Origin of the sequence: Aeromicrobium terrae (genome assembly GCF_008039565.1) — a bacterium.
Lineage (GTDB): Bacteria > Actinomycetota > Actinomycetes > Propionibacteriales > Nocardioidaceae > Aeromicrobium > Aeromicrobium terrae.
The window spans coordinates 1-56,196 of sequence record NZ_VDUX01000005.1; the positions used below are offsets into that span (position 1 = coordinate 1).

At 71.0% G+C, this 56,196-nt stretch carries 53 protein-coding genes and 1 riboswitch (1 of these 54 only partly in view); of the genes, 25 read left to right on the top strand and 28 right to left on the bottom strand.

Annotated features, from left to right (window positions below):
* Nucleotides 1-136: 136 nt before the first annotated feature.
* Complete coding sequence (locus tag FHP06_RS11075) at nt 137-829, bottom strand: hypothetical protein (protein ID WP_147686742.1); 693 nt, start codon at nt 827-829, stop codon at nt 137-139.
* A 102-nt stretch (nt 830-931) separates the two neighbouring features.
* Here FHP06_RS11075 and FHP06_RS11080 point away from each other — a divergent pair, with 102 nt between their 5' ends.
* Nucleotides 932-1,588, top strand: coding sequence for a hypothetical protein (locus FHP06_RS11080; protein WP_147686744.1), 657 nt, complete (start codon nt 932-934; stop codon nt 1,586-1,588).
* Nucleotides 1,589-1,635: 47 nt separating this feature from the next.
* On the opposite strand, the gene FHP06_RS11085 is transcribed toward FHP06_RS11080, so the two are convergent.
* The 4 genes from FHP06_RS11085 to icmF form a co-directional block, all read right to left on the bottom strand.
* A complete protein-coding gene (locus FHP06_RS11085) occupies nt 1,636-1,974 on the bottom strand; it encodes a TraR/DksA family transcriptional regulator (protein WP_147686746.1) in 339 nt (112 codons plus the stop codon).
* A gap of 4 nt (nt 1,975-1,978) precedes the next feature.
* The gene (locus tag FHP06_RS11090) at nt 1,979-2,479 is read right to left on the bottom strand and encodes a thioesterase family protein (RefSeq protein ID WP_147686748.1); all 501 of its coding nucleotides are present in this window, start codon (nt 2,477-2,479) and stop codon (nt 1,979-1,981) included.
* Between the two features lies 1 nt (nt 2,480).
* A complete protein-coding gene (locus FHP06_RS11095; RefSeq protein WP_147686749.1) occupies nt 2,481-2,729 on the bottom strand; it encodes a DUF2630 family protein in 249 nt (82 codons plus the stop codon).
* 68 nt (nt 2,730-2,797) lie between these two features.
* The gene (icmF, locus tag FHP06_RS11100; RefSeq protein ID WP_230973486.1) at nt 2,798-5,962 is read right to left on the bottom strand and encodes a fused isobutyryl-CoA mutase/GTPase IcmF; all 3,165 of its coding nucleotides are present in this window, start codon (nt 5,960-5,962) and stop codon (nt 2,798-2,800) included.
* A 56-nt stretch (nt 5,963-6,018) separates the two neighbouring features.
* Here icmF and FHP06_RS11105 point away from each other — a divergent pair, with 56 nt between their 5' ends.
* The 3 genes from FHP06_RS11105 to FHP06_RS11115 all read left to right on the top strand — a co-directional run bounded on the left by FHP06_RS11105 (nt 6,019) and on the right by FHP06_RS11115 (nt 10,185).
* A complete protein-coding gene (locus FHP06_RS11105; protein WP_147686753.1) occupies nt 6,019-6,519 on the top strand; it encodes a MarR family winged helix-turn-helix transcriptional regulator in 501 nt (166 codons plus the stop codon).
* Between the two features lie 3 nt (nt 6,520-6,522).
* Nucleotides 6,523-7,545 carry an NAD(P)H-dependent flavin oxidoreductase gene (locus FHP06_RS11110; RefSeq protein WP_147686755.1) on the top strand — a complete coding sequence of 341 codons (1,023 nt, stop codon included), beginning with the start codon at nt 6,523-6,525 and terminating at the stop codon, nt 7,543-7,545.
* Between the two features lie 66 nt (nt 7,546-7,611).
* Nucleotides 7,612-10,185: a hypothetical protein gene (locus FHP06_RS11115; protein ID WP_147686757.1), complete on the top strand. Its 2,574-nt coding sequence runs from the start codon at nt 7,612-7,614 to the stop codon at nt 10,183-10,185.
* A gap of 3 nt (nt 10,186-10,188) precedes the next feature.
* On the opposite strand, the gene FHP06_RS11120 is transcribed toward FHP06_RS11115, so the two are convergent.
* On the bottom strand, nt 10,189-11,130 hold the full coding sequence (locus FHP06_RS11120) for a zinc metalloprotease (protein WP_147686759.1): 942 nt from the start codon (nt 11,128-11,130) through the stop codon (nt 10,189-10,191).
* A 22-nt stretch (nt 11,131-11,152) separates the two neighbouring features.
* A complete protein-coding gene (locus FHP06_RS11125; RefSeq protein ID WP_147686761.1) occupies nt 11,153-13,057 on the bottom strand; it encodes an acyl-CoA dehydrogenase family protein in 1,905 nt (634 codons plus the stop codon).
* A gap of 54 nt (nt 13,058-13,111) precedes the next feature.
* Here FHP06_RS11125 and FHP06_RS11130 point away from each other — a divergent pair, with 54 nt between their 5' ends.
* The 5 genes from FHP06_RS11130 to cobU all read left to right on the top strand — a co-directional run bounded on the left by FHP06_RS11130 (nt 13,112) and on the right by cobU (nt 19,419).
* Nucleotides 13,112-14,527, top strand: a complete 1,416-nt coding sequence (locus FHP06_RS11130; RefSeq protein ID WP_147686763.1) for a cobyric acid synthase — start codon at nt 13,112-13,114, stop codon at nt 14,525-14,527.
* A gap of 40 nt (nt 14,528-14,567) precedes the next feature.
* Nucleotides 14,568-14,778, top strand: a riboswitch (cobalamin riboswitch).
* A 111-nt stretch (nt 14,779-14,889) separates the two neighbouring features.
* The gene (locus tag FHP06_RS11135) at nt 14,890-17,406 is read left to right on the top strand and encodes a ribonucleoside-diphosphate reductase subunit alpha (protein WP_147686764.1); all 2,517 of its coding nucleotides are present in this window, start codon (nt 14,890-14,892) and stop codon (nt 17,404-17,406) included.
* Nucleotides 17,403-18,392 (top strand): ribonucleotide-diphosphate reductase subunit beta, encoded by a 990-nt coding sequence (locus FHP06_RS11140; protein ID WP_147687072.1) that lies wholly within the window; start codon nt 17,403-17,405, stop codon nt 18,390-18,392. The genes FHP06_RS11135 and FHP06_RS11140 overlap by 4 nt, the downstream gene beginning before the upstream one ends.
* Before the next feature lie 57 nt (nt 18,393-18,449).
* A complete protein-coding gene (locus FHP06_RS11145; protein WP_147686766.1) occupies nt 18,450-18,866 on the top strand; it encodes a variant leucine-rich repeat-containing protein in 417 nt (138 codons plus the stop codon).
* A gap of 22 nt (nt 18,867-18,888) precedes the next feature.
* The gene (cobU, locus tag FHP06_RS11150; protein ID WP_147686768.1) at nt 18,889-19,419 is read left to right on the top strand and encodes a bifunctional adenosylcobinamide kinase/adenosylcobinamide-phosphate guanylyltransferase; all 531 of its coding nucleotides are present in this window, start codon (nt 18,889-18,891) and stop codon (nt 19,417-19,419) included.
* Between the two features lie 99 nt (nt 19,420-19,518).
* On the opposite strand, the gene FHP06_RS11155 is transcribed toward cobU, so the two are convergent.
* The 7 genes from FHP06_RS11155 to FHP06_RS11185 form a co-directional block, all read right to left on the bottom strand.
* Entirely contained in the window at nt 19,519-20,289 is a 771-nt protein-coding gene (locus FHP06_RS11155) for an adenosylcobinamide-GDP ribazoletransferase (protein WP_147686770.1), read from the bottom strand.
* The gene (cobT, locus tag FHP06_RS16225; protein ID WP_230973499.1) at nt 20,286-22,112 is read right to left on the bottom strand and encodes a nicotinate-nucleotide--dimethylbenzimidazole phosphoribosyltransferase; all 1,827 of its coding nucleotides are present in this window, start codon (nt 22,110-22,112) and stop codon (nt 20,286-20,288) included. Before cobT ends, FHP06_RS11155 begins: the two co-directional genes overlap by 4 nt.
* Nucleotides 22,112-22,918, bottom strand: a complete 807-nt coding sequence (locus tag FHP06_RS11165) for an ECF transporter S component (protein WP_147686772.1) — start codon at nt 22,916-22,918, stop codon at nt 22,112-22,114. The genes cobT and FHP06_RS11165 overlap by 1 nt, the downstream gene beginning before the upstream one ends.
* Nucleotides 22,915-24,564: an ABC transporter ATP-binding protein gene (locus tag FHP06_RS11170; protein WP_147686774.1), complete on the bottom strand. Its 1,650-nt coding sequence runs from the start codon at nt 24,562-24,564 to the stop codon at nt 22,915-22,917. Before FHP06_RS11170 ends, FHP06_RS11165 begins: the two co-directional genes overlap by 4 nt.
* Nucleotides 24,561-25,691, bottom strand: a complete 1,131-nt coding sequence (locus FHP06_RS11175) for an energy-coupling factor transporter transmembrane component T (RefSeq protein WP_147686775.1) — start codon at nt 25,689-25,691, stop codon at nt 24,561-24,563. The genes FHP06_RS11170 and FHP06_RS11175 overlap by 4 nt, the downstream gene beginning before the upstream one ends.
* A gap of 13 nt (nt 25,692-25,704) precedes the next feature.
* A complete protein-coding gene (locus tag FHP06_RS11180; protein WP_147686777.1) occupies nt 25,705-26,397 on the bottom strand; it encodes an SCO2322 family protein in 693 nt (230 codons plus the stop codon).
* A gap of 242 nt (nt 26,398-26,639) precedes the next feature.
* Nucleotides 26,640-27,476, bottom strand: a complete 837-nt coding sequence (locus FHP06_RS11185) for an SCO6745 family protein (RefSeq protein ID WP_147686779.1) — start codon at nt 27,474-27,476, stop codon at nt 26,640-26,642.
* A gap of 35 nt (nt 27,477-27,511) precedes the next feature.
* On the opposite strand from FHP06_RS11185, the gene FHP06_RS11190 reads away from it, so the two are divergent.
* Nucleotides 27,512-28,420, top strand: coding sequence for an MBL fold metallo-hydrolase (locus FHP06_RS11190; RefSeq protein WP_147686781.1), 909 nt, complete (start codon nt 27,512-27,514; stop codon nt 28,418-28,420).
* On the opposite strand, the gene FHP06_RS11195 is transcribed toward FHP06_RS11190, so the two are convergent.
* The 6 genes from FHP06_RS11195 to FHP06_RS11220 form a co-directional block, all read right to left on the bottom strand.
* A complete protein-coding gene (locus FHP06_RS11195) occupies nt 28,421-29,626 on the bottom strand; it encodes an SGNH/GDSL hydrolase family protein (RefSeq protein ID WP_230973488.1) in 1,206 nt (401 codons plus the stop codon). It lies immediately after the preceding gene.
* A gap of 158 nt (nt 29,627-29,784) precedes the next feature.
* The gene (locus FHP06_RS11200) at nt 29,785-31,029 is read right to left on the bottom strand and encodes a calcium-binding protein (RefSeq protein WP_147686783.1); all 1,245 of its coding nucleotides are present in this window, start codon (nt 31,027-31,029) and stop codon (nt 29,785-29,787) included.
* 79 nt (nt 31,030-31,108) lie between these two features.
* The gene (locus FHP06_RS11205; RefSeq protein ID WP_147686785.1) at nt 31,109-32,308 is read right to left on the bottom strand and encodes a calcium-binding protein; all 1,200 of its coding nucleotides are present in this window, start codon (nt 32,306-32,308) and stop codon (nt 31,109-31,111) included.
* 98 nt (nt 32,309-32,406) lie between these two features.
* On the bottom strand, nt 32,407-33,012 hold the full coding sequence (locus FHP06_RS11210) for a peroxidase-related enzyme (protein WP_147686787.1): 606 nt from the start codon (nt 33,010-33,012) through the stop codon (nt 32,407-32,409).
* 19 nt (nt 33,013-33,031) lie between these two features.
* The gene (locus FHP06_RS11215) at nt 33,032-33,433 is read right to left on the bottom strand and encodes a VOC family protein (protein ID WP_147686788.1); all 402 of its coding nucleotides are present in this window, start codon (nt 33,431-33,433) and stop codon (nt 33,032-33,034) included.
* Between the two features lie 15 nt (nt 33,434-33,448).
* Entirely contained in the window at nt 33,449-33,880 is a 432-nt protein-coding gene (locus FHP06_RS11220; RefSeq protein WP_147687075.1) for a helix-turn-helix transcriptional regulator, read from the bottom strand.
* 46 nt (nt 33,881-33,926) lie between these two features.
* On the opposite strand from FHP06_RS11220, the gene FHP06_RS11225 reads away from it, so the two are divergent.
* The gene (locus FHP06_RS11225) at nt 33,927-34,913 is read left to right on the top strand and encodes an aldo/keto reductase (RefSeq protein ID WP_147686790.1); all 987 of its coding nucleotides are present in this window, start codon (nt 33,927-33,929) and stop codon (nt 34,911-34,913) included.
* 86 nt (nt 34,914-34,999) lie between these two features.
* Here FHP06_RS11225 and FHP06_RS11230 read toward each other — a convergent pair whose 3' ends face one another.
* The 3 genes from FHP06_RS11230 to FHP06_RS11240 are packed head-to-tail and all read right to left on the bottom strand — an operon-like array spanning nt 35,000 to nt 38,087.
* Nucleotides 35,000-35,635: a DUF2461 domain-containing protein gene (locus FHP06_RS11230; protein WP_147686792.1), complete on the bottom strand. Its 636-nt coding sequence runs from the start codon at nt 35,633-35,635 to the stop codon at nt 35,000-35,002.
* Nucleotides 35,635-36,594 (bottom strand): NADPH:quinone oxidoreductase family protein, encoded by a 960-nt coding sequence (locus FHP06_RS11235; protein WP_147686794.1) that lies wholly within the window; start codon nt 36,592-36,594, stop codon nt 35,635-35,637. The genes FHP06_RS11230 and FHP06_RS11235 overlap by 1 nt, the downstream gene beginning before the upstream one ends.
* A 23-nt stretch (nt 36,595-36,617) precedes the next feature.
* Nucleotides 36,618-38,087: a flavin-containing monooxygenase gene (locus FHP06_RS11240; protein WP_147686796.1), complete on the bottom strand. Its 1,470-nt coding sequence runs from the start codon at nt 38,085-38,087 to the stop codon at nt 36,618-36,620.
* Between the two features lie 79 nt (nt 38,088-38,166).
* Between FHP06_RS11240 and FHP06_RS11245 the strand changes: the two genes are divergently transcribed.
* Entirely contained in the window at nt 38,167-38,766 is a 600-nt protein-coding gene (locus FHP06_RS11245) for a TetR/AcrR family transcriptional regulator (RefSeq protein WP_230973489.1), read from the top strand.
* Nucleotides 38,767-38,769: 3 nt separating this feature from the next.
* Here FHP06_RS11245 and FHP06_RS11250 read toward each other — a convergent pair whose 3' ends face one another.
* Nucleotides 38,770-39,300, bottom strand: a complete 531-nt coding sequence (locus FHP06_RS11250) for an inorganic diphosphatase (RefSeq protein ID WP_456236637.1) — start codon at nt 39,298-39,300, stop codon at nt 38,770-38,772.
* A gap of 10 nt (nt 39,301-39,310) precedes the next feature.
* Here FHP06_RS11250 and dacB point away from each other — a divergent pair, with 10 nt between their 5' ends.
* The 11 genes from dacB to FHP06_RS11305 all read left to right on the top strand — a co-directional run bounded on the left by dacB (nt 39,311) and on the right by FHP06_RS11305 (nt 48,878).
* Complete coding sequence (gene dacB, locus FHP06_RS11255) at nt 39,311-40,684, top strand: D-alanyl-D-alanine carboxypeptidase/D-alanyl-D-alanine endopeptidase (RefSeq protein ID WP_147686800.1); 1,374 nt, start codon at nt 39,311-39,313, stop codon at nt 40,682-40,684.
* Nucleotides 40,685-40,845: 161 nt separating this feature from the next.
* Complete coding sequence (locus FHP06_RS11260; protein WP_147686802.1) at nt 40,846-41,889, top strand: zinc-dependent metalloprotease; 1,044 nt, start codon at nt 40,846-40,848, stop codon at nt 41,887-41,889.
* Nucleotides 41,890-41,971: 82 nt separating this feature from the next.
* On the top strand, nt 41,972-42,913 hold the full coding sequence (gene tilS, locus FHP06_RS11265; RefSeq protein ID WP_187271906.1) for a tRNA lysidine(34) synthetase TilS: 942 nt from the start codon (nt 41,972-41,974) through the stop codon (nt 42,911-42,913).
* A gap of 10 nt (nt 42,914-42,923) precedes the next feature.
* A complete protein-coding gene (gene hpt, locus FHP06_RS11270; protein WP_147686806.1) occupies nt 42,924-43,481 on the top strand; it encodes a hypoxanthine phosphoribosyltransferase in 558 nt (185 codons plus the stop codon).
* A gap of 137 nt (nt 43,482-43,618) precedes the next feature.
* Nucleotides 43,619-45,598: an ATP-dependent zinc metalloprotease FtsH gene (gene ftsH / locus FHP06_RS11275; RefSeq protein WP_147686808.1), complete on the top strand. Its 1,980-nt coding sequence runs from the start codon at nt 43,619-43,621 to the stop codon at nt 45,596-45,598.
* Nucleotides 45,595-46,170: a GTP cyclohydrolase I FolE gene (folE, locus tag FHP06_RS11280; protein ID WP_147686810.1), complete on the top strand. Its 576-nt coding sequence runs from the start codon at nt 45,595-45,597 to the stop codon at nt 46,168-46,170. Before ftsH ends, folE begins: the two co-directional genes overlap by 4 nt.
* Nucleotides 46,167-47,006 (top strand): dihydropteroate synthase, encoded by an 840-nt coding sequence (gene folP, locus FHP06_RS11285; protein WP_230973490.1) that lies wholly within the window; start codon nt 46,167-46,169, stop codon nt 47,004-47,006. Before folE ends, folP begins: the two co-directional genes overlap by 4 nt.
* Nucleotides 47,003-47,443, top strand: a complete 441-nt coding sequence (locus tag FHP06_RS11290; protein ID WP_222706457.1) for a nuclear transport factor 2 family protein — start codon at nt 47,003-47,005, stop codon at nt 47,441-47,443. Before folP ends, FHP06_RS11290 begins: the two co-directional genes overlap by 4 nt.
* 3 nt (nt 47,444-47,446) lie before the next feature.
* A complete protein-coding gene (gene folB / locus FHP06_RS11295; protein ID WP_222706458.1) occupies nt 47,447-47,824 on the top strand; it encodes a dihydroneopterin aldolase in 378 nt (125 codons plus the stop codon).
* On the top strand, nt 47,821-48,384 hold the full coding sequence (gene folK, locus FHP06_RS11300) for a 2-amino-4-hydroxy-6-hydroxymethyldihydropteridine diphosphokinase (RefSeq protein WP_147686812.1): 564 nt from the start codon (nt 47,821-47,823) through the stop codon (nt 48,382-48,384). The genes folB and folK overlap by 4 nt, the downstream gene beginning before the upstream one ends.
* Nucleotides 48,384-48,878 (top strand): DUF3180 domain-containing protein, encoded by a 495-nt coding sequence (locus tag FHP06_RS11305; RefSeq protein WP_147686814.1) that lies wholly within the window; start codon nt 48,384-48,386, stop codon nt 48,876-48,878. The genes folK and FHP06_RS11305 overlap by 1 nt, the downstream gene beginning before the upstream one ends.
* A gap of 1 nt (nt 48,879) precedes the next feature.
* On the opposite strand, the gene FHP06_RS11310 is transcribed toward FHP06_RS11305, so the two are convergent.
* The 4 genes from FHP06_RS11310 to FHP06_RS11325 are packed head-to-tail and all read right to left on the bottom strand — an operon-like array spanning nt 48,880 to nt 54,107.
* Complete coding sequence (locus tag FHP06_RS11310; protein ID WP_147686816.1) at nt 48,880-50,580, bottom strand: DUF885 domain-containing protein; 1,701 nt, start codon at nt 50,578-50,580, stop codon at nt 48,880-48,882.
* Entirely contained in the window at nt 50,577-51,722 is a 1,146-nt protein-coding gene (locus FHP06_RS11315; protein ID WP_147686818.1) for an NADH-quinone oxidoreductase subunit D, read from the bottom strand. Before FHP06_RS11315 ends, FHP06_RS11310 begins: the two co-directional genes overlap by 4 nt.
* Nucleotides 51,719-53,191: a polysaccharide pyruvyl transferase family protein gene (locus tag FHP06_RS11320; protein ID WP_147686820.1), complete on the bottom strand. Its 1,473-nt coding sequence runs from the start codon at nt 53,189-53,191 to the stop codon at nt 51,719-51,721. Before FHP06_RS11320 ends, FHP06_RS11315 begins: the two co-directional genes overlap by 4 nt.
* Nucleotides 53,192-53,195: 4 nt before the next feature.
* On the bottom strand, nt 53,196-54,107 hold the full coding sequence (locus FHP06_RS11325; RefSeq protein WP_147686822.1) for an SAM-dependent methyltransferase: 912 nt from the start codon (nt 54,105-54,107) through the stop codon (nt 53,196-53,198).
* Nucleotides 54,108-54,211: 104 nt separating this feature from the next.
* Here FHP06_RS11325 and FHP06_RS11330 point away from each other — a divergent pair, with 104 nt between their 5' ends.
* A complete protein-coding gene (locus FHP06_RS11330) occupies nt 54,212-55,573 on the top strand; it encodes a glycosyltransferase family 2 protein (RefSeq protein ID WP_147686823.1) in 1,362 nt (453 codons plus the stop codon).
* 86 nt (nt 55,574-55,659) lie between these two features.
* A protein-coding gene (locus FHP06_RS11335; protein WP_269140142.1) for a Rossmann-like and DUF2520 domain-containing protein crosses the window boundary here: on the top strand, nt 55,660-56,196 show its 5' portion. Its footprint extends 342 nt past the window's final position; the window shows 537 of its 879 coding nt (coding positions 1-537); it begins with the start codon at nt 55,660-55,662; its stop codon lies off the right edge, out of view.

Consider the following 56,196-nt stretch of genomic DNA (forward strand, 5'->3'; position numbering starts at 1 on the left):
CAGCGCAGGCCATGAGTGAGCCACACGCGATCCGTGGGCAGCCGCAATGGGAGCGACAACCCCGACCACCTCAACCGAGCCTCGTCAGACCCCGGCCGTGCCGTCAATGAAACAAGTAGCCGCGATGTGCGAACTCTCATTCGGCTGGTGACGTCCAGTCGTCGAAGGTCACGACGAAGTCGTCACCAAGCTCGGACCTGAGGCGTTCCGCGAGTCGCCGGCCTTCGAGCCGGTGGTACTCAGAATCGAAATCTGTTGGCCAGCCCGTCTTCCAGTCGAAGTGCTCCAGGAAAGCCTTCGCCCATGCGCGGAGTTCGTCCACGAGCGAGCTAGTGAGTTGGGGATAGTCGTCGGGAGACGTGTGTTCATCTTCCCAAAGTGGCCATTCAACTCCGTACTCGTTCATGAGTTGAATGCGTCGCGGAGCCTGGACTCGCCACTCGAACTGAGGTCGAATGTCGTCGAGATCGACCGTCTCGCGGGCCACTTCTCCCGAGTCGTCGAAGTAGACGATGTCGAAGACTGAGCCCTGGAAGTCGTTGAGGTCGAACTCGATGTGGTCGGTCCAGAGATCGTCGCTCCCACCCCCTCCCCCACCACCAGGAGGAACAATCTGCCCGTTCTGTTCGACGCGCACATGGCGCAAGCTAGAGAACCCGTCTTCGCCGTACCCGCGACAACCAGCCTGCGCTGCGAAACTCAGGAACACTTTTCCGTAGGCGAGACCGATCGGGAACCTTGTGATCCGAGCGCCGTCGTCAAGCGCCACTTCCTGCTGCAGAGCCACACAGGCAGTCTCTTCGATGTCGAGCCGTTCTGAGGTCAGCATCGAGCAACTCGTTCAGCACAAAAAGTCGTCCGCTCATGCCGCGTAGTGCGCACTCGTGCCGAAGTGAACGCGGCTGCGATGGTAGTCGCCGATACTCGAGTCATGGTGATGCCCGATGATCCGGAGGTCCTTGAGATTCAGGCCGTCATGCGCGCCGCGGGGTGGTCTGGCAGCACAAGCATTCTTCGCGAATTGCATACGTGGTTGCGTTTGGGCCACGAACTCGCCTCGTATGAGGCGACGATCGACGACTACACAAACGACCTTTGCTCGCGCGACTACCTAGAGACGGTGTTAGGACTCGCGAAGGACGAGTTGCGCCGAGAGGTGGAGGCTCAAGTCGCCGCCGGCGACGCGGCGTTCCGGCAGGCGACGGAAGCAGACGACGGCCAGCGCCTTGCCAACTTCTATCGCCTCGATTCGAACGACGGGTGGTGGTGGCGCCGTCGCCCCAAGTACGGTCCGCTGGCTGCATACCTAGTGGACGCCACGCTTCCGCAGGAGATATCCGATCTGTGCGAGGCGGTCGAATCGGAGCAGCTCGTGGAGTTGGCCGCTCGAGCTACGGGCGCCTCAGACGAGTCGCTGGCGGCAGTGAGCGCACTATTGCGATCTGCCGCCGACGCCGCCGCGAGCGGCAACCGCACCGCAGCCGTAGCGGCGCTGGAATCCGCGGCACGGGTCGTTGTCGATGAATGGAAGCTGACGGCTCCGCTCGGAGCCACGCTGTGCGAGTTGGCTCAGTCCGCGCGCAGTTAGATCAAAGCGCTCGCTCATGCCGCGACGCGCTCGGTTCCGATAAGTGATCAGCCCGACGCACAGCTGACGCAGGTCCTGGCCGTCGGCCGAGCCCGCAGACGATCCTTGGGCATCAGCCCCCCGCATCGCTCGCACATCCCGTAGGTGCCGGCGGCCAGACGGGCGAAGGCGGCGTCGATCTCGGCGAGGTACGTCCGCGCCTGGTGTACGAGCGCCTCGAGCTGGGATCGTTCGAAGGCGATGGTCGCGCCCTCGGGGTCGTGCTCGTCGTCGGCGTTGCTGCCTTCCGACGCGGCGACGAGCTGGTCGAAGTCGCCGGTCAGGGTCGCCAGCCGAGCGAGAGTCGTCTGACGCTCCTGCTCGAGCACGCCCCGGGGGTCTTCCACGGTGTTACCGGCGAACGCCCATCGCGCCGCAGACCGGGGCGGCCCAGCCGAGCGCGTCGTGATCGGCGATGTCGGCGTCCAGGGCCTTCGCGACGTCCTCGGGGATCGGCACGGCCTTGCGCTCGGCCATGTCGACGTGGACGTAGACGAGCTCGAACGTGCTGGCCAGCTGCTCTCGCTCCTGGTCGAGCACGAACGCCATCGCGTGGACCGCACGGCCGGAGCGCTCCAGCAGACGCGAGTGCACGGTGAACCGCTCGCCCAGTCGCAGCTCGCCGTAGTAGCGCAGGTGCTGCTCGACGGTGAAGAAGCTCATGCCGCGCTCGTCGATGTACGCCTGGTCGACGCCCGCCGCCTCGGTCGCCTTCCACACGGCCCACGACGCGAACCCGAAGTAGTGGCGGATGTTCATGTGGCCGTTCTCGTCGATCTGGTCCGGCTGGACCGTCTCGTCGAACTGTGCGGGAAGCGCGGAGACGTCGTCGAAGGAGGGAAGGTCGCTCATCTCAGCCGAGGTACCCCTCGACCTCAGCAGCAGAGCGTGCCGCCGCGGCGTCCGGGTCGTTCCCGGCGTCCCTGAGGGCACGACGCTGCCGCAGCAGGTCCCAGCACCTGTCCAGCTCCACCTCGATCGAGCGAAGGCGCTGCTGCTCCTCGGCGGCGTCGACCTCGTCTCGTTCCCTGCGGCTGCGGAGTCCGTGCTCCTCGTCGATCAGAGCCTTGATCCGGCTGAGCGTGTCGTCGTCGCTGGTCATGCGTCTTCCCTCCAGGAGTTCTTGCGGCCGCTTGCCATCGTGCCAGAGGCGGATGTCCGGCGGCGCGGTCAGACGTTGCGCCGGTACTGGCCGCCGACCTCGAAGAACGCCTCGGTCACCTGCTGCAGGGAGCAGACTCGGGCGGCGTCCATCAGCACGGCGAAGACGTTCTCGCCGGCGAGCGCAGCCTCCTTGAGGCGGGCGAGGGCCTCGGCGGCCTCCTCGCGGTGCGCCTCCTGGAACGCCCGGACGCGGTCGAGCTGCGACTTCTTCTCGTCCTCGGTCGCGCGAGCCAGCTCGACCACCGGGGCGACGTCGTCCTCGTCGGGCTTGCGGAACGTGTTGACGCCGATGATCGGCAGCGAGCCGTCGTGCTTGCGCTGCTCGTAAAGCATCGACTCGTCCTGGATGCGGCCGCGCTGGTAGCCGGTCTCCATCGCGCCGAGCACGCCGCCGCGCTCGCTGATGGCGTCGAACTCGCGGAGCACGGCCTCCTCGACGAGGTCGGTGAGCTCGTCGGTGAGGAACGCGCCCTGGGTGGGGTTCTCGTTCATCGCGACGCCCCACTCGCGGTTGATGATCATCTGGATCGCCAGCGCGCGGCGCACCGAGCTGTCGGTTGGCGTGGTGACGGCCTCGTCGTACGCGTTGGTGTGCAGGCTGTTCGCGTTGTCGTAGATGGCGATGAGCGCCTGCAGCGTGGTGCGGATGTCGTTGAAGTCCATCTCCTGCGCGTGGAGCGAGCGGCCGGACGTCTGCACGTGGTACTTCAGCTTCTGGCTGCGCTCGTTCGCGCCGTACCGCTCCTTCATCGCGACGGCCCAGATCCGACGGGCCACGCGGCCGAGCACCGAGTACTCCGGGTCCATGCCGTTGGAGAAGAAGAACGACAGGTTGGGCGCGAAGTCGTCGATGTCCATGCCGCGCGCCAGGTACGACTCGACGTACGTGAACCCGTTGGCGAGGGTGAACGCGAGCTGGCTGATGGGGTTCGCCCCGGCCTCGGCGATGTGGTACCCGGAGATGGAGACGGAGTAGAAGTTCCGCACGCCGTGCTCGATGAACCACTCCTGGATGTCGCCCATCATCTTCAGGCTGAACTCGGTGGAGAACAGGCAGGTGTTCTGGCCCTGGTCCTCCTTGAGGATGTCGGCCTGCACCGTGCCGCGCACCGTGCGCAGCGCCTCCTCGGCGCTGACGCCCTTCTCCTTGGCCTGGTCGATCGCGGTGTTCAGGAAGAACGCCAGGACGGTGGGCGCGGGGCCGTTGATCGTCATCGAGACCGACGTCGACGGCGACAGCAGGTCGAACCCGTCGTACAAGGCCTTCATGTCGTCGAGCGTGGCGACGGAGACGCCGGACGTGCCGACCTTGCCGTAGACGTCGGGCCGGAGGTCCGGGTCGCGGCCGTACAGCGTCACCGAGTCGAACGCGGTGGAGAGTCGGTCGGCCTCGCCGTCGTGGGAGAGCAGCCTGAACCGGCGGTTGGTGCGGAACGGGTCGCCCTCGCCGGCGAACATGCGGGCCGGGTCCTCGCCGTCGCGCTTGAACTTGAAGACGCCCGCGGTGAACGGGAAGAACCCGGGCAGGTTCTCGCGGCGCCAGAACGAGACGAGTGCGCCGTGGTCGGTGGTGCGGGGGAGGGCGACGCGGGGCACGTGCGTCCCGGACAGCGACTCGCGCCGCAGGGTCGTGTGGATCTCCTTGTCGCGAACCACCACCACCTGCTCGTCGCCGGAGTACGACTCCACGACCTCGGGCCACGCCTCGATCTGCTCGGCGATCTCCCGGGGGAGGTCGCGGCGGGCCTCCTCCAGCTTCTGGTCGAGCTCGTCGCTCTCGATCTCCTTGCGGACGGTCTCGAATGCCTGCACCCGGCGGGCCGCCTCGACCAGCCGTTCGGTCTCCGCGTGGTAGCCGCGGACGGTCTCGGCGATCTCGGACAGGTAGCGGACCTTCTCGGCGGGGACGATGGCGGCGAAGTCGCTGGACACCTTCGTGTCGACGTGCGGCAGCGTTCCCTCGGCCAGCTCGAGGCCCTCGTCACGCAGCAGGGCGCCCAGGTGCTGGTACAGCGCGGTGACGCCGTCGTCGTTGAACGTGGCGGCCGACGTGCCGTACACCGGCATGTCCTCGGGCTTGGACCCGAACGCCTCGCGGTTGCGCACCAGCTGGCGGCCGACGTCGCGCAGTGCGTCCTTGGCGCCGCGGCGCTCGAACTTGTTGATGGCGACGACGTCGGCGAAGTCGAGCATGTCGATCTTCTCCAGCTGTGACGCGGCGCCGAACTCCGGCGTCATGACGTAGAGGGAGCGGTCGACGAACGGCACGATGCCGGCGTCGCCCTGCCCGATGCCCGGGGTCTCGATGATGACGAGGTCGAAGCCGGCGGCCTTCAGCGTGGCGATGACGTCCGGGAGGTTCTCCGGGGTCTCGTGGCCGCCGCGGGTGGCCATCGAGCGGAAGTAGATGCGGTCGCCGTCGAGGGCGTTCATGCGGATGCGGTCGCCGAGCAGCGCGCCGCCGCCCTTGCGCCGGGTGGGGTCGATGGCCAGGACGGCGATGCGCAGCTTGTCCTGCTGGTCGGTGCGGAAGCGGCGGACCAGCTCATCGGTGAGCGAGCTCTTGCCCGACCCGCCGGTGCCGGTGATGCCGAGCACGGGAGCGCTCGACGCCTCGGCGGCCGAGCGGACGGCGGACAGGAACTCGTCGTCGAGGTGCCCGCCCTCGGCCCCGGTGATGGCACGCGCGACGGCGGCGCGGTCGCCCGCACGCACGGCGTCGAGGTGCGCGGGCCCGTCGTCGGACCAGAGGTCGCGGTCGCAGGCCTCGATCATCGTGTTGATCATCCCGGCGAGGCCGAGCCGGTGGCCGTCGTCGGGGGAGAAGATCGTGACGCCGGACTCCCGCAGCCGGGCGATCTCCTCCGGCACGATGACGCCGCCTCCGCCGCCGTACACCTTGACGTGGCCGGCGCCCTGCTCGCGCAGCGACTCCACGAGGTACTCGAAGTACTCGATGTGGCCGCCCTGGTACGAGCTGACCGCGACGCCCTGGACGTCCTCCTCGATGGCCGCGCTGACGACCTCGGCGACGGACCGGTTGTGCCCGAGGTGCACCACTTCCGCGCCCTGGGACTGCAGGATCCGCCGCATGATGTTGATGCTCGCGTCGTGTCCGTCGAACAGGCTCGAGGCCGTGACGAAGCGGACGGGATGGCGCGGCTCATACATAGGAAACACGATAGTTGGACTTCCAAGTATTGTCGAGTCGTGCGTATGCTGGCGCCATGCCGTCCACGCGGAAGCTGGCCTTCGACCCGATCGAGCGTGCCGGGGAGCTGTGGCGCGAGCACGTCGGCGACGACGTCTCGATGCGTCTCGCGACGTCGATCATGCGCGTCCAGCAGATCGTGCTGTCCGCCCTCGACGCCGCCGTGCGTCCGCACGGCATCACGTTCGCGCGGTACGAGGTGCTGCGGCTCATCTCCTTCAGCAGGGACGGCCGCCTGCCGATGAGCAAGATCGGGGAGCGCCTGATGGTGCACCCGACCTCGGTGACGAGCCTCGTCGACCGGCTCGAGTCCCAGGAGCTGGTCGAACGCGCGACGGACCCCGACGACCGTCGCCGCATCTACGTCTCGCTCACCCCGGCCGGCCGCCGGGTGCTGAAGTCGGCCACCCGGGCGCTCACCGAGATCGACTTCGCCGTCGGGTCGCTCGACGAGAGCCACCAGGTCGAGGCGTACGAGCTGCTCCGCCGCCTGCGGTCCGACGACTTCGAGGACTGAGCGATGCTTCAGGACCTCGGCGTGACCCTGCCTGTCGTCGCCGCGCCGATGGCCGGCGGACCGAGCACGCCCGAGCTGGTGGTCGCCGCGCGGCAGGCAGGCGGACTCGGGTTCCTCGCCGCGGGCTACAAGACCGCCGACCAGCTGGCCGCCCAGGTCGCCGCGGTGCGCCAGGAGACCGACGTCTTCGGCGTCAACGTGTTCGCGCCGAATCCTGAGCCGGTCGTCCGCGCCGAGTACGCCGACTACGCCCGCAAGCTCGCGGACATCATGTCGCCGCTGGGCGTCGACGTCCTCGGCATCCTGCCGCGCGAGGACGACGACGCCTGGGAGGCGAAGCTGCAGCTGCTGCTCGACGACCCGGTCCCGGTCGTCAGCCTCACGTTCGGGCTCCCGCCGGAGGCGGCGATCGAGCAGCTGCGCGAGAAGGGCACCGTCGTGCTGCAGACCGTGACGTCGCTCGACGAGGCGCGGCAGGCGGCTGCCGCGGGCGTCGACGGGCTCGTCGTGCAGGGCTCCGCCGCCGGCGGCCACTCCGCCACCTTCACCCCACGATTCGCTTCGGCCGAGACGGTCCTGACGGAGGTGGTGAGGGAGATCCGTGCCGGGGTCGAGCTTCCCCTCTGGGCAGCAGGTGGGATCGCGGCCGCGGGCGACGTGCGAGCGGCGTTGGACGCCGGAGCCGAGGCGGTCGCCGTCGGGTCCGTGCTGCTGCGGTCACCGGAGAGCGGCACGTCAGCCACGACGAGGGCCGGCATCGCGCACGGCATCGAGCACGGCCTCGAGACCACTGTCACGCGCGCGTTCTCGGGGCGCCCGGCGCGCGGCATCCGCAACGAGTTCATCGAGTGGTTCGACGCCGAGGCGCCCGTGGGCTACCCGGCCGTGCACCACCTGACCAGTCCGCTCCGCAAGGCCGCGGCCGACCGCGGCCTCTTCGAGCACGTCAACCTCTGGGCCGGCACGGGCTACGCCGCCGGCACGGAGGAGACGGCGGCCGACGTCCTCCGCCGCCTCGCGCGCTGATTCGAGGCTGACCGGTCGGTGCAGCAAAAGGCCCATTTCACGGCTCGTTGGATGCTTCAATGACCCGTGAAGAAGTCTCGGCTGTTCGTGGCGGGCGTCGCGCTGGCCGCCACCGCGTCCGTCTTGGGTGGCGCGTCGTCGACAGCGGCGGACGCCCCGGAGCAGGGAACGCTGCTGAGCCCGCGTCCCGCGACGCCTTACCTCACCGACGCCATGAAGTCGGCGTCAGACACTCTCGTCGCCTACGCCTATGGGCAGCCGCGGATCGACGGCAAGCCGGACCTTCAGATCCGCCGCATCTCCGACGGAGCGCTGGTCGGCACCTTCCCGGGCGAGGACAACACGGACCTCGGCTCACTGCGCCTGGACCACGACGTCGTCTACCGGGTCGTGGCGTCGCAGCCCCAAGGGAAGCTGGACCGCCTCGTGGTCTACAACCCCGCGACCCAGGCTGTCGTGCACACGCTGACCGCCGGTCCCACCGAGAGCGTGATCGCAGCCGGTGGCTCGTGGCTCCTGACGTGCCTGCCGCAGTCCGGTGTGTGCGAAGGACGGCTCCGGACGACCTCGGGTGTGACCGCGGCCGTGCCGATCGCGCTGGAGATCAACACCGGCGTCCGGGTCCGCTCCCTCGGTGACACGGCCTACGTGCAGGACACCGCGGGCGTCGTGCACGAGGTGGACGTCACCGACGGCTCTTTCAAGCCGTTCCAGGGCACTCTGCCCGACGTCGTCGGTCCCACGCGCGTCTTCTGGAAAAAGGCGATCCCAGGTGACCCGACCCACTTCCGCGTGGAGTGGCGTGAGCGGTCCGGCGGCGAGACTCAGGCCCTGACGGTGGCGGGCTTCGCCAGTGCGGTCACGCTGCTGCCCTTCGGCACAGGCATCGCCGGTCGCTGGATCCCGACCGGGGGCACGCCGGACCGGGAGGCCGTCCGCCCCATTGATCTCGTCGCGAACGCTCCGCAGCCCAACGTGGCTCTCGGGGTCGGGTCCACCGCCTCGACCCCCGACGGCCGCATCGTCGTCGCCACGGCGGACACCGGAGCCGGGCGCATCGCCGCCGTCGGCCCTGGGTCGGCCCTGACGACGATTGCCGCCCTGCCCGTCCTGGGCAAGCCGCTGGATCGCGTGTGGCTCAGCGGCGGTCGCGTCGCCGGTCTGTGGTCCGAGCCGGACCAGACGAACCGGGTCTACCTCGCCCAGGCCGCGGGGAGCCAGTCGTGGTCGACGCAGCTCGCGCCGGGCGTCTCGACTCCTGCCGGTGGACCCGCGACCGGCACAGTCGTGGACTTCGCCGGCGGGACGCTCCTCAGCGAGGTGGACGCCCAGCCGTCGAACGGCACGTACCGCCTGACGTGGGACACCGGGACGAAGGATGTCCAGAGTCTCTTCGGTGCGCCGGTCCTGGGCCATGGCGGAACGCTGATGTCGCGCAGGGTCTCCTCGGGCGGCATCACCACCCAGGTCGTCGAGGTGGTCAAGACCGGGACGCGCCTCGCGGCGTGGGGATCGGACGATCCCACGGCTCTGGACGGCCAGTGGTACTGGCACGGGGTCTCCGACGGCGCCAGCCTCGTCGGCACGAACGCGCTCACCGGCAAGACGCGCCAAGTAGCCACCGGGGTGACGTGCGAGGGTGCGGGGTCGAGCATCCAGGCACATGGTCGCTGGGTGGCGCTGAGCTGCGACAACGGATGGACGCGGGTCATCGACACCGTCGGACTGATTGCTCCGGTGACCATCCCGAAGAGCGTCGCGTGGCTGGGTCAAGGCTTCGTGGCCTGGTTCGAGACCGACCAGGACGACCGGACGGTGGTCGCGGTGCGCGAGCTGGCCGGCGCGGGGACGAAGCATTCGTACGGCCCGGCGAACTGGAACGTCTACCCGGCTGTCGACGACGTGGATCGTGGGCTCGTCTACCTGGACACCGGCAGCATGCCGCGTCGCGTCGATCTGGGCTGGGTGGCGTCGGACGCGATCACTGCACCGACCATCACCAGCGTCAAGTCGTCACCGCGCACGATGTCGAAGCCGTCGGCGACGGCCACCATCTCGTACGCGGCCAAGGCCGGAACGGCCCCGGTCCTCGGCTACGAGCTCTCGTACCGGCGGGCCACCTCCGGCGGCGCCTTCGGGAGCTGGACGACGCCGTCGTCGTGGTCACTCTTGACCGTCACGTCGGTGAAGCGGACCCTCTCGGCCGGAGAGAACATCTGCTTCCGGGTCCGCGCGACCGACGTCGTCGGCACCTTCTCGCCGTGGTCAGGGACAACCTGCTCGACGTCGCCCTACGACGACCGGAGCCTCAGCGCCAAGGGCACAGTCCGGCGCGTCTCCACGTCCGGTGCCATGTCGGGCACCGAGTCGCAGCTGAAGGCGACGGGCGCGACCCTGAAGCGGTCGAACCAGCGCGCCAAGCAGTTCCGGCTGCTCGCGTACTGCGGGCCGAAGGAGGGATCGGTGAAGGTCTACATCGGCTCCACGCGACTGGCAACCTTCAGCCTCAAGTGCTCCAAGACGGCCAAGGTCACGCGCAACGTCACCCTCTCCAGCCCGGTGAGCGGTGACCTCAAGCTCGTCTCCGCCTCGTCCAAGCGGGTGCGTGTCGACGGAGTCGTGCTGTACCTGTACCCGTGACGCTCAGCTGTGACTGCGGAACTGGCGCCAGGCGTCGCTCATGCGCTCGGCCTGGCCGGGCGTGAACTCGTACATGCAGGTGTCCTGCGAGTAGTCCATGAAGTTGTGGATCGGGTCGTCGCCGGGGGCGGTGCACGTGTTCGCGCCGACCGGGCAGTCGAACTGCGGGATCGCCTCGCGCGGGGTGTCCGCCACGTAGTCGCCGGCGGCCGAGCAGCCGCTGTGGAACGTGTGCTCCAGCATCAGCCAGTGGCCGACCTCGTGCGTGAGGGTGTCGCCGAACGCGTACTTGCCGGCCGTGCCGCCGGGCATGGACTCGTCGAGCATCACGACTCCGTCGAAGATGTCGTGGCCGGGGTTGTACTGGTTCGGGAAGTAGGCCCAGCCGAGCAGTCCGCCGCCGATGTCGGCCGCGTACACGTTGAGGGTCTTCGCGTCGCCCTCGTGGAGCGCGTTCTTCATGTCGCGCTCGGCGCCCTTCTTGCCCGGCTCGACGTGGTACCAGGCCGGGTTGACGGTCCAGGTGACGTGGTCGAGGTCGAAGCGGAACGGGGTGTTGGCCGCGGTGGCCGCGGTCTTGCCGGAGTACGAGTCGTTCAGCACCTTCATCTGGGCGTTGATCAGCGTGGTCCAGCGGTTCTTCTCGGCGGTCGTGAACGAGTCCTCGCCGACCATGTGGAACACGGTGCGGACGTGCACGCTGCCGTTCGCGAGCCGCGGGCGGTCCTTGATGACGCCGTACGCGTTGGCCTCGTTCTTCGGGTAGAGCTCGGGCTCCTGGGCCTTGGCGCCGGGCTTCACGCGCGCCGCGCTGTGCGTGTCCTGGCAAGCGGCCGCACCGGGCGACGCCGCGGACGCGGTGGTGGTGGTCGCGCTGCCGGCGGCGGTCAGCAGGCCGGCGGCGAGCACGAGCGGCGCGAGTCGCGCCACGGAACGGATGGTCATGTGATTCCCCCTCGGTGGTCGGTCAATCCTGCAGCATGGCGGCGCCGAGCGACTCCTCCGGCACGCCGAAGCCCTCGACGAGGGTCAGCAGGTGCGGACGCAGCTTCTCGCACATCGCGTTCACCTCGCTGGTCACGACCTTGGCGCGCTGGTCGCTCAACCGGTTGTGACCCTGGAACCAGGCCAGGTCCTCCTCAATCGTGCTCAGCGCGTAGAGCGTGCAGACGTCGCGGAGCAGCTCCTGCGCCTCCTCGTCCTCGCACCGTCCGATGCCGGCGGTGAAGGCCTCGAGGACGACGCGGTCGATGTGCACCCGGCCGGCGCGGATCAGGTGGTCCTGGGCGCCGTTGAAGATCCGGAACGCCTCGTCGTCGTCATCGGCCTTGGTGGCGCGTTGCAAGCGGCGGGCGACGGTCTCGATGACGTGCTGCTCGCGGTCCTCGAACAGGTTCAGCTGGGTGCCGAGGTCGAGCAGGTCGTGGTCGTCGTCGTTGCCGGGCCGGGCGTCGATGAGGCGCTGGATCAGCTGCGACGCCGCGGTGCGCTCCTTGACGACGTCGGCCACGGTGCCGGCGACGAACCGCACCATGCCGACGGGATCGAGGCCGCCCACCTCGGCGGCGTACGCCGTGAGGAGCTCCTTGGCGACGAGCTGCAGGAGGACGTGGTTGTCGCCCTCGAACGTCGTGAACACGTCGACGTCGCCGCGCAGCGTGGTGAGCCGGTTCTCCGCGAGGTAGCCGGCGCCGCCGCACAGCTCGCGCGACTCCTGGATGGCGTGCGACGCGTGCCAGGTCTGCACGACCTTGAGGCCGGCGGCGCGGCTCTCCAGCTCACGCTTCTGCTGGGGGTCGGCGTCGTCGGTGATCTGCAGGCGGTGCATGCGTGCGACGAGCTGGTTCTGCGCGAAGCGGTAGGCGTACGACCGCGCGATCAGCGGCAGGAGCCGGCGCTGGTGCATCCGGTAGTCGGCGAGCAGGATCTCGACGCCGGGCTCGGGACCGAACTGGCGGCGCTTGAGCGCGTAGCGGCCGGCGATGCTCAGGGCGACCTCCGCCGACGCGCTCGCCGAGCCGCCGACGCTCACGCGTCCGCGCACGAGGGTGCCGAGCATCGTGAAGAAGCGGCGACCGGTGTCGTCGATCGGCGAGGAGTAGGCGCCGCCCTCGTCGACCTGGCCGTACCGGTTGAGCAGGTTGCCGCGCGGGATGCGGACCTGGTCGAACACGATGCGGCCGTTGTCGACGCCGCCGAGGCCGCCCTTGTGCCCGCAGTCCGACGTCGTGACGCCGGGCAGGTCCCGGCCCTTGTCGTCGCGGATCGGCACCAGGAAGCAGTGGACGCCGTACGACTCGCCGCGGGTGACGAGCTGGGCGAACACGGCGGCCATCGTGGCGTGCTTGGCGGCGTTGCCGATGTAGTCCTTGCGGGAGCTCGGCGTCGGGGAGTGGATGACGAACTCCTCGGTGGCCGGGTCGTAGGTGGCGGTGGTCTCGAGGTTCTGGACGTCGCTGCCGTGGCCGGACTCCGTCATGGCGAAGCAGCCGACGAGGTCGAGGTTGATCAGGTCGCGGATGTACGCGTCGTGGTGGACCTTCGTGCCGAGGTTCTCGACGGCACCGCCGAACAGGCCCCACTGGACGCCGGCCTTGACCATCAGCGAGAGGTCGAACTGGGCGAGCATCTCGATGCCGGTGACCGCCATGCCCGGGTCGCCGGCGCCGCCGTACTCCGGGCTGAAGCCCGCGGCCGGGATGCCGGTGGGCACCAGCTCCTTGAGCTGGCGGAACGTCCGCTCCCGCGCCTCGTCGAGGCTGAGGTCGTGGTCGAACGCGAGGTCCATCTTCGCGAGCTCGATCCGAGACTGCTCGCGGACGTGGCGCCACTTGCCGTCCAGGGCGATCCGGACCTCGTCTGACAGCGTCATGGCGACACGCTACTCGCGAATCCGGGGGTGCCGCAGGTCCATACAGTTGGGCCCGTGAGCGGACTGCTGGTCGCTGGGACGACCTCGGACGCGGGCAAGAGCGTCGTCACCACGGCGTTGTGCCGGGCGTTCGCCAGACGTGGGATCACGGTCGCGCCGTTCAAGGCGCAGAACATGTCCAACAACTCGATGGTCGTCGGGGACGGCGAGGAGATCGGGCGGGCGCAGTGGATCCAGAGCCTGGCTGCGGGGGCGGAGCCGGAGGTCGCGATGAACCCGGTGCTGCTCAAGCCCGGGGGCGACCGGCGGAGCCACGTCGTCGTGATGGGCCGGCCGGCGGGAGAGATCTCGTCGACGGAGTTCGTCGGCGGCCGGACGCACCTGGCCGAGACCGCGTTCGCGGCGTACGACGACCTCGCGTCGCGCTACGACGTGGTCGTCTGCGAGGGCGCCGGGAGCCCGGCCGAGATCAACCTGCGGGCCGGCGACTTCGTCAACATGGGACTCGCGCAGCACGCCCGGCTGCCGGTGGTGGTCGTCGGCGACATCGACCGCGGCGGCGTGTTCGCGGCGTTCTACGGCACGCTGGCGCTGCTCGACGACGCCGACCAGCGACTGGTGTCCGGGTTCGTCGTCAACAAGTTCCGCGGCGACCGCGCCCTGCTCGAGCCGGGTCTCGAGCGGATCGCCGAGCTCACCAGTCGCCCGGTGCACGGCGTGCTGCCGTGGCACCCGGACCTCTGGCTCGACTCCGAGGACACGCTCGCCGTCAGCGGCCGCCGGTCGGACGCGTCCGACGCCCTGCGGGTGGCGGTCGTCCGCCTCCCACGCATCAGCAACGCCACCGATGTCGACGCGCTCGGGATCGAGCCGGGCGTCGACGTCACGCTCGTCTCCGACCCGCGCGGGCTCGCCGACGCCGACCTGCTCGTGCTGCCGGGCACGCGGGCCACGCTCGCCGACCTCGCCTGGCTGCGCTCGCGCGGGCTCGACCGGGCGGTGCTCGACCACGCCGCGGCGGGACGTCCGGTGCTCGGCATCTGCGGTGGTTACCAGATGCTCGGCCGCACCATCAGCGACCCGGGGGGCGTCGAGGGCGTCGCCGGGGCGGAAGCCGACGGGCTCGGGCTGCTCGACGTCGTCACCAGGTTCTCGGCGGAGAAGGTGCTGCGCCTGCACGACGACGCGGGCTACGAGATCCACCACGGGGTGACGTCCGTCGGCTCCGGCGAAGCGTTCCGGGGTGGCGTGCGGCAGGGCCACGTGCTCGGGACGATGCGCCACGGCGTCCTGGAGTCGGACGCGTTCCGGCGGGATCTCCTCGCGGAGGTCGCTGCGGCGGTCGGCCGGACGTGGGCGCCGTCGGACCGGAGCTTCGCCGCTGCCCGGGAGGAGCGGCTCGACCTGCTCGGCGACCTCGCCGAGGAGCACCTGGACGTCGACGCCCTGTTCGCCCTCGCACGCCGGTAGACCCAACATCTTGGGGTTACATCGCTGTAGTTCGTCGTATATCGTGTCGAGTGCAGCTGGTTCGGCTCCTCAGCCAGGGGAGTCGTCGCAAGAGGGAACCCGGTGGGAATCCGGGACTGCCCCGCAGCGGTGAGTGGGAACGACCTCCGTCATCAGCACTGGATCGGCCGATCTGGGAAGCGACGGACAGTAGGCGGCACGCGAGTGCCTGGCTCACGAGTCCGAAGACCTGCCAGTGCCCCGCCGCCATCGGCGGGGGTCCGCGACCTCGTGGGAAGGTCAGGGGATCAGGTCGACGACCGGCCCTCTCCACCCCGCGACCGTGGACTCTGCGTCACGACGAGTTCACGAGGGGTGAACCGATGACGATCACGGTCATCAAGCGCGACGGTGCTCGCGCGCCGTACGACGGGTACGAGATCGCCCGTTCCATCGAGGAGGCCGCCGCCGGCCTCGATCCCGGCAGGGGTTCCGGGCCTTGGGCGGAGAATGGGTACAGCGTCGCACGTGCGACCCAGCTCCGGTCGGAGCTGGAGATCACGCTGTTCGACGGCATCACCAGCGAGCAGCTCGACGAGGCGGTCATCGGCGTCGCGCTGCAGAACGTCAAGGACGACCCGGCGTTCGACACCATCGCCGCGCGTCTGCTGATCAAGACGCTGTACAAGAAGGTCTTCGGCGAGGGCGTCACGCGCGACGAGGTCTACAGCTTCCACGGCCCGGCGTTCGTCGCCTCGATCCTGCGGGGTGTCGAGCTCGGGCTGCTCGACGAGCGACTCGGCGAGCTGTTCGACCTCGAGGTGCTCGGCGCCGCGCTCGACCCGGACCGCGACGACCTGCTGCGCTACGTCGGGGCGCAGACGATGCGCAACCGCTACATGATCAGCGAGCCCGACGGCACGCCGCTGGAGGTGCCGCAGTTCTTCTGGATGCGCGTCGCGATGGGCCTGTCCCTGAACGAGGAAGACCCGACCCGGGCTGCTCTCGCGTTCTACGACAAGATGTCGCGGCTGGAGTACCTTGCCGCCGGCTCGACGCTCGTGAACGCGGGGACGTCGTACAGCCAGCTCTCCAACTGCTTCGTCATGCAGATGGAGGACGACATCGAGCACATCGCCAAGAGCGTGCGCGACGTCATGTGGCTGACGAAGGGCACGGGCGGGATCGGCCTCTCCGTCACCAAGCTGCGGGCCGAGGGCTCGCCCATCCGCTCGAACAACACCACGTCCACCGGCCCGATCCCGTTCATGCACACCATCGACTCGACGCTGCGCGCGGTGAGCCGGGGCGGCAAGAAGTTCGGCGCGCTGTGCTTCTACATGGAGAACTGGCACCTCGACTTCTCGCAGTTCCTCGACCTGCGCCAGAACTCCGGCGACCCGTACCGACGCACGCGCACGGCGAACACGGCGGTCTGGATCTCCGACGAGTTCATGAAGCGTGTCGAGGCCGACGCCGACTGGTACCTGTTCGACCCGCTCGAGGTGCCGGACCTCGTCGAGCTGACCGGCAGCGCCTTCAGCCGCCGGTACGCCGAGTGCGTGGCGCTGGCCGAGGCCGGGGAGCTGCGGCACAAGCGGCTGAAGGCGCGCGAACAGCTGCGCGCGATCCTGGTGAGCCTGCAGACGACGTCGCACCCGTGGCTGACCTGGAAGGACACGGTCAACACCCGGGCGCTCAACCACAACACCGGCACGATCCACCTGTCGAACCTGTGCACGGAGATCTGCCTCCCGCAGGACCGCGACAACGTGTCGGTGTGCAACCTCGCGTCGATCAACCTGTCGCGTCACGTCGTCGGGCGGCGCCAGGACGCGCGCATCGACTGGGAGCGGCTGGCCGAGTCGACGCGGCTGGCTGTGCGCCAGCTCGACAACCTGATCGACATCACGATCAGCTCGGTGCCGGAGTCGGAGCGGTCCAACGAGGAGAACCGCGCGCTCGGGCTCGGGGTCATGGGCTTCACCGACCTCGTGGAGCGGTTCGGCCTGTCCTACGAGTCGGAGCGATCGTACGAGCTCATGGACGAGGTCATGGAGTTCGTCAGCTGGCACGCCATCGACGCGTCGGCCGACCTGGCGCGAGAGCGCGGTGCCTACGAGAACTTCGCCGGCTCGCGCTGGAGCCAGGGGCTCGTGCCGATCGACTCGCTCGACCTGCTCGAGGCCGATCGGGGCGTGGCGGTCGAGGTCGACCGCACGACGCGGCTCGACTGGGACGCCCTGCGCGCCAAGGTCGCGGGCGGCATCCGGAACTCCACGCTGATGGCCATCGCCCCGACGGCGTCGATCGGTCTCGTCGCCGGCACCACCCCCGGGCTCGACCCGCAGTTCAGCCAGATCTTCAGCCGTTCCACGAGCGCGGGCAAGTTCCTGGAGGTCAATCGCAACCTCGTCGAGGACCTCCGCAGCCTCGGGCTGTGGGAACAGGTGCGCGAGGACCTGCTGCGGCACCAGGGCGACCTGTCCAAGGTCGACGGGGTGCCGCCGGAGCTCGTCGAGATCTATCGCACGAGCTTCCAGCTCTCGCCGTACGCGTTCCTCGAGGTCGCGGCCCGGGCGCAGAAGTGGATCGACCAGGCGATCAGCCGCAACATCTACCTGGCGAGCCGCGACGTCGGCGGCATGGTCGACCTGTACTCGGCGGCCTGGCGCAAGGGCGTCAAGACGACGTACTACCTGCACATGATGCCGCGCCACACGGCCGAGCAGAGCACGGTGCAGGTCAACAAGGCGGCGGTGCACACGTCGTCGTCCGGGCGTCGGGGCTTCGGCCAGACCGCGGTCCTTGAACCTGAAAGGACGGAGCTCGAGGTCGTCGACGGTGCCGCCTGCCCCGTCGACCCGCAGGAGCGACTGAACTGCGAGTCGTGCCAGTGAGCGCGGGCATCCTGGGCACCGGCATCGAGGAAGGTCTCCTCCTCAAGCCGGTCACGTACCCGTGGGCGATGGAGCTGTACGACCAGGCGGTGGCCAACACCTGGTTCCCCAACGAGATCCAGCTCGGCGAGGACCTCGCCGACTTCGAGCGGATGAGCGAGGAGGAGCGGCACGCCCTGACGTTCCTGATGAGCTACTTCAACCCGAACGAGCTGCTGGTCAACAAGGCGCTGGCGTTCGGCGTCTATCCGTACGTGAACGCCGCCGAGTGCCACCTCTACCTCGCCAAGCAGATGTGGGAAGAGGCCAACCACTGCATGAGCTTCGAGTACGTGCTCGAGACGTTCCCGATCGACCGTGAGGCGGCCTACGCCTCCCACGTCAGCGTGCCGTCGATGGCTCGCAAGGAGGAGTTCGAGGTCCGGTTCATCAAGCGGATGACCGAGCAGTCGATCGACATCACCACGACCGAGGGCAAGCAGGACTTCGTGCGGAACCTCGTCGCCTACAACGTGATCCTGGAGGGCATCTGGTTCTACTCCGGGTTCATGGTGGCGCTGAGCTTCCGGCAGCGGAACCTGCTGCGGAACTTCGGGTCGCTGATCGAGTGGATCGTCCGCGACGAGAGCCTGCACCTGAAGTTCGGCCTCAACCTGATCCTCACCGTGCTCGACGAGAACCCGGACGTCGCGACCGAGGAGTTCGCGGCGGAGATCAAGCAGATGATCGTCGACGCCGTCGAGATGGAGGAGGAGTACAACCGCGACCTGCTGCCCGGCGGGATCCTCGGGCTGAACGCCGACTACATCAACCAGTACGTGCGGTACTTGGCCGACCGCCGGCTCGACGAGCTCGGCCTCGGCGCGCACTACGGGGCGAGCAACCCGGCGAAGTGGATGGCCACGGCGAACGACACGCTGCAGCTGGTCAACTTCTTCGAGTCGATCAACACGTCCTACGAGGTCAACGCGCGTGCCGGTTCCTAGCCGCCGGACCCGGCACCCCCGCCGGGCCGGCTCCTAGCGGTGTCCTGCCTGGGGTTCATGACGCCGGCGCAGCGGAGACGGCTGCGGGCGTCCTCGCGCGACGACGCGGGCCCGCTGTCCTCCTTCTCGTCGCCGGCGGCGACGGCGTCGAAGGTCGAGCGGGTCCACGTCTTGGCCGCGTCGGCGGACGTGCGGATCCGGGAGAGCGCCGCCCTCGCCGTCATCGCGCCGCCCGACGTGCTGTCGCTCCTGGCGGGCGATGCGGAGCGGAGCGTGCGGTGCTCGGTGGCCAGGAACGCCGGCACGCCGCCCGAGGTGCTCGGGCGGCTGGGTGCGGACGCGGACGCCGGAGTTCGCGCGTGGGTGGCGGCCAACCCGTCGGTGCCGGCCTCGCTGCTCGACGTGCTCGGGGACGATCCCGACCCGACGGTGCGGTCCGTCGCGGCCTGGGCCCGCCGCTGGCAGATCGGATAGCGTGCGGGACGAGGCGGTGCGGATGAGGGTTCTGGTGACGGGCGGGGTGCGCTCGGGCAAGTCGTTCCACGCGGAGTCGCTGGTGCTCGCGGCGTCCGACGTCACCTACGTCGCCCCCGGGCCCACCACCGAGGAGGACCCGGACCCCGACTGGGCCGCGCGGGTCGCGCGGCACCAGGAGCGCCGGCCGGAGCACTGGTCGACGCTCGAGACGCGCGACGTCGCCGCCGCGATCCGCGACGCCGAGGGCGCTGTGATCGTCGACTGTCTCGGCACGTGGCTCAGCACCGAGATCGACGAGCTCGACGGCTGGGACACCGTCCGCGAGGACTGGGAAGCGGTCCTGATGGAGCGGCTCGACGAGATCGTCGAGGCGCTGGCCACCACCGAGCAGACCGTCGTCCTGGTGACGAACGAGGTGGGCATGGGCATCGTCCCCGAGCACCGCTCCGGCCGGATCTTCCGCGACCTGCTCGGCATCGTGAACCAGCGCGTCGCCGCCGAGTGTGACCAGGTGCTGCTCGTCGTCGCCGGCCGCGCGATCTCGTTGTGAGGTTTACCAGGTTCAGTGGGGAAGCCGGCACATCTCACGGCAAATTCGCCCGGAGATGTGCAAGGTTGCCTTGCGACGTGGGCTGAACCGTCGATTTGCCTACTGAACCTGGTAAACCGACACCAGGAGCGCGAGGAATGCCAGCTCGACGGCGGCGCCGAAGACGTCGCCGGTGACCCCGCCGAGCCGGGAGACGGCACGGCGGACGAGCCAGGCGACGGCGGCCGCGGCTGCGACGAACCCGAGAGTGGTGTGCCACCAGGTGCCGCCGGCCCAGTCGACGACGGCGGACGACAGCGCTGCCGCGGCCGCCCACGCGGCCACAGCGACCGGCACCGGGACGGTCTGGGTGAAGCCGGACCCGAGGCCGTCGGGGCGGGCCGGGCGCACGCCGCGCATGCACGTGGCCGCGAGCGCGACTCGAGAGGCGCAGACGAGCACGCCGGAGGCGATCGCCGCTCGACCGGACGTCAGCGGGGCCAGGGACGCGGCTTGGGCGCCGAGCACCACGACCAGTGCCACCACCCCTGCCGGGCCGACGTCGCCGGTGCGCATGACCTCGAGCGACCGCTCACGGTCGTAGGACGCGGTCAGCCCGTCGACGGTGTCGGCCAGGCCGTCGAGGTGGAAGGCCCGGCTGCCGAGCGCGAGCGCGCCGACGGCGAGGAAGCCGACGGCGAGGGGCGCGACGTCGAGTCGTCCGCCGGCCCACAGCACGAGAGCCACGAGAGCGCCGAGCGGGAGGACGGCCACCGGAGCCAGCAGCATCGCCATGCCGCGGGTCTCGCGGTCGAGCCGGGTCGGCGTGCCGACGGGGAGGACGGTCAGCGTCCCGGTGGCGAGCCGCAGGGCGGCGACCCAGCGCCTCACAGATCGAGGTCGGCCAGCAGCGCCACGTCGCGCAGCACGACGGCTGCCGACCGCACCAGCGGGACGGCGGCGACGGCGCCGCTGCCTTCGCCGAGCCGCATGCCGAGGTCGAGGATCGGCACGAGGCCGAGCTTGTCGAGCGCGAGCGACTGGGCCGGCTCGGTGGAGCGGTGCCCCGCCGCGAACCAGGCCGCCGCGCCGGGCGCGAGCCGCTCGGCCAGCACCGCCGACGCCACCGAGATGACGCCGTCGAGCAGCACCGGCACGCCGCGCCGGGCCGCCGTGGCCATGAACCCGGCGGCGGCGGCGAGGTCGGCGCTGCCGAGCGCGGTCAGGGTCTCGACCGGGTCGTCGACGCGGTCGCCGGCGCGGTCGAGGGCCTGCTGGACGATCTCGACCTTCCGGGCGAAGGCGTCACCGTCGACGCCGGTGCCGCGTCCGGTGACCTCGATGGCCGGGAGCCCGAGCGACGCGGCGATCAGGGCCGCCGCGGGCGTGGTGTTGCCGATGCCCATGTCGCCGCTGATCAGCAGCTGTGCACCGGCGTCGATCTCCTCCGCGGCGACCACGGCACCGGCGTCGAGCGCGGCGCGGGTCTCCGCCGGGGTGAGGGCGTCCTCGACGTGGATGGCGCCGCTGCTGCGGCGGATCTTGTGCTCGGCGACCGGGCCGTCCAGGTCGGCGTCGACGGCGATGTCGAGCACGCGGACGGCGACCCCGTGCTGGTTCGCGAGCGCCGAGACGCCCGCGCGACCGGCGAGGAAGAGCTGCACCATCGCGGGGGTGACCTCCGCGGGGTAGGCGGAGACGCCGTGCCGGGCGACGCCGTGGTCGCCGGCGAAGATCACGGCGCGGACCCGTTCGACCGGCTCGGGCGGCACCGTGCCCTGCGTCGCCGCGACCCACACGGCCAGGTCGCCGAGGCGTCCAAGCGCGCCGGCGGGCGTGGCCAGCCCGGCGAGCCGCTCGGCGGCCTCCGCGCGGGCGGTGGCGGACGGGGGATCGACGGGGCCGAGGGCGAACGGTGAGGTCACCGGCTCATGGTGCCCGACCACCGTCCCGTCGTCGACGGCGCGGGCGCCGACAGCTGCCAGATGCTCCTCCAACGGCGGCGACGCGTCGTGGTGGTGGCTCAGGTGCACGGCGACGACGTCGGTGTGGTCGTCGATCGCGGCGACGGCCCGCAGCCGCTCCAGCTGGGCGGCGAACGTGGCCAGGTCGAGGTGGTGGGTGCCGTGGTCCTGCCACGACCCGAACGTCTCCTCCATCAGCACGACGTCGAAGTGGGCGTCGGTCACCGAGGTCACGGTCCACTCGGGCAGCGGCCCGGTGTCGGTGGCGTACAGCAGGCGCTGGTCGCCGTCGCCGACGTCGTACAGCACGGAGCCTTCGAGGTGGTCGGCCGCGAGCACCCGCACCTCGTAGCTGCCGAGGGTCAGGACGTCGCCGGGCGCGACCGCGGTGAACCGCACCGTGGAGTCCGGCGCGACCCACCGCCGGGCCTCGTCGACCACGTCCGGGGGGCCGACCACGTCCAGCGGGTCCTCGCTCACCCACGAGCGGAACAGCAGGAAGGCCGGTGCGCAGTGGTCGGGGTGGGCGTGGGTGATGAGGACGTGGCGGAGGTTGGTGAGATCGACTCCGGCGCGTTGAGCGGCGTGCGGCGTCTCCGGACCGCAGTCGAGCAGCAGGACGTCGTCGACCAGCGCGGACGTCTGACCGCGGAGCCGTCCGGCGGACCGCTCGGCGGTGCAGGACGCGCAGGAGCAGAACGGGTTGGGCCACCCGTCGGCCGCGCCGGTGCCGAGCACGCGGACGTGCATCACGACACCGCCCGCTCGAACGCGACCGGCACGTCGAAGGCCGCTCGCCGGCCGGCGCGACGCAGGGCCCGCAGCAGCGGCTTGCCCGCGACGAGGATCAGCAGGAGTGACAGGAGCGCGCGCCCGAGGTCCCACGGCAGCGACGTCGTGACGAAGAAGACCAGGTAGTGGTGCACGTTCGTGGCGAGACCCGCGCCCGCGACGTACGACGTCTCGGGACCGTACGAGGCGAACGGCCAGAACCACAGGTTCATCAGGAAGCCGAACGCGAGGCTGATGAAGGCCGCGTACGCGGCGACGACGGCGACCTCGCCACGTCCTCGAACCGGCCCGAGGCAGCCGGCGCCGAACCCGACCCAGCCGGCGGCGATCATCTGGAACGGCAGCCACGGCCCGACGCCGCCGGTGATCAGCGCTCCGGCGAACACCGTGACGGCGCCCAGGACGAACCCGAAGCCGCGCCCGAAGACTCGGCCGCCCAGAACGATGATCGCGAAGCTCGGCTCGAGACCGGCGGTGCCGGGCGACAGGGCGCGCAGCGCTCCACCGACGGCCGCGAGCATGCCGAGCATCGCCACCGCCTTCGCGTCCAGCGCTCCGGACGTCAGCTCGCTCAGGACCACGGCCACCAGCAGCGGCAGCAGGATCACGAAGATGTAGGGAGCGTCGCCGGAGTGCGACGTGTCCAGGGCGGACCCGGGCTCGATGACGAACGGCCACCCGAACGCCACGAGGCCGACCAGGGAGACCAGGGCCAGAGCCAGCGCGGGCCGCGCGTGGACGGGGACGAGCCGTGCTGTCCTCATCGCGGGATCCTCGAGTCGGCGAGGGCGACGGCGACCTCGGTGGGCGTGAGCCACCGCTGCGGGGCGAGCACCTTGGCCACCTGCGGGGCGAACGCCGGCGACGCGACGACGACGTCGGCGATCGGGCCGTCGGCCACCAGCTCGCCCTCGGCGATGACCAGCACCCGGTGCGCCACCTCGGCGACCAGCTCCACGTCGTGCGTCGCGAGCATGACGGCGTGACCCTCCGCCGCGAGGTCGCGCAGGATCTCGACGAGGCGGTGCTTGGCCGTGTAGTCGAGGCCGCGGGTGGGCTCGTCGAGCAGCAGCACCGGCGGCTTCGCGGCGAGCACGATGGCGAGCGCGAGCGTGAGCCGCTGACCCTCGGAGAGGTCGCGCGGGTGCGTCTCGGGATCGACGTCGGGGGAGAGCCGGTCGAACAGCTCGAGCGTCGTGCCCGGCTCGGCGGCCCCGTCCCTGGCGGGGGTGCCGGGCGGTGGGCGGCGAATGACTCTGTCGGCGGCGGCGCACTCGTCCGCTACGGTCGCGGCGTAGAGGAGGTCGCCCGGGGTCTGCGGCACGAGGCCGACGTGGTGGAGCAGCTGCGCCGGCTTGAGGGCACGCGGGTCGAGGCCGTCGACGATCACGGTGCCGCTGGTGACGCGCTTGGACCCGACCATCACGTTCAGGAGCGTCGACTTCCCGGCGCCGTTGCGTCCCATCAGCGCGACGATCTCGCCGCGGGCCAGCGTCGTGGAGACGCCCTGGAGGGCCGGGACCCGCGCGTACGACGCCGCCAGGTGCTCGACGCGCACGACCAGCTCGCCGGCCTCCGGGGTCCGGCTCGGCGGCTGGAGGTCGGCCAGGGCCGCGCGGAGGTCGCCGGCCTGGCGACGGGCGTCGCGGACCGAGAGCGGCAGCGGCTTCCAGCCGGCGACGCGGCCGAGCTCGACGACCGGCGGGGCCACCGGGGCGTCGGCGAGGACCTCGGCCGGCGACCCGGAGACGACACCCGTCCCGTTCACCAGGACGACGCGGTCGGCGTACTGCACGACGCGCTCGAGCCGGTGCTCGGCGAGGACGACGGTGAGCCCGAGGTCGTGCACCAGGCGCTGCAGCGTGGCCAGCACCTCCTCGGACGCGACGGGGTCGAGCGCCGACGTGGGCTCGTCGAGCACGAGGATCCGCGGGTGGGTGGTGAGCACCGAGCCGATCGCGGCGCGCTGCTGCTCGCCGCCGGACAGCCCGGCCAGCGGTCGCTCCCGCAGGTGCGCGAGAGCCAGCAGGTCGAGCGTCTCCTCGACCCGCTTGCGCATCACCGCTGGTGAGAGGCCCAGGGACTCCATGCCGTAGGCGAGCTCGTCCTCGACGGTGTCGGTGACGAACCCGGCCATCGGGTCCTGACCCACATAGCCGACGACGTCGGCGAGGTCGCGTGGGCGGTGGTCGCGGGTGTCGCGCCCGTCGACGGTGACGCGGCCGGTGAGCGTGCCACCGGAGAAGTGCGGGACGAGCCCGTTGATCGCGCGCAGGAGGGTGGACTTGCCGGAGCCGGTGCGGCCGACGACGAGGGCCAGCTCGCCCTCGGCGATCGTGAGGTCGACGCCGGTCAGGACCGGGGCGGGCGCGCCGTCGTACTGCACGCCGACCTTCTCGAACGTGATCATCCGACGACCTCCAGGGCGGGCTCGGCCGGATGGGACTCGGCGACGAGGACGGGCTGCGGTGGCGCGAGCACCGCGGGCAGGGCAGCGACGAGGATGCCGAGGCAGGCCAGGGCCGGCACCGGAGGCGTCATGACGACCGACGCGAGGTACAGCTGCTCCGGCGCGACGTCGACGTTCACGAACATCGCCACGGCGGGCACTACGCCGGACGCCACGACCAGCCACTCGGGGAGCGCCCAGGGGTCGGAGCGGTAGCGGCTGCGGCCGGACCGGCGGCCACCGAGGACGATGCCGGCGGCGGCCAGCACCGATCCGGCGCACAGCATCGGCAGCCCGAACCACGACGACGTGGTGCCGTCGAGCAGCCCGTAGACGCCGACGCAGACGCCGAGGAGGCCGCCGAACATCAGGCCGGTGGTGATGCGGCGCGACGTGCGCGTCGCGTCGAACGTGCGGCCGTAGCCGCGCGAGTCCATGGCGGCAGCGAGGTCGACCGAGTGCTCCAGCGCGCCCTCGAGCACGGGCATCGCGACGCGGCCGAGGCCGCGGGGACCGCGGGTGGAGCTCCCGCGGAGCCGGTGGGCAGCGCGGATGCGCTGGGCGTCGGTGACCAGCTGTGGCGCGACCGTGAGGGCGATGACGCAGGCGACGCCCACCTCGTAGAGGGCGCCGGGCACGGAGCGGAGCAGACGGCGGGCGCTGCCCAGCGCGTTCGCCGCGCCGACGCAGCAGATGATGACGGCGAACTGGAGTCCCTCGTACAGCGCGCGGAGCACCGCCTCGAGGGTGACGACGCCGCCGAGCTTCAGGCCGCTCCCGTCCGGCATCGGGGCCGACGGCAGCGTGAACAGGATCGTCGGGCCCTGCGACCCGGTGGACAACAGGGCCTGGAACAGGATGCGCACCACCACGACGAGGATGGCCAGCTTGAGGAACGCGCCGTAGGAGTGTGCCCACGGCGCGGTGCTCCGGCGTGCGGCGACGACGAAGCCGCCGACCGCGAGGATCAGCAGCAGCGGCACGGGGTTCTGGGTCCGGCTCGCCGCGGCGGACAGCCCGATGGCCCACAACCACCACGCCCCCGGGTGGAGTGCCCGGGGGTGGGTGATGCGGTGGTGCGGGTGCATCGGGCTGGTCCGCTCAGCCTTCGCGGTTGCGGCGGTACAGCGGGACGGCGAGGCCGCCGAGCACGATTACGGCAGCCGCGACGCCGATCAGCGTCCAGGGCGTGTCGGAGTCGTCGCTGTCGGCCGTGTCGCTCGACGGCAGGGCGAAGGTGACCGCCTGCTCGTCGGCCGGGATCGTGGCGTCCTTGACCGGCACGCCGCACCCCGAGGCCGGGAACCCGTCGAGGGCGCAGATCTGCTCCTTGTCGGTGCGCAGCTTGACCACCGACTCCAGGGCCTGGGTGCCCGTGGCCTTCGTCGGGACGACCGCGCACGCGGCCTCGGCCTTGGGGACGTCGGCGCCGTCGGCGTCGGCCTTCGTGCCGTAGTCGATCAGGATGGCGACGCGCTTGGTCGTGGCCGACTTCTTCTCGCCGGCGCAGGCCTTCGCGAACGTGACCTTGGTCAGGTCGGCGCGGGGGGCGATGCCCTGCGAGACGGTGGAGGTGCCGAACCGCCAGCCCTCGACGGCGCCGTCCTTCGGGACGAACTGGCCGGGGCCGGTCTGCGCGAAGACCATCTCGCCCTTCTCGAGGTGCGAGTAGTTCCAGTAGCGGTAGCCGTCCTCGGCGGCCGAGGGGCCGGCGGTGACGATCAGGGTGAGTCCCGCCAGCAGGAGTGCCAGCAGGGCGCCGACAGCGCGGCGACGGGGGGATGGACGATGCATGTCCTGGACCTTTCGATGCGGCGATCCGAAAGACGGGGACCGGGCCGCGGGTCCTTGGAGGGAGCCTCGCCCGGCTCCGTCCCGTAGACCTCGACGGATTGATGGAGCCGCTGTCTCTCCGCGGTGCTCCGGCTCGCCGTGCGGGTGGCACGGCCTACGGTTGCGGGTCAGCGCCGGACTTCGACCGGCTTCCCCGTGGTGAGGCAGGTGCCGACAATCTAGCCCATCGGCGACGGGGCAGGTCAGGGGAGCCGCGTCGCCGTCGGGTTGGGGAAGGTGACCGCGCCGGCGTCGCCCACGGCGCGTGCCGCGGCGACCAGCGCCGACTCCAGCGTGATCGTCCGGGCCTGCATCTCCTCGCTGAAGCAGGCGGCGCTAACGCGATCGGTGGCGTCCTCGATCTGGGCCCGCGCGGCGCGGCCGTTGGCGGTGATGGTGCGCGACGCGTCGACCCAGTCGCGACGACGCAGCCGCTCGTACGCGTCGGCCCACTCCTCCTCGGTCCAGCCGCGGCTGACCCGCTGGTCGTCGCGCGTGCGGCCGTCGGCCTCGGCGAGCGCGTTGGCGGCGGCGCCGTCGAGCCCGGCCGCGGTGAGCAGCGCGACGTGCGAGTCGCCGCGGTACTCCCGCAGGACGGTCGCGGCGTGCCACAGCCGTCCCAGGTCGTCGTCGGGTGCGGGCAGCGCGGCGTGGGCGGCGGCGAGCGGACGGCCGGCGTGGTCGAGGCCGGCGACGATCGACGTCAGCTCCTTGGCGAGACGCGGGACGTCCGTGTCGGCGAGCGGCCCGGCGAGGCAGTCGCGGGCGAGGTCCAGGCGGGTGGCGAGGATGGTCTCGCGGTCGGCCATCGCCCACGCGTCGGGCAGGGCGCGATGGATCCGCTCCGGAGCGAAGCCGTGGAACGTCGCGATCACGAGCTCGGGTGACGGCGTGCCCAGCGCTGCCGAGCGGGACGCGACGTATCCCATCCAGAAGCCGCGCAGGCCGATCGCGTCGAAGCGGTCCTTCACGTCCGGGGCGAAGTAGACCACGTCGTGGAGGACCTCGATCGCCTGCCAGAACTCGCGCCGCACCGCCATCGCCCCAGTCTGGCCGATCCGCGAGACTGACCGGCATGCGCCTCAAGCTCGGCCGCCCTGACGTCGCCCGGTACGCCGACCGGTTCGACGTCCCGGCCGCGGACGGCGGCCTGTCCGTCACGTTCCTCGGGGTCGCGACGCTGCTCGTCGACGACGGGGCGTCGGCGATCCTCACCGACGGGTTCTTCAGTCGCCCGGGCCTGCTCGACGTCGCGCTGCGGCGGATCGCTCCGCACGAGGAGCGCATCGACGCCTGCCTCGGCCGCGCCGGCATCACGTCGCTGGCCGCCGTGCTCCCGGTGCACACGCACTTCGACCACGCCCTCGACTCGGCCGTCGTCGCCGACCGCACCGGCGCCTCGCTGGTCGGCGGGGAGTCGGCGCGGCAGATCGGCGTGGGCCACGGGCTGGCCGACGAGCGGATCGTCGTCGCGACGTCCGGCGAGTCGATGACGTTCGGCGCCTACGAGATCACGATGATCGAGTCGGCGCACTGCCCGCCCGACCGGTTCCCGGGGATCATCACCGAGCCGGTCGTCCCGCCGGCCAAGGCCGCCGCCTACGCGTGCGGGGAGGCCTGGTCGATCCTGGTGCGCCACGCGTCGGGGCGCAGCCTGCTGGTCCAAGGCAGCGCCGGGTTCGTCGAGAAGGCGCTCGACGGGCGCCGGGCCGACGTCGTCTACCTCGGCGTCGGGCAGCTCGGCCTCCAGGACGACGCCTACCTCGAGGCGTACTGGCACGAGACGGTCCGGGCCGTCGGCGCTCGGTCCGTCGTGCTGATCCACTGGGACGACTTCTTCCGCCCGCTCGACCGCCCGCTCCGCGCCCTCCCGTACGCCGGCGACGACCTCGACCACACGATGCGCGTGCTGTCGAGGTTCGCCGCCGACGACGGGGTGGGGCTCAGCCTGCCGACGGTCTGGCAGGCCGAGAACCCCTGGTGACTACTGCAGGGTCATCCTCGGCTCGCCGTTGAGCAGGCCGTTGGCCGTCCGGACGCAGGTGCCGCTGCGCGGGCTGCCGCCGTTGTACGCCTGGCGGACGCACGAGCGGGTGGCCAGCTGGCCCCAGTAGTTCGGGTGCAGAGACTCCTGGATGTAGTACGGGCTGCTGCCCGCCGTGGTGACCGTGCGGATCTGGTTCACCCACTCGGTGCGGTCGACCGCGCCGGCGGACTGCCAGTTGCTGATGCCGACCTCCTCGTAGAGGCCGACGCCGGACTCGCACAGCCGGCGACCGTTGAACGCGGAGGCCAGGTTCAGCGTCCGCGTGTTCGTGAGCCCCGAGAGGCTGATGGCGCCCACGACCGTGTTGTTGATCGTCGGCAGGGCGCTGCTGTTCGCCCAGTCGGCGTCGGCGTTCCAGAACCCGCAGCCGCCGGTGCTCTGGCGCGTGTAGCCGCTCTGGCTGTACCGGAAGCCCGAGCTGGTCGGGACGGGCGACGGGTAGTTCTGCACGAGCAGCGTCCACGCGTTGTCGGCGTAGCCGGCGTTGCGCATCGCGGTGCGGACGTTCTTGAACGCGTTGGAGATGCGCGTCTTCACCGCGCTCACGTTGGCCGAGGTGAAGTTGGCGGTGACGCTGCTGTCGTCCTTGCAGTAGTCCTTCCACCAGGACGGCGAGTAGAGGAAGTCGACGACGCACGACTGCACGATCGAGGCGAAGTTGAAGTCGTTGCCACCGATGGAGATCGTCACCATCTTCACGTTGTGCGTCGCGGCGAAGGTCTGCAGCATCAGCGCCTGGCCCTGGCGGTTCGTGCCGCCGTTGTAGAAGTCGATGCCAGGCTTGAAGTAGTCGCCGCCGGCGTCGGTGGCGGTCTCGGCGCCGGAGCAGGCCAGGTTGAGGCCGTTCACGCCGCCGCCGATGTAGATCTCGGCGCTCTTGCTGCGGTGGCAGCGCTCGATCGTCTCGCTGCTGCCGTTGTCGAAGTACGCCGTGCTGCCGAGCGCGTCGGCCCGGCTGGCGCTGCTGTTGGAGGAACCGGCCCATCGCCCGGCCTCGCCGGAGATGTAGGAGTCGCCGATCGAGACGACCCATGGAGAGCCGGCGCCGGGGCCGTCGGCCTGGGCGGGCGCGGTGGTGACAGCGAGGCCGGACACGAGGAGGCCGAGGACGATCAGCAGGGATCGAGCGCGGGTGAGCAGCATGCGGGTGCCTTCCGGGTTGGGTGGCTCCCTCCAGCCGCTGTGGCCCGGGACGACCTTAGTGACTCAGGTCACATCGGGGGAAGTACCGACGCAGGAAAAGAATCGGCGTGCGACCCGTCTCCGGGCCGCACGCCGATCCGTGCGTTCTTCTGGCTGCGTCAGGCCTTGACCTCGACGGGCTGCACCTTGCGGCGCGAGGCCACGGTGATCACCGCGATGCCGCCGACCAGCAGGCCGAGGCCGCTGGCGCCGATGGCGTTGAGGCCCCCGCTGGCGCCGGTGTCCGGCAGGACCGCGGCGTCGTCGGCCTCGTCCGTCGTCGGCTCGTCGCTGCCTCCGTCGTCCGGCGGCGGGAAGCACGCGTCGTCGTCGCGAACATCGATGTTCACGACCGCGCTGGTCGACAGCACGCTCGCGTCGACGTCGTCGCGGGTGACGGTGTAACCCACGGTTCCGTCGCACTCGGCCGTGACGGTCAGCTCGCCGGTCAGCGCGTCGATGACGGCGTTGAGGATGCCACCGGTGATCGCACCGAGCGTGTACTGCAGGAGTCCGTCCTCGGTGCCCTCGTCGTCGAGCGTCTCGTCGTTCGCCGCGAGGTCGAGCTGCACCTGCACTCCGGCCGGCACGACCGCATCGTCGTCGACGGCGCACGCGAGGTCGGAGCCCGCGCCGCCGATGAGAGTGTCGTTCTCGGTGTTCACCTGGCCGCCACCGAGACCGCAGAGCAGGTCGTTGCCGCCCTGGCCGTCGAGGTAGTCGTCACCGGTGCCGCCGTACAGCTGGTCGTTGCCGCCGATCACGCCGTCCAGACCGAGGAACGAGTCGGTGAAGCCGTCGCCGTAGATCGTGTCGTTGCCGGCGTCGCCGTAGAGGATGTCGTCACCGCCGTCGACGATCGCACCGAGGAAGCCTTCGGCCGCGCCGTCACCGAGGATCAGGTCGTCCCCGCCGTTGCCGTGGATCGTGTCGTCTCCGCCGAACACGGAGCCTCCGACAAGACCGCTGGCGAAGCCGTCGCCGGCGATCTCGTCATCGTCGTCGCCACCGTTGATGGTGTCGTCGCCGCCGTTCACGACGCCGACCAGGTCTCCGTCGGCCTCGCCGTCGCCGAGGATCTCGTCCTCGCCGCTGCCACCGTCGATGACGTCGTCGTCGCCGTCGAGGATGACGATCGGTCCACCCGATGCGCTGCCGTCTCCCGCGATCGAGTCGTCGCCGCCCTGGCCGTCGATGACGTCCGGCCCGGTCGTGCCGTCGAGGACGTTGGCGCCGTCGTCGCCGTTGATGTCGTCGGCGAACGATGCAGCGGCCGGCGCGAGGGTCAGTGCGGTGATGAGCGCGAGGGCGAAGCCGGCGCTCCTGAGTCTGCGTGATGGGTGCGAGCGGAGCGAAGAATGCATGGTTCCCCTTGAGTCCGAGATGGTGGTCCCATCGTTGCAGCGGCGAACGAGCGCCGCTGGAGAATTCGCCGAATCGTTGCTACGCCCGCCGACGTGCGCGTGGCCTCCGCGCCGTGGTCCCCAGCACGAACGCGCCGCCGAGGACGAGACCCAGGCCGCTGACGCCGATGGCGTTCAGGCTGCCGCCCGCGCCGGTGTCCGGCAGGACCGCGGCGTCGTCGACCGAGCTCGTCGTCGGCGCGTCGGACCCCCCGCCGGGAGCACAGATGCCGTCGTCGCGGGCCTCGATCGTGACGACCGCGCTCGTGGAGAGCTCGCTCGCGTCGACGTCGTCGCGCGTGACGGTGTAGCCCAGCGTGCCGCCGGCGCACCCGGCGGTGACGGCCAGCTCGCCGGTCAGGGCGTCGAGCACGGCGTCGAGGATGTCGCCGGTGATCGCACCGAGGGTGTACTGCAGGATCCCGTCACCGTTGCCCTCGTCGTCGAGCTGCTCGTCGTTGGCCGCGAGCTGGATCAACGTCTTCTCGCCGGCCGAGACGACCGCATGATCGTCGACCGCGCAGGCGAGGTCGGAGCCCTCGTCGCCGTAGAGCGTGTCGTCCTCGGGGTTGACCTGGCCGCCGCCGAGGCCGCAGAGCAGGTCGTTGCCGCCGTCGCCGTCCAGGTAGTCCTCGCCGGTCCCGCCGTACAGCTCGTCGTCGCCTCCGAGCACCTCACCACCGACGAGGCTCGCGAGGCCGTCCCCGTAGATGATGTCGTCACCCGCGTCGCCGTAGAGGATGTCGTCGCCACCCTCGACGAGCGATGACTCCGCGCCGCCGGCGCTGCCGTCACCGACGATGAAGTCGTCGCCCGCGCCGCCGTGGATGACGTCGTCTCCGCCGTGGACGGCAGCGTTGTCGACGGCACTGGCCGATCCGTCCCCGAAGATCGAGTCGTCCCCGTCGCCGCCGTCGACCGTGTCGTCGCCGCCGTTGACGACGGCGGTGTCGACGGCGGCGGCATCACCGTCGCCGGCGATGTCGTCCGCGCCCCCGTTGCCGTCGATGACGTCGTCATCGCCCTCGACGACGGCGAGACCGGAGTCGGAGGCGTCCGAGTCGCCGTTGAGGTGGTCGTCGTCGTTGCTGCCCACGACCACGCTGGGTCCTGGACCGCCGTCGATGTCGTCGGCGAACGAGGCGGCCGCGGGCGCGAGCGTGAGCGCCGCGACGATCGTGGTCGCGAAGGCTGCCGCCTTGAGCCTGCGTGCGATGTCTCGGTGGAACGTGGGCCTCATCGGATCTCCTCAGTCACCCCTCGTGGTTGCATCGTGCACCCACGCCGACCGGGGTCGGACGAGAACCCGAGAAGTGCCGAGATCGGCACTACGCGACGTCAGCGCCCCATCGTGAAGAACTCGGGATTGGGCTGCAGGGCGGTCAGGTGGGCCATCCGGTTCGACAGCGCGAACAGGGCGGTGATCGCGCCGACGTCCCAGATCTCGTCGTCGGTGAGGCCGGCCTCGCGGGCCTGGTCGAGGTCGGCGTCGGTGAGCGTCGCCGACTCGAGTGCCAGCTGCAGGGCCAGGTCGACGATCGCCCGCTGCCGCTCGCTGAGGTCCACGCCGAACGGGTTGGCGGCCACCCGGTCCGCGATCTCCGGGTCCTTCGTCCGGATCCGCAGGATCGCTCCGTGGGCCACCACGCAGTACGTGCAGTGGTTCGCCGCGGACGTCGCCACGACGATCAGCTCGCGCTCGGCCTTGCTGAGTCCTTCATCGGCACCTTCTGCCGCCCCGGGCCCGGCACCCCCGCCGGGATCCATGAGCGCGTCGTGGTAGTCGAGGAACGCCCTCAGCTCACGCGGCCGCCTCGCCAGCGCCCGGAAGACGTTGGGTACGAACCCGGACTTCTCCGCGATCGGCGCGACCCGCTCGCGCAGGTCGTCGGGGAAGTCCTCGAGCTCGACGTGACCGAAGCGGCTGACCGGGTGGGCGCTCATGGCGCCCACCCTAGGTCGGTCAGGCCTGGTTGAGACGAACCGTGTTGCCCGACGGGTCGCGGAAGGCGGCGTCGCGGACGCCCCACGGCTGGTCCATGGGTTCCTGCAGGACCTCGGCGCCGGAGGCCTGGACCTTCTCGAACGTCGCGTCCAGGTCGTCGACGGCGAAGATGAAGCCGTTCAGCGCGCCCTTGGCGAGGAGCCGGGCGAGCGCGTCGCCGTCCTCGGGGGACCGGCCGGCGTGCGGCTCGGAGAGGACGATCGTGATGTCCGACTGGCCCGGCGTCTGGACCGACGTCCAGCGGCCGTAGTCGTTCTTGACGTCGTTGGTGACCGTGAGGCCGAGGGTGTCGCGATAGAACGCGAGGGCCAGGTCGACGTCGTGGACGGTCAGGTGAGTGGTGGTCAGTGAGATGCTCATGCGCCGAGTCTCCCGTCAGCCTTCGTCCTTGCGCTTCTTCAGAACTGCTCGCCTGCGGTCCTTCTGGAGACAGGCTGGGATCGCCGCCTCCGCGGGGTCGTGCTCCCGGGCGCGGAACGCCGACGGGGTCTCGCCGACCAGCTCGGTGAAGCGCGAGCTGAACGAGCCGAGCGAGGTACAACCGACGGCCATGCAGACGTCGGTGACGGTCATGTCGCCGCGCTGCAGGAGCGCCATCGCGCGCTCGATGCGGCGGGTCATCAGGTACGAGTACGGCGTCTCGCCGTAGGTGGCCCGGAACTGGCGCGCGAAGTGCGCCGGCGACATCAGCGCCTCCTGCGCCATCGTGGGCACGTCGAGCGGCTGGTCGTACTCGCGATCCATGAGGTCCTTGGCGCGACGGAGCAACGTGTAGTCGCTCAGCTCCTTGGCGAGCTCGTCGGTCATGGCCACGCGTCCATTCTGCCTTGGCGCCCCGCGCCAGGATGGGCTCATGAGGACAACTGCATGGGGAAGCCAGGGACTGGAGGCCTCGATCGAGGGGCTCGGAGCGATGGGGATGAGCGCCTTCTACGGCGATCGTGACGACGAGGAGTCGACGGCGACGCTCAACCGCGCGCTCGACCTCGGGGTCAGCCTGATCGACACCGCCGAGATCTACGGGCCGTTCCTGAACGAGCAGCTGATCGGCTCGGCGATCGGCCACCGGCGCGACGAGTTCGCGCTCGCGACCAAGTTCGCGACGCACGTCAGCGACGACGGAGAGCGCGGCCCCGTCGACGGCAGCCCGGAGTACGCCCGCACGGCCGTGGAGCGCTCGCTGCGTCACCTCGGCATGGAGACGATCGACCTGTACTACCTGCACCGCGTCGATCCCGACGTGCCGATCGAGGAGACCATCGGCGCGATGAGCGAGTTCGTGACGGAGGGCAAGGTCCGCTACCTCGGCATCTCCGAGGCGGCGCCGGAGACCATCCGCCGCGCCCACGCGACGCATCCGCTCACCGCGGTGCAGACCGAGTACTCGCTGTTCGCGCGCGAGCCCGAGACCAACGGCGTGCTCGACACCACCCGTGAGCTCGGCATCGCGTTCGTCGCGTACTCACCGCTCGGTCGCGGGCTGCTCACCGGCACCATCGCGTCGGCCACCGACCTCGAGGACGACGACTTCCGTCGCAACCACCCGCGGTTCACCGACGAGAACCTGCAGCGGAACCTCGCGGTCGTCGAGAAGGTCAAGGCGATCGCCGAGACCAAGGGCGTCACGCCCGGCCAGCTCGCGCTCGCCTGGGTGATGCACCAGGAGGGCGTCGTCACGATTCCGGGCACCAAGCGCCGGAAGTACCTCGAGGAGAACGTGGCCGCCGCCGACATCGAGCTCACCGCCGACGACCTCGCCCAGCTCGACGAGGCCGCACCCGTGGGCGTCACCGCCGGCGCGCGGTACCCCGAGGCGGGCATGCGCGCCGTCCACCTCTGACCCACGGTCTTCGCGAAATGTGACGCTTAGCGCGCTACGGGACCCGTATAGCGCCCTGGGCGTCACATTTCGCGGTCGACGGGGCGTCAGGCCTTGGCGTGGGCGAGGACCCACTCGACGAACGGGGTGGCCTCGCGCCAGTCGGCGCGCACCTGGTCGAGCAGCTCGGGCGTGTGGATGATCGGCGCGAAGCCGTGGTCCTTGCCCAGCGTCATCGACTTGTGCCGCAGCAGCGCGATGCGGGGGTGGTCGACGTCGTACCCGCGTGGTGCGGTCTTCAGGGTGTCGCCGCCGAGCGTCCAGCCGGCCGCCGTGAGGTCGGCCAGGACCTGCTCGAGGTCGGCGCCGTGCGCCTCGTCGGCGATCGCCGACCGCACAGCTGCGAGCCGTTCCGACGACGCCTCGTAGAACCCGACGCCCACGCGCACTCCCGGCGCGCCGATCTGCACGTAGTACCCGGTCGACGGGCCCTTCGCGACGAACGCGCCCTGGTGCGTCTTGTACGGCGTCTTGTCCTTGGCGAACCGCACGTCGCGGTACGGCCGGAAGATCTTCGCCGTCCCGAACTCGTCCTCCAGCTCGGCCACGAGCGCCTTCATCGGCGCCGCCACGGCCTCGTCGTAGACGGACCGGTTCGCCTCCCAGAACGCCTTGGTGTTGTCGATCTCGAGGTCGTCGTAGAAGTCGAGCGCGGCCTCGGGGAACCCCTGGAACTCCGCCATCAGGGGATCAGGAGCACCTTGCCGGTGGCCCGGCGCTCGTCCATGCTCGCCAACGCCTCGGCGGCCTTCTCGAGCGGGAACGTCGCGCCGATGGGCGGGTCGATGACGCCGGACTCGATGTGCGGCACGAGCTCGTCCCACTCCTGGCGGATGTAGCCCTGGCGCTTGAGCACGTACGCGCCCCAGCCGACGCCGACGACGCTGATGTTGTTGAGCAGCAGCCGGTTGACCTGGACCGTGGGGATCTCGCCGGCGGTGAAGCCGATGACGAGCATGCGGCCGTCGTCGTTGAGGCAGCGCAGGGAGTCGGTGAACCGGTCGCCGCCGACCGGGTCGACCACCAGGTCGACGCCACCGGCCTCCTTGACCGCGTCCTTGAACCCCTCGACCGGCAGCACCTCGTCGGCGCCCGCGGCCGAGGCGACCTCGCCCTTCTCCGGCGTCGACGTCACCGCGATCACGTGGCCCGCGCCGAACGCCTTGGCCACCTGGATCGCGGCCGTGCCGACGCCGCCCGCGGCGCCGTGCACGAGCACGCGCTCGCCCTCCGCCAGCTGCCCGCGCTTCACCAGCGCGAAGTGGGCGGTGAGGTAGTTGAGCGGGATGGCCGCGGCCTGCTCGAACGAGAGGCTGTCCGGCAGCGGGAAGCACATGTCGGCCTGCGCGACGACCTGCTCGGCGAACCCGCCCAGCAACGCCATCGCGGCGACGCGGTCACCCGGTGCCAGGCCGGATCCTTCGGGTGCGGAGACGATCTCGCCGGCCACCTCCGAGCCGGGGACGAACGGCGTCGGCGGCTTGAGCTGGTACAGGCCGCGGGTCTGCAGCACCTCCGGGAAGGAGACTCCCGCCGCCCGGACCCGGATGAGCGCCTGGCCGTCGCCGGGCTCGGGATCGGGGGCGTCGAAGATCTCGACCGCGGAGGGACCGTCGAGCCGGGTGATCTGAGCGGTGCGCATGCCGCGAGACTAGCGAGCCGTGCTCAGGCCGCGGTCTTCTGCCAGGCGAAGTCGTCCGCCTGGACCTTCCTCGTCTCCCACCAGTACTGGAACGTGAACTTCGGCCAGATGGTGCGGTTCTTGCCCTGGCTGTCGAGGTACCAGCTGGTGCAGCCGCCCTGGGTCCAGATGCCCTTCTCGACGAGGCGCTGGATCTCGGCGTTGAACGCGTCCTGCGCCTCCTTCGTGGCCTCGGCGGCGACGGCGCCCTGCTTGTCCATCTCGTCGAGCATCTTGACGATGTACTTCGTCTGCTGCTCGATCATGAAGACGACGGAGTTGTGGCCCAGCGCGGTGTTGGGGCCGAGCATGAAGAACAGGTTCGGGAACCGGTGGATCGTCATGCCCATGTACGTCTCGACGCCGTTCTCGCGGAACTGCTCGGCGAGGTCGACGCCGTCACGGCCCTTGATGTCGAGGTAGTCGAACGCGTCGATGACGTGGAAGCCGGTGCCGTAGATGATCACGTCGGCGTCGTGCTTGACCCCGTTGCCGTCGATGACGCCGTCGGCCACGATCTCCTGCACGCCGTCGGTGCTCAGCGTGACGTCGTCGCGCAGGTAGGTCTGGTAGTACGTGTTCGACTGCAGCACGCGCTTGCACCCGAGCCGGTAGTCCGGGGTGAGCTTCCTGCGCAGCTCGCGGTCGGGGATCGTCTTCTTCAGGTAGCGGCGGACGATCCGCTCGGCGAACGGCAGCACGTTGAGGTGGCCGTTGAAGGCGATGGCACGCGACTCGAGCGCCCAGTACAGCGCGTCGCGGTAGAGCCGCTGCGCGCCCGGAACCCGCTTGAACAGCTTCTTGCGCCACTCCGGCGTCGGGTGGTCGTTCTTGGGCAGCACCCACGGAGGCGTCCGCTGGAAGACGGTGAGGTGGCCGGTCTCCTGCGCGATGATCGGGATGAACTGGATGGCGCTCGCGCCGGTGCCGATGACGACGACCTTCTTGTCCTTCAGGTCGACCTCGTGGTCCCAGCCCGCCGAGTGGAACGTCGGGCCGGCGAACGACTCGGCGCCGGGGATCTCGGGGATGTTCGGGATGTGCAGGCCGCCGACGCCGGCGATCAGCACGCGACACTCGTAGTCGTCGCCGTCCTTCGTGTGCACGACCCAGCGGGCGCGGTCCTGGTGCCAGGTGGCGCCCGTGACCTCGACGCCGAAGCGGATGTACTTGCGGATGCCCTGCTCGTCGGCGACGTTCCGCATGTACGCCCAGATCTCCTCCTGGCCGGAGAAGCTCTTGCTCCAGTCGCTCTTCAGCTCGTAGGAGAACGAGTACATGTGGCTGGGGATGTCGCACTCGCACCCGGGGTAGGTGTTGTCTCGCCAGGTGCCACCGACGTCGTGGGCCTTCTCGAGGACGACGAAGTCCTCCCGCCCGGAGTCGCGCAGCTTCATGGCGGCGCCCATGCCGGAGAAACCCGTGCCGACGACGATGATGTCCGTGGTGATCACGTTTCGGATACTATCGGTATCTGTAACGGGTGCCAATGTGATGGAGCCGACGCCGTCGGCCGAGGAAGGGATGTCGAGCGTGACCGTCGACCAGGCCACTCAGAGCCGAGCCCAGCGGCAGGCACAGACGCGCGAGAAGCTCATCGAGGTCGCGCGCGAGATGTTCCTGACCGACGGCTACGCCGCGAGCTCGCTCGACAAGGTCGCGGTCGCCGCAGGGTTCTCCAAGGGCGCCGTCTACTCCAACTTCTCCGGCAAGGAGGAGCTGTGCATGGCGGTGCTCGACAGCATCCACGAGGAGCAGATCGAGGGCGTCCTCAACGCGTTCGCCGGCGACGGCGACCTCGACAGCCGCATCGACGCGTTCACGGCCTGGGCCCGCGAGGGCATCGGTCAGCCGCGCTGGACCGCGCTCGAGGTGGAGTTCGCGGCCGTTGCGCGGCGCAGCCCCTACGTCGCGACCGAGCTGGCCAAGCGCCACCGCGAGGTCACGGCGGCGATCGCGGAGCTCGTCCGGCGGGTCACCGCGGAGGCCGGCATCGCGCTGCCGATGAGCGCGGAGCAGGCCGCCGTCGGGCTGCTCGGGATGGGCATCGGCCTCGGCGCGATGCGGTCGCTGGACGCGTCGATCGACGTCGACGTGTTCGCCGCGATGATGCGCGCCGTGCTGCGTCCCTGACGTTCAGTAGCCGCCGTTGAGGCGGAACCGCTCGTAGCTGGCCTCGATCTCGGTCTGCGCCTCGGCGCGTCCGGTCCAGGTGGAGCCGTCGACGGACTTCCCGGGCTCGAGGTCCTTGTAGACCGTGAAGAAGTGCTCGATCTCGAGCTTGTCGAACTCGGGCACGTGGTGGATGTCCTGCAGGTGCTCCTGGCGCGGGTCCTTGGCGGGCACGCACAGCACCTTGTCGTCGCCGCCGGCCTCGTCGGTCATGCGGAACATGCCGATGGCGCGGCATGCGATGACGCAGCCCGGGAACGTCGGCGCCGACAGCAGCACCATGGCGTCGAGCGGGTCGCCGTCCAGGCCGAGGGTGTTGTCGATGAATCCGTAGTCGGCCGGGTACTGCGTGGCGGTGAAGAGCGTCCGGTCGAGCCGGATCCGGTGCGTCGCGTGATCGACCTCGTACTTGTTGCGCTCCCCCTTGGGGATCTCCACCGTCACGTCGAAAATCACGTCTCCTAGTGTGACCCATGTGGCCGGTCGGGACAGCATCAGGGGCGGGGTGACCCTGGTCGTCGCGGCGCTGGTGCTGGCCGTCGTGGCCGGACTGACCGTGGTGGCGTGGACCGACGGCCGGCTGAACGACCTGATCTGCGACGACGGGGAGTGCGGTGCGTCGGCGTTGTCGACCCCGGACGCGATGGATCGCGGCACCACTCCTGCGGCCGCCACCGTCCCCGCCGCCGCCGACGCACGGGTCGACGCCGACGCGGTGGAGAAGGCGGTGCGGTCGGCCCTCGCCGACGACGCCCTCGGCGAGCACGTCGGCTTCGCCGCGGTCGACCCCGTGACGCGGGCCGTGGCCGGCTCCGTCGGCTCCGGCGGCTTCGTGCCGGCGTCCACCACGAAGCTGCTCACCGGCCTGGCCGCCCTCACCGAGCTCGACCCGCAGTCGCGGTTCGCCACGCGCGTCGTCTCCTCCGGCGACCGGATCGTCCTCGTCGGCGGCGGCGACCCGTACCTGGCGACGAAGCGCCCCAAGAAGCCCGTCTACGCGATGAAGGCCGACCTCACGACGCTGGCGAAGCGCACGGCCGCGGCGCTGAAGAAGGACGGCCGGACGTCCGTCCGGCTGGGGTACGACGCGTCCCTGTTCACCGGGCCGGGCGCCAGCCCGGCGTGGGAGTCCGACTACGTGAGCGCCGACATCGTCACGCGAGTCAGCGCGCTCTGGGCCGACCAGGGGGTGGAGGGCGGCGGACGCGTCGACGACCCCGCCGCCGCGGCCGCCCGCACGTTCGCCCGGTTGCTGGGCGACCGCGGGATCGACGTCACCGGTGACGTCACCGAGACCGAGGCCGGCGGCGACACCCTCGTCGCCCAGGTCCGCAGCGCGACGGTGGCTCGGATCGTGGAGTCGATGATCACGCACAGCGACAACCAGGCGGCCGAGGTGCTCCTGCGCCACGTCGGCGCGGCCGCGGGCGGCAAGGCGTCGTTCGAGGGTGGCGCGGCGGCGGTGAAGAAGGTGCTGGAGCGGCTCGACGTCGACACCTCGGACCTCGTGCTCACCGACGGCAGCGGGCTGTCGCGCAAGAACCGGATCTCACCCACCACGCTGGCCGAGACCGTGGCGGCCGCGATGACGTCGCCGCGCACGGCGGGTCTCGCCGCCGACCTGGCCGTGGGCGGCTTCACCGGCACGCTGAAGGGCCGGTTCGACACGGCGAAGGACGGTCGCGGCGCCGTGCGCGGCAAGAGCGGCACCCTCACCGGCGTCCACTCCCTCGCGGGTTACGTCACCGACCGCACCGGCACGCCGATCGTCTTCGCCGTCATGACCGACCGGACCAGCGCGATCAACGGCTTCGTCACCCAGGCCGCCCTGGACCGGGTCGCCGCGGCCTTGGCAAAGTGCTCTTGTTCCGGTGGTTGAGTAGCCGCGAGCGCCAGCGAGTGGCGTATCGAAACCACGTCCGCGGCGAGCCCGATGACCTGCGAGGTTTCGTCACCCTGACGCCTTCGGCGTGACGCGCTCAACCTCCTCAGACGCTCGCTCGCCAGGGCTCGCTCGGCCTTCGGACGTAGGTTGGGCCCATGATCGACTGGAACGTCGCGCTGCAGACGGCGTCGCGGCTCTCACGACCCGGGCCTGACCTGTCGGCCGCCGAGGTCGACGACGTGGTCGCCGAGCTGCGCGAGGCGGCGGCCGTCTCCGAGGCGCCGGTGCGCGAGTTCACCGACCTGGAGTCGAAGGCGCACGCGCCGGTCCTGGTCGTCGACCGGCGGCGCTGGGTCGAGGCCAACCTCGCGACGTTCCGGATCATGCTCGAGCCGGTCATCGACCGTCTCGCGTCGGAGAACAAGCTCCCCACCGGCGCCGCGCGGTCCGTGGGCTCCAAGCTCACCGGCGCCGAGGTGGGCGCGCTGATGTCCTTCATGTCGGGCAAGGTGCTCGGCCAGTTCGACCCGTTCACCGACGCCCCGTCCGCGCCCGACGGCCGGCTGCTGCTCGTCGCGCCCAACATCGTGCAGGCCGAGCGGCAGCTCGACGTCGACCCGCACGACTTCCGCCTCTGGGTCTGCCTGCACGAGGAGACCCACCGGGTCCAGTTCACCGCCGTCCCGTGGCTCCGCGACCACCTGCGCGAACTCATCGCCGAGTTCGCCGAGTCCACCGAGCTGGACTCCGCCGCCCTCACCCGGTTCGTCAGCGACGGCGCGGCCGAGCTGATCCGGATCCTGCGGGGCGAGTCCGAGTCGTCGCTGGCCGACCTGTTCCAGAACGAGCAGCAGCGCGAGATCGTCGGCCGCATCACCGGCATCATGTCGCTCCTGGAGGGCCACGCCGACGTCGTGATGGACGGCGTCGGACCGGAGGTCATCCCGAGCGTCGCGGAGATCCGCGAGAAGTTCGAGCGCCGGCGCAAGGGTGCCGGGGCGGTCGACCGGGTGCTGCGCCGACTGCTCGGCCTCGAGGCCAAGATGCGCCAGTACCGCGACGGAGCCGTGTTCGTCCGCGAGGTCAACGACAAGGTCGGCCGCGACGGCTTCAACGCCGTCTGGGCCGAGCCGGCGAACCTGCCCACCCAGACCGACATCCTCGACCCCGCGGCCTGGGTCGCCCGCGTCCACGGCTGACGTCCACCGTGGGAGTGACGTTTTCGCCCGGATTTGACCGATTTATGGGCGAAAATGTCACGCTCAGCGGGAAGGTGGGCTGATGGGACCGCGGCTGGATCCGGCGGTGGCGGAGGGGCGACGCGCCGTGCTCGCGGCGCTGACGGACCTTGAGCCCGGCGCGCGCGTCGAGGTGGCGCTGAGCGGGGGAGCCGACTCACTAGCCTTGGCCGCCTGTCTGGCGTTCCTGGCACCGCGCGAGGGCTGGCTCGCCGGCGCGGTCGTCGTCGACCACGCGCTCCAGGACGGTTCCGCCGTCGTCGCGGAGAAGGCCGCTGCCCAGGCTCGCGAGCTCGGGCTGGAAGCCGAGGTCGTCCGCGTCGACGTGGGCACCGACGGAGGACCGGAGGCCGCGGCCCGCGACGCGCGGTACGGCGTGCTCCGCACCCGCCAGGCCGAGGCCGTCCTGCTCGGGCACACGCTCGACGACCAGGCGGAGACCGTGCTCCTCGGGCTCGGCCGCGGCTCCGGGCCCCGGTCGCTGGCCGGGATGCCGGAGCGCGACGGCCTCGTCCGCCGTCCGTTCCTCGGCCTGCGCCGCGCCGACACCGAGCGCATCTGCACCGCCTCCGGCCTGACGTGGTGGACGGACCCGCACAACACCGACCCGTCGTTCCGGCGGTCCCGCCTCCGCCACGAGGCGCTGCCGCTGCTCGAGGACGTCCTGGGCGGCGGCGTGGCCGAGGCGCTCGCGCGCACCGCCGAGCAGCTGCGCCAGGACACCGACCTGCTCGATGCCCTCGCGGCCGACGTCGCCGAGCCGCACGACGTCGAGACCCTGGCGGCCCTGCCGCCCGCGCTGCGGTCGCGCGTCCTGCGCCGCCTCGCCCTCGACGCCGGGGCGGACGCGTCGGAGCTTGCGGCCGTCCACCTCCGGGAGCTCGACCGGCTGATCACCGACTGGCACGGCCAGCAGCGCGTCGAGCTGCCGGGCCGCGTGAGCGCCGCGCGGGTCGACGGAGCGCTCCGCTTCGCCACGTCCTAGGGTGATCCTCGTGGATCAGCAGCACGTCGAGGGCGACCTCGATCTCGAGCAGACCCTGTTCACCGAGGACCAGATCCTCAGCCGGCTCCGCGAGATGGCGGCGGAGATCGAGCGCGACTACGACGGCAAGGACCTCCTGCTGGTCGGCGTGCTCAAGGGCGCGGTCATGGTGATGGCCGACCTCGCGCGCAGCCTCGACCGGCACGTCGAGATGGACTGGATGGCGATCTCGTCGTACGGGTCCGGGACCAAGTCCTCCGGTGTCGTGCGCATCCTCAAGGACCTCGACACGGACCTCGCCGGCCGGCACGTGCTCGTCGTCGAGGACATCATCGACACCGGCCTCACGCTGTCCTGGCTGATCGCGAACCTGCGGTCCCGCGGCCCGGCGTCCGTCGAGATCGCCACGCTCCTCCGCAAGCCCGAGGCCCTGCAGATGGACGTCGACGTCCGGTACGTCGGCTTCGACATCCCCAACGCCTTCGTCGTCGGATACGGCCTCGACTACGCCGAGCGCTACCGCAACCTCCGCTGCATCGGCACGCTGTCGCCGCACGTGTATTCGTAGGCGATCAGCGTGTTTGCCGAGGGCGAACAGCGGAACGTGGGGCGGTGGCCGCTCGTTCTAGAGGTGACCGGGCGGCGTGTACCGTCTGACTACCGACGACACCCTCGAGGAGGAGTGGGGCTTCCCCGCTGCTGTCCATGATCTCCAAGCGCCTGTTCCGCGGTCCGTGGCTGTGGATCGCCATCATCGCCGCCATCGTCATCGGCGTCCTCCTGACGTCCGGCTCCGACGGCAGCCGTGAGATCCGCACGGCCACGATGGTCACCTACCTCCAGGACGACAAGATCAAGGACGTCACGTTCGTCGACGGCGACCAGGAGATCAAGGCCACCCTCAAGGACGGCAAGAAGGTCCGCGCCAAGTGGCTGGGCGACCAGGGCGCGCGCCTCGTCGAGCAGGCCGAGAAGAAGGTCGCCGACGGCAAGCTCAAGACGTTCGACGTCGAGGTGCCCAAGCAGAGCGCGTTGATGACGATCCTCATCAACTTCCTGCCGCTCGTGCTCATCTTCATCCTGCTGCTGTTCTTCCTGAACACCATGCAGGGCGGCGGCGGACGCATCATGCAGTTCGCCAAGTCGCGCGCCAAGCTCATCACCAAGGACACCCCCAAGACCACGTTCGCCGACGTCGCGGGCTGCGACGAGGCGATCGAGGAGCTCGGCGAGATCAAGGAGTTCCTCCAGGAGCCGGCCAAGTTCCAGGCCGTCGGCGCCAAGATCCCCAAGGGCGTGCTTCTGTACGGCCCGCCCGGCACCGGCAAGACGCTGCTGGCCCGCGCGGTCGCCGGCGAGGCCGGGGTGCCGTTCTACTCGATCTCCGGCTCCGACTTCGTCGAGATGTTCGTCGGCGTCGGCGCGAGCCGCGTCCGCGACCTGTTCGAGCAGGCCAAGCAGAACGCCCCGGCCATCGTCTTCATCGACGAGATCGACGCCGTCGGCCGGCACCGCGGCACGGGCATGGGCGGCGGCCACGACGAGCGCGAGCAGACGCTGAACCAGCTCCTCGTCGAGATGGACGGCTTCGACGTCCGCGGCGGCGTCATCCTGATCGCGGCCACCAACCGGCCCGACGTCCTCGACCCCGCGCTGCTGCGCCCGGGCCGCTTCGACCGTCAGGTCGGCGTCGAGGCTCCTGACCTGCAGGGACGCACCCAGATCCTGCGCGTGCACGCGCGGGGCAAGCCCATCGGCACGGACGTCGACCTCGAGGCCGTCGCCCGCCGCACACCGGGCTTCAGCGGCGCCGACCTCGCGAACGTGCTCAACGAGGCCGCCCTGCTCACCGCCCGCAGCAGCCAGAAGACCATCGACGACGCCGCGCTCGACGAGGCCATCGACCGCGTCATGGCCGGACCTCAGAAGCGCACGCGCCTGATGAACGACCACGAGCGCACCATCACCGCGTACCACGAGGGCGGCCACGCGCTCGTCGCCGCGGCGCTCCCGCAGAGCGACCCGGTGCACAAGATCACGATCCTGCCCCGCGGCCGCGCCCTCGGCTACACGATGGTGCTGCCCGACGAGGACAAGTACTCGCAGACGCGCGCCGAGCTGCTCGACAAGCTCGCGTACATGCTCGGCGGCCGCGCGGCGGAGGAGCTCGTCTTCCACAACCCGACCACGGGCGCGGGCAACGACATCGAGAAGGCCACCAACCTGGCGCGCGCCATGGTCACGCAGTACGGCATGACGGAGCGCCTCGGTGCGGTGCGCTTCGGCGACGACGACTCGCAGCCGTTCGTCGGCCGCGACATCGGCCACGCCCGGAACTACTCCGAGTCCGTCGCCGGCGTCATCGACGAGGAGATCAAGAAGCTCATCGACCAGGCCCACCAGGAGGCCTTCGACATCCTCGAGGAGAACCGCGACGTCCTCGACACGCTGGTCGTCGAGCTGCTCGAGCGAGAGACGCTCGACAAGGCCGAGGTCGCGGAGATCTTCCAGCCCCTGCGCCGCCGCGAGATCCGCCCGGCCTGGACCGGCTCGGAGACCCGGGCGCCGTCCTCCATCCCGCCGGTCGAGGGCTCCACGAACGGTCGCGGACCCGAGACCGGTGTCGTGGTCGGTCCCGACTCCGGGCCAGACGCGCCGAGCCCCGACCAGCCCGCCCCCGAATGAGCGTCGACCTGCCGCGCGCAGAGGCCGCGGTCCGCGAGCTGCTCATCGCCATCGGCGAGGATCCTGAGCGCGACGGGCTGCGCGACACCCCGCGCCGGGTGGCCAAGGCGTACGACGAGCTGCTCGCCGGCATGGACCAGGACCCGCGCGAGGTCCTCACCGCCACCTTTGACGTCGGTCATGACGAGCTCGTGCTGGTCAAGGACATCGAGCTGTGGTCGATGTGCGAGCACCACCTGGTGCCGTTCACCGGCGTCGCGCACGTCGGCTACATCCCGCGCGAGGGCGGCCACGTCACGGGCCTGTCGAAGCTGGCCCGCCTGGTCGACGTCTACGCCCGTCGCCCGCAGGTGCAGGAGCGGCTCACCACGCAGATCGCGGACGCGCTGACCGAGGTGCTGGAGCCGCGGGGCGTCATCGTCGTCATCGAGGCGGAGCACCTGTGCATGTCCATGCGCGGCGTCCGCAAGGGCGGCGCCAAGACCATCACCAGCGCCGTGCGGGGACAGCTGCTCAACCCGGCCACCCGCGCCGAGGCCATGGGCCTCATCGGGCACCGATCGGGGTCATGAGCGAGATCCTGCGGGACCTCGGACGCTGCCGTGTGATGGGCGTCGTGAACGTCACGCCCGACTCGTTCTCCGACGGCGGGAGGTGGCTCGACCCGCCCACCGCCGTGCGGCACGGCCTCGACCTCGTGGCCCAGGGTGCGGACCTCGTCGACGTCGGGGGTGAGTCCACCCGGCCCGGCGCCCTGCGCATCGACGCCGAGGAGGAGCTGCGCCGCGTCATCCCGGTGGTCACCGGGCTCGTGGCGGAGGGTGTCACCGTCTCCGTCGACACGATGCGGTCCGAGGTGGCCGAGCGGGCGCTGGAGGCAGGTGCGTCGCTGGTCAACGACGTGTCCGGCGGCCGGGCTGACCCGCGGATGACCAAGCTCGCCGCCCAGGCCGGCGTCCCGATCGTCCTGATGCACTGGCGCGGGCACTCCGACTCCATGCAGAAGCTCACCCAGTACGACGACGTCGTGGCCGACGTCGTCCGCGAGCTGACCGCCCAGGTCGACGCGGCCCTCGGCGCCGGCGTGCGCCCGGAGCAGGTGGTGGTCGACCCGGGCCTCGGCTTCTCCAAGACCGGCGACCAGAACTGGACGGTCCTGGCGAACCTGCATGCGTTCACCGAGCTGGGGTACCCGGTGATGGTGGCGGCCAGCAGGAAGCGCTTCCTCGGCGAGCTGCTCGCCGAGGGCGACGAGCTGCGGCCCACTGACGACCGCGAGGACGCCACCGCGGCCCTGACCACGGTCGCGGCCCGGGCGGGCGTCTGGTGCGTCCGCGTCCACGAGGCAGGTCCCTCCGCGGATGCTGTCCGCGTGGTCGCGCGGCTGGCGCAAGAGGAGGGACGGTGAGCGACGTGCTGAGCACGCACCGGGCGTTCTACGACGCGGTGGAGACCGGTGACGTCGACCTGATGTCGTCGCTGTGGGTGGACGACGTCCATACGTCGTGCGTGCATCCCGGCGCCGAGCCGCTGCGCGGCACCGACGCGGTGCTCCGGTCCTGGACCCTGCTGATGGCGAACGTCGGCTACATCCAGTTCTTCCTCACCGACGTCGAGGTCAACACGATGCCGCCCGGCGCGGAGGAGCCCGACACGGCCGTCGTGACCTGCACGGAGAACATCCTGTCCGGCGAGGGCGTGGAGTCCGTCGACGCGTTCAGCGGCGGCAAGGCGGTCTGCACGAGCATCCTGGTCCGCGACCGGTCGAGCGGGCCGTGGAAGTTCTGGTCGCGGCACGCCTCCCCGGTCATCGACATCGATCCCGAAGCCCCCGAGGAGCCCTGAGCGATGGCATGCCCTGACGGCCTGGACCGCATCGACCTCCGCGGCGTCACCGCCCGCGCGCACCACGGCGTCTTCGAGCACGAGCGGCGCGACGGGCAGACGTTCATCGTCGACGCGAGCCTCGGCCTCGACCTCGGACCGGCCGCTCGGGGCGACGATCTGAGCGCCACCGTCGACTACGGCGTGCTGGCCCAGGGCATCCACGACGAGCTCGTCAGCGAGCCCGATGACCTCATTGAGTCGGTCGCGCTCCGTATGGTGGACTTGTGCTTGTCGCACCCCCAGGTGCGGTGGGCTAGCGTGACGGTGCACAAGCCCGAAGCGCCCATCCCGGTGGCATTCACCGACGTCAGCGTGACGATAGAGCGGAGCAAGCAGTGACCGAGTCGCCCACACCGTACGTGCTCGACGCGGACACGATGACGGGTGGCATGAGGCCCATCCGCCAGGCCGTCCTGTCGCTGGGCTCGAACCTCGGTGACCGGCTCGCGCGCCTGCAGGGCGCCGTCGCGGCGCTCGAGGACACGCCTGAGGTCACTATCGTGGCGGTCTCCTCCGTCTACGAGACCGAGCCGATCGGCGCGACCGCGGACTCGGGCCCGTTCCTCAACTCCGTCGTGCTCATCGACACGACGCTCACCGTGCACACGCTCCTCGACCGCGCCCTCGCGATCGAGGAGGCGTTCGGTCGCGAACGCTCCGAGCCCGGCGCCCCGCGCACGCTCGACGTCGACCTGCTGGTCGTCGGCGACCGTGTGTGCGACGACGAGCAGCTCACGCTCCCTCACCCACGCGCGCATGAGCGTGGCTTCGTGCTGGTCCCGTGGCTGGAGATCGATCCCGAGGGCGAGATCCCCGGCCAGGGGTTCTTGGCCGACCTGATCAGCCAGGTCGACACGACCGGAGTCACCAAGCGCGAGGACCTCGAGATCATCTTGTGATGCCGGGCCGGCGTACCTCCGCGCTGTTCGTCGCTCTGCTCGTCGCCGGCGGACTGGTCATCGGCCTCCTGGTGCGTCCGATCGCCGATCGTCTCGACCGGCACGCCCCGCTGGTCGGCTGGGGCGCCGCAGCCGGCCTGTTCGTCATCGCTCTCGTCGTCGGCGGTCTCGCCTGGAGCACCTGGCAGAGCCTGCACAAGCAGGAGCGCCGGATCTCCTCCGATCACGCGCTCATGCTGCTGGCCACGTCGAAGTCGTGCGTGATCGTCGGCTGCCTCTGCATCGGCGGCTACGGCGGCTACGCGCTCGCGTTCCTCGGCGACGTCGACACGCCGCTCGGCCAGGACCGCGCCGTGCACAGCGGGTTCGCCGCCGGAGCGGCCGTCCTGGTCCTCGTCGCCTCCCTGCTGCTGGAGCGCGCGTGCCGCCTCCCCGAGGACGACGACGAGAACGGGTCCAAGGGCCGCAACGCCCCGGACGCCACCCCGGCCTGAGTCAGCCCAGGACCACGTCGCGCAGCGTGCCGAGGCTGACGCTGCCCACGGCGAGTGCCTGGCGGTGGAAGTCGCGGGGGTCCCACGCGTCGCCGGCGGCGGCCCGGGCGTCGTCGCGCAGCTGCTCCCACAGTCGCTGCCCGACCTTGTACGACGGCGCCTGTCCGGCCCAGCCGAGGTAGCGGTTGACCTCGAACCGCACGAACGGCGCGTTCATGTTCACGTGCTGCGCCATGAAGCCGAACGCGGCATCACCGGTCCAGGTGCTCTGCTCATCTCGCCGCCCACGGCCCGGCACCCCCGCCAGGGCGGCCGGCATCGGCTTCTCCAGGTGGACGCCGATGTCGAGCACGACCCTGGCGGCCCGCATGCGCTGGCCGTCGAGCATGCCCAGCCGGTCGGCGGGGTCGTCGAGGAAGCCGAGGTCGGCCATCAGCCGCTCGGCGTACAGGGCCCAGCCCTCGCCGTGCCCGGAGTTCCAGTTCATGCTGCGCCGCCAGGCGTTGAGCTCGCCGCGGTTCCACACGGCGTAGCCGCACTGGAGGTGATGGCCGGGGACGCCCTCGTGGTAGACGGTGGTGCGCTCGCGCCAGGTGCCGAACTCGGTGACGCCCTCGGGGACGCTCCACCACATGCGGCCGGCGCGGGCGAAGTCCTCGCTCGGCGGGGTGTAGTAGATGCCGCCCAGCTGCGTGGGCGCGATCATGCACTCCAGCCGGCGCATCGGCTCGGGCACGTCGAAGTGGACGCCGGCCAGGTGATCGATCGCCTCGTCGCTGGTCTCCTGCATCCACGCCTGGAGGGCGTCGGTGCCCTGCAACATCCGGGACGGGTCGGCGTCGAGGTGCGCCACGGCATCGGCGACCGTCCCGCCGGGCACGATCTGCCGCGCGATCGCCTCCTGCTCGGCCACCATCCGGGCCAGCTCCTCGACGCCCCACTCGTAGGTCTCGTCGAGGTCGATCTCCGCGCCGACGAAGCCACGAGACGCCAGCGCGTACACGTCACGCCCGACGGCGTCGCGCTCCCGGGCGTGCGGGGCGAGGTCGTCACGGAGGAACCGGGCGAGCACGCTGTAGGCGGCGCGGGCCGACTCCGCCCCGCCCTCCAGGTCGGCGACCAGGGACGCCGGCAGACCGGCGTCGCCGCCGCGGAGGGCGAGGGCGGCGAAGAAGCCGTCCGGCTCCGCCTGCCGCTCGACCTGGTCGGCCACCTCGACCACCTGGCGGATCGCCGGGGTGTCGCCGGCCTCGATGCCGGCGCGCAGCGACTCGACGTAGCCGTCGACCGCCGCGCGGACGTTGCCCAGTCGCGTGGCGACGTGGGCCCAGTCGGCGGCCGACGCGGTGGGCATCAGGTCGAAGATGTCCCGGACGTTCTGGGCCGGCGACGCGATGACGTTGAGGTCGTGACGCCAGAACCCGGCGTCGTGCTGCTCGACGGCGATGCCCAGGACGCGCTGCAGCTCGAGCTTCGTCACCTGGTCGACCGCGTCGGCGGGCTCGGCTGCGTCCACGCGCGCCAGCATGGCCGCCGTCGCCTCCCGGCGCGCCGCGTGGCCGTCGGGGGAGAGGTCGCCGTAGTCGCCCTCGCGGCCCGGCCGGCCCAGCTCGACGTGCCACTCCGGGTCGAGGTCCAGGAGGGTCTCGGCCCACTCGTCCGCGAGCGCGTCGAGGTCGCTCGGCTGCCGTTCGGTGGTCACTTGTCGATGTCACCCACGACGAAGAACATCGACCCGAGCACGGCAACCAGGTCGGCCACCACGCAGCCGGCGACGATCTCGGGCAGCACGGCCACGTTGTTGAACGAGGCGGTGCGCAGCTTCATCCGCCACGGCGTCTTCTCGCCGCGCGAGACCAGGTAGTAGCCGTTGAGGCCCAGCGGGTTCTCGGTCCACACGTACGTGGAGCCCTCCGGCGCCTTGAGGATCTTGGGCAGCCGGACGTTGACCGGCCCCGGCTCGAGGTCGGCGAGGCGGGCGATGCAGGCGTCGGCCAGCCGGAGCGACGTCTTGGCCTGCTCCAGCAGCACGGCGAACCGGGCGTAGCAGTCGCCCTCCTGCCGGACGGGCACGGTCAGCGAGGCGCCCAGCTCGGCGTAGGCCAGGTAGGGCTCGTCGCGGCGCAGGTCGATGTCGACGCCGGAGGCCCGGGCGATGGGGCCGGAGACGCCGTACGCGTGCACGAGCTCCGGCGACAGCACGCCGACGCCCTTCGTGCGGGCCGCGAAGATCTCGTTGCCGAGCACCAGGTCCTCGATCTGCCGGAGCCTCGAGCGGACGGTGGCGACGGCGGCGTCGGCCCGGCCGAGCCAGCCGGCCGGGAGGTCCTCCTTGAGGCCGCCGACCCGGTTGAACATGTAGTGCATGCGGCCGCCGGAGACCTCCTCCATGACCTCCTGCAGCGTCTCGCGCTCGCGGAAGGCGTAGAAGATCGGCGTGATCGCGCCCAGCTCCAGCGGGTACGAGCCGAGGAACATCAGGTGGTTGAGAACGCGGTTCAGCTCCGCCAGCAGGGTGCGGATCCAGGTGGCCCGCTCCGGCACCTCCATGCCGAGCATGTCCTCGACGGCCAGGGCGACCCCGAGCTCGGAGCTGAACGCGCTCAGCCAGTCGTGGCGGTTGGCCAGCACGATGATCTGCCGGTAGTCGCGGACCTCGAAGAGCTTCTCGACGCCGCGGTGCATGTAGCCGATGATCGGCTCGCACGCGACGACCCGTTCGCCGTCGAGCGTCAGCCGCAGGCGCAGCACGCCGTGCGTGGCCGGGTGCTGCGGGCCGATGTTCAGAACCATGTCGGTGGTCGCGAACCCGGCGCCGCCGACGGTGGTGGTGACCTCCGTCATCGCGCGAACCACCGCCGGACCCGGCGGACGACCTTGCGGACGAGACTGACGAGCGTCGTGCGCTCCAGGGTGTCGATCCGGGCGGTGAGCTCCTCGATCTGACGCCTCTGCGCGGCCAGCTTGTCCTCGGTGGTGGCGAGGATGCGCGCGTGGCGGCTCCCGGCGCCGCGCCACGGCGGGTGCGGGTACGGGTGCTCGTACGCCTGGGCGTGCCGGGTGATGTCGAGGACCATGCCGTCGCGCAGCCACTGCAGCCGCGAGGCGATCTCGCTCCCGTCAGCCGCGACGAGCGGGTGGACGGGCGGCGGGAACGTGGCCGCGGCGAGGCGGGCGTCGAACTCGGCTCCGGAGCGGCCGTCCTGCCAGCGGTGCTCGAGCCCGTTGCGCTCCAGAAACGCGGTGAAGCGGGCGAAGCCCTCGGGCAGCGCGGCGTTGAAGCCGTCGAGGTCGGCGGCGTCGAACAGCTCCTCCGCCTTGACGTCGGCCGACAGCTCGGGCATCGACCGCACCGGCATGCGGTGGTAGTCGGCGAGCTCGGACGTGCGCGAGTCGTGCGCCAGGAGCATGGCCGGGGTGCCGGCGAGGAGCGCGGCGACGTTGCCGTGGAACCGGGTGCCGTACGCGAAGTCCTGCGTGGCCAGGAAGTCGTACCAGGGCCAGGTGTCGAGGAACAGCCGCATCCGGTCCTGCTGGTACAGCGGGTGGTGGAGGTGGACCGGCACCGCGAGGTCGTCGACGTGCGGGAACGGCACGCCCCACAGCAGCAGCCGGAGGTCGTTGGCGTCCTGGCCGATGTAGGTGAGGTTGGGGTGCCGCTCGGCTTGCGCGGTGGCGAACGCGCCGACGCCCGGTACCTCTGGCGTCAGGTTCAGTGCGAGCGGGCTGTCCGTGTCGATGGACGCGACCCGGCGCTCGACGCGGTGGTCGGGCCCGTGCAGGAAGAGCGACGGGCAGCCGATCACGTCGATCGAGTCGGCGGGGAAGCCGAGTCGCTGCAGGTAGGAGCTGGTGAACTCGCCGCGCACGCCGATGGAGGCCGACCGGTCGAGCACCTGAGCGACGAACCGGCGCACGGAGTCGTCGATCTCCGACAACGACTCCACGCCTTGGCCGTGCGCGGCCTGCGCACCGATGCCGACCACCGTGACCGGCACGGTGACGCCTTCGAGGAGCTCGCTCAGCCGGTCGAGGCGGGGCGCGAACTCGGGGCGGAACGCGTTGGCGAGCGGGATGACGACGTGGTCGAACGTCTCGTTGATCCGGTCGGCGTCGCCCGGCTCCGGCGAGGTGCGCTCGGAGAGCGTGCTGTTGCTGACCAGCTCGGCGCCGTCGATCGCGAGCGCCTTCCAGACGGAGTGCTGGAAGAGGTAGTTGCCCGAGTTCGAGTTGAAGACGTCCTGCGTGAGGGTCGACTCGGCGACCACCGGCGTGAACGGATCCTTGCCCGAACGGATGAGCAACCGCGCCATGGGCTCAGTCTGGCACGCGGGTGTCGGTCGTCAGCCACCAGAAGTCGCCCCATCCGCCCCGTGCTCGCAGCTCGGCGGCCTCGCCGGCCCTGGCGAGCGCAGCGACGTACCCGGACGGGTCCGACGTCGCGAGGTCGAGCGGCGGCCGGGTGCCGTCCACGCCCAGGGCGGCGAGGGCGTCGCGCTGGCGCTGCAGCGTGGCCCCCGTGCGCTCCGCGACCGCGTCGACGGCGACGTGTGCCGTGACGTCGCGGCGGCCGTCCGGGGCCACGTCCACCTCCCGGCCCTCGGCGTACGACGTCAGCGTCCCGTACGGGGGTCGCGCGTCCAGCGTGTGGCCGTAGTCGACTGCGAGGGCCAGGCCGCGCACCCGGCCGACGGCGTCGGCCCAGGCGTCGTCGCGCGGCTGCCCCACCTCTGCCCGCGCGCCGGGCTCGGTGAGCGGCCACCAGCGGTCCAGCCAGTCCGACACATACGGGTCACCGAGGTGCTGGGTGCCGTCCGGCTCGACCTCGACCAGCCGCACGACTCCCTCGTCATCGAGCTCCACGACGTCGCAGGGAACGTTGTCGAGCCACTCGTGGGCGATCAGCAGGCCCTCGACGGTCTCAGGGAGCTCGTCGGTCCAGCCGACGGCGGCGGGGAGATGCGGGCGCGGGGCCAGCTCGACGCCGGTGAGCCGCAGCGACGGGTCGATCCCGTGGAGCACGGCCAGCAGCTCCCCGCCGCCGGCGCCCACGTCGACCACGTGGCCCAGCCCCTCCTGCGCGCACAGGCGGGCGATCGCCTCGGCGAAGACGGTGGAGGCGGTGACCGACGTCCGGAAGTGGTTGGCCGGGCGGTCCCGCCGGAAGAACCCGTCGGGGCCGTAGAGCGCGTGCTTCCAGGCGTCCCGCCACGGGACTGCGGAGGTCATGGCCACACCGTAGGCGTCGCTATGCTCGCGGCGTGTCGAGAGTGGCGGGGAGGGTGCGGAGGCTGCTCCGCGGACGCCCCGTGCGGCGGGGTCCGCTCCTGAGCGTGGTCGTCCCGGTCTACAACGCCGAGGACCACCTCGACGAGTCGTTGCGCTCCCTCCTCGGACAGCGCTACCGGCCGCTCGACGTGGTGGTGGTCGACGACGGCTCCACCGACGGCAGCGCCGAGATCGCCCGTCGTCACGCCAAGGACTCGCGGGTCCGGGTCATCACGCAGGCGAACGCGGGGGTCAATGCCGCGCGCTCGGCGGGCATCGCCGTCGCGACCGGCGAGCTGCTGACGTTCGTCGACGCCGACGACACCGTCACGCCCGACGGCATCGCGGCCGCGGTCCGCAGCCTGGAGGAGAGCGGCTCCGACGTCGCGGTGATGCCCTACGACCGCCTCGACGGCGAGCGCCATGTGCCGGCCGCCCCGTGGATCCGCGCGCTGCACCGCCGACCGGCCACCGGTGTGACCCTCGTCGAGCGGCCCGACGTCATGGTCAACACCACGGCCTGCTCCAAGGTCTTCCGCCGCTCGTTCTGGGACGCCGCGGGGTTGGAGTTCCCTCCGGGCAAGCGGTACCAGGACCAGATCCTCAACATCACGGCGTACCGCGAGGCGTCGGCCATCGACATCACCGACGTCGTCGGCTACAGCTGGCGCCGGCAGGAGACGTCGATCTCCCAGGGCCAGGTCACCGTCGAGAACGTCATGGCGCGGATGGACGTCGCCGACGAGACGCTGAGGCTGCTCGAGCCGCTGCCCGACGTGCGGGCCGAGCGTGCGCTCCAGCTGCTGCAGCACATGGTGCCCAACTCCTGCCTCAAGCTCGACCGCACCGACGACGACGCGTACCTCGCCGTCCTCGTCGAGCGGGTGCCGCGGCTGGTCTCCGCCGTGCCGGCCGACCGGTTCCGTGCTGAGGTCCCCGCGCAGTTCCGCGTGCTCTACGCACTCCTGGAGCAGGGCGAGCACGACCGCATCTGGCGGTTCGTCCGCGCCGAGGGCCTCCAGCCGCAGCTGCACCCGTGCGACGGCGCCACCGCGCTCCTGCCCGGCTGGGGCAGCGACCCCGTCCCGCCCGAGGCGTACGAGCTGACCGCCGACCAGGCGGCCATGCGCAGCTCGGTCCGCGACGTGCGGCGGACCCGCGACGGCGTGGAGATCGACGTCCGGGCGTGGTTCCCCTTCGCCGACGCCGCAGACCTGGTGGCCACGCTCGACGGCCGCCGGATGGACGTCGACCCCAACGGCGACGACGCCGTGTTCGTCTCGCGCGCCGGCACGGAGCGCGCCTACCCCGGCAGCGGCCGCACGCTCACCGGCCCCCGCCCCACCGACGGCGAGCTGGTGCTCGAGCTCAGCGTGCCCGGTCGTCAGGAGTCCCGGAAGCACCGCGTCAAGCCCCCCAGGCTGTGACGCGTCGCACGCGTCCTTCCGGTGTCGCGTGCTGGCGCCCCGGCATAGACTGAAGGTGTCCAAGACGTCTGGTACCCCTCGCGGGACTGGAACGAAAGAGGCAACAACGCATGACGCGTTCAACCGTTGGCGTGATCGGTGCCGGTCGAGTCGGCTCCGTCCTCGCCGCCAAGCTCCGCGCCGCCGGCCACCCGGTCCTCGTGAGCGCCCGCTCCGACGCCTCCGTGCTGCGCGTGCAGACGCTGCTGCCCCCGATCAATGGGCACAGTGTCGAGGTCCTCGACCCCGCCGAGGTCGTCCGCCGCTCCGACGTGCTGATGCTCGCCGTGCCGGACGACTCCCTCGTCTCGCTCGCCGAGGAGCTCGCGCCGCACGTGCGTGCGGGCCAGGTCGTGCTGCACACCAGTGGCCGCCACGGCACCGGCGCGCTCGAGGCGCTGGCTCGTCGCGGCGCTCGACCCATTGCCTTCCACCCGGCGATGACGTTCACCGGCACCGAGGTCGACCTGGATCGGGCGTGCGTCTTCGGGCTCACCGCAGGCCCGGCCGAGAAGGAGGTCGCGGAGTCGCTCGTCGCCGACCTCGGCGGCACGCCGGTGTGGATCGACGAGGCGGACCGCGTC

Bases quoted from the DNA above. Each gene is read 5' to 3' on its own strand.
- FHP06_RS11215 (WP_147686788.1), bottom strand. From the start codon at position 33,433: ATGAGCATCTCACTGACCACCACTCACCTGACCGTCCACGACGTCGAC.
- FHP06_RS11195 (WP_230973488.1), bottom strand. From the start codon at position 29,626: ATGCTGCTCACCCGCGCTCGATCCCTGCTGATCGTCCTCGGCCTCCTC.
- FHP06_RS11080 (WP_147686744.1), top strand. From the start codon at position 932: ATGGTGATGCCCGATGATCCGGAGGTCCTTGAGATTCAGGCCGTCATG.
- FHP06_RS11145 (WP_147686766.1), top strand. From the start codon at position 18,450: ATGACGCCGGCGCAGCGGAGACGGCTGCGGGCGTCCTCGCGCGACGAC.
- FHP06_RS11180 (WP_147686777.1), bottom strand. From the start codon at position 26,397: ATGCATCGTCCATCCCCCCGTCGCCGCGCTGTCGGCGCCCTGCTGGCA.
- folE (WP_147686810.1), top strand. From the start codon at position 45,595: ATGAGCGTCGACCTGCCGCGCGCAGAGGCCGCGGTCCGCGAGCTGCTC.
- cobU (WP_147686768.1), top strand. From the start codon at position 18,889: ATGAGGGTTCTGGTGACGGGCGGGGTGCGCTCGGGCAAGTCGTTCCAC.
- FHP06_RS11260 (WP_147686802.1), top strand. From the start codon at position 40,846: ATGATCGACTGGAACGTCGCGCTGCAGACGGCGTCGCGGCTCTCACGA.
- FHP06_RS11320 (WP_147686820.1), bottom strand. From the start codon at position 53,191: ATGGCGCGGTTGCTCATCCGTTCGGGCAAGGATCCGTTCACGCCGGTG.
- icmF (WP_230973486.1), bottom strand. From the start codon at position 5,962: ATGTATGAGCCGCGCCATCCCGTCCGCTTCGTCACGGCCTCGAGCCTG.
- FHP06_RS11135 (WP_147686764.1), top strand. From the start codon at position 14,890: ATGACGATCACGGTCATCAAGCGCGACGGTGCTCGCGCGCCGTACGAC.
- FHP06_RS11175 (WP_147686775.1), bottom strand. From the start codon at position 25,691: ATGCACCCGCACCACCGCATCACCCACCCCCGGGCACTCCACCCGGGG.
- FHP06_RS11205 (WP_147686785.1), bottom strand. From the start codon at position 32,308: ATGAGGCCCACGTTCCACCGAGACATCGCACGCAGGCTCAAGGCGGCA.
- folP (WP_230973490.1), top strand. From the start codon at position 46,167: ATGAGCGAGATCCTGCGGGACCTCGGACGCTGCCGTGTGATGGGCGTC.
- FHP06_RS11225 (WP_147686790.1), top strand. From the start codon at position 33,927: ATGAGGACAACTGCATGGGGAAGCCAGGGACTGGAGGCCTCGATCGAG.
- FHP06_RS11125 (WP_147686761.1), bottom strand. From the start codon at position 13,057: ATGACGCTGTCAGACGAGGTCCGGATCGCCCTGGACGGCAAGTGGCGC.
- FHP06_RS11200 (WP_147686783.1), bottom strand. From the start codon at position 31,029: ATGCATTCTTCGCTCCGCTCGCACCCATCACGCAGACTCAGGAGCGCC.
- FHP06_RS11105 (WP_147686753.1), top strand. From the start codon at position 6,019: ATGCCGTCCACGCGGAAGCTGGCCTTCGACCCGATCGAGCGTGCCGGG.
- FHP06_RS11090 (WP_147686748.1), bottom strand. From the start codon at position 2,479: ATGAGCGACCTTCCCTCCTTCGACGACGTCTCCGCGCTTCCCGCACAG.
- FHP06_RS11120 (WP_147686759.1), bottom strand. From the start codon at position 11,130: ATGACCATCCGTTCCGTGGCGCGACTCGCGCCGCTCGTGCTCGCCGCC.
- ftsH (WP_147686808.1), top strand. From the start codon at position 43,619: ATGATCTCCAAGCGCCTGTTCCGCGGTCCGTGGCTGTGGATCGCCATC.
- FHP06_RS11220 (WP_147687075.1), bottom strand. From the start codon at position 33,880: ATGACCGACGAGCTCGCCAAGGAGCTGAGCGACTACACGTTGCTCCGT.
- FHP06_RS11190 (WP_147686781.1), top strand. From the start codon at position 27,512: ATGCGCCTCAAGCTCGGCCGCCCTGACGTCGCCCGGTACGCCGACCGG.
- FHP06_RS11230 (WP_147686792.1), bottom strand. From the start codon at position 35,635: ATGGCGGAGTTCCAGGGGTTCCCCGAGGCCGCGCTCGACTTCTACGAC.
- FHP06_RS11095 (WP_147686749.1), bottom strand. From the start codon at position 2,729: ATGACCAGCGACGACGACACGCTCAGCCGGATCAAGGCTCTGATCGAC.
- FHP06_RS11110 (WP_147686755.1), top strand. From the start codon at position 6,523: ATGCTTCAGGACCTCGGCGTGACCCTGCCTGTCGTCGCCGCGCCGATG.
- FHP06_RS11170 (WP_147686774.1), bottom strand. From the start codon at position 24,564: ATGATCACGTTCGAGAAGGTCGGCGTGCAGTACGACGGCGCGCCCGCC.
- FHP06_RS11210 (WP_147686787.1), bottom strand. From the start codon at position 33,012: ATGAGCGCCCACCCGGTCAGCCGCTTCGGTCACGTCGAGCTCGAGGAC.
- folB (WP_222706458.1), top strand. From the start codon at position 47,447: ATGGCATGCCCTGACGGCCTGGACCGCATCGACCTCCGCGGCGTCACC.
- tilS (WP_187271906.1), top strand. From the start codon at position 41,972: ATGGGACCGCGGCTGGATCCGGCGGTGGCGGAGGGGCGACGCGCCGTG.
- FHP06_RS11185 (WP_147686779.1), bottom strand. From the start codon at position 27,476: ATGGCGGTGCGGCGCGAGTTCTGGCAGGCGATCGAGGTCCTCCACGAC.
- cobT (WP_230973499.1), bottom strand. From the start codon at position 22,112: ATGCACGTCCGCGTGCTCGGCACCGGCGCGGCCGACGGGTGGCCCAAC.
- FHP06_RS11075 (WP_147686742.1), bottom strand. From the start codon at position 829: ATGCTGACCTCAGAACGGCTCGACATCGAAGAGACTGCCTGTGTGGCT.
- FHP06_RS11235 (WP_147686794.1), bottom strand. From the start codon at position 36,594: ATGCGCACCGCTCAGATCACCCGGCTCGACGGTCCCTCCGCGGTCGAG.
- FHP06_RS11165 (WP_147686772.1), bottom strand. From the start codon at position 22,918: ATGAGGACAGCACGGCTCGTCCCCGTCCACGCGCGGCCCGCGCTGGCT.
- FHP06_RS11315 (WP_147686818.1), bottom strand. From the start codon at position 51,722: ATGACGGAGGTCACCACCACCGTCGGCGGCGCCGGGTTCGCGACCACC.
- FHP06_RS11325 (WP_147686822.1), bottom strand. From the start codon at position 54,107: ATGACCTCCGCAGTCCCGTGGCGGGACGCCTGGAAGCACGCGCTCTAC.
- FHP06_RS11305 (WP_147686814.1), top strand. From the start codon at position 48,384: ATGCCGGGCCGGCGTACCTCCGCGCTGTTCGTCGCTCTGCTCGTCGCC.
- FHP06_RS11250 (WP_456236637.1), bottom strand. From the start codon at position 39,300: ATGCTGTCCCGACCGGCCACATGGGTCACACTAGGAGACGTGATTTTC.